Source organism: Humibacillus sp. DSM 29435 (genome assembly GCF_001758225.1).
GTDB lineage: Bacteria > Actinomycetota > Actinomycetes > Actinomycetales > Dermatophilaceae > DSM-29435.
This window is the reverse complement of the sequence record NZ_MAST01000045.1, coordinates 1-56,510: the sequence shown is the minus strand read 5'-3', so window position 1 is coordinate 56,510 and position 56,510 is coordinate 1. Positions and strand designations below refer to the sequence as shown.

Here is a 56,510-nt window from a genome sequence, read left to right as displayed (position 1 = left end):
ACCTTGAAGAGCAGCCCCACGAAGACGAGGAACGCCCCCGGAACGAGTAGACCGTTCATCTCGATCGGGCCCGTCGAGATCGCCTTGCTGATGTCGCCGAGCACGAAGGAGCCGGAGTAGCCGTAGAGCAGCGCGCTGCCGAACAGGAAGAACGCCGAGCTGAACGCTCCGAGGAGGAAGTACTTGAGCGACGCCTCCTGCGACAGCAGTCGCCGCCGGCGGGCCAGACCGCTGAGGATGTAGAGCGGAAGCGAGAGTACCTCGAGAGCGACGAACATGCCGATGAGGTCGTTGGTCGTGGGAAAGAGGATCATCCCGAAGATCGCGAACATCGTCAGCGGGAACACCTCGGAGGTGAGGGCGCCCGCCCGGGAGGCGTTCGTCTCGAACGGCGACCCCGGCGTCGAGGCACCACTCGGGGTGAACGCATCGGGCCCGACACCGCCGAGACGCTCGGCCATCGTCAGCACGCCGAGCACTCCGAGCAGCAGGATCGTGCCCTGCATGAACAGCGCCGGGCCGTCGATGGCGAGTGCGAAGAGGCGACGGTCACTGGCTCCGTCGGTGATCCCCATGGTCAGGCCCTGATGTTTCGCGGCCACGATGACGGCCACGAACGCGGCGAGCAGCCCGACGACTGCGAGACCGGCCTGCACCATGTGACGTCGGTCTCGAGGAACGAACGCCTCGACGAGCACCCCGACGATGGCCACGCCGAAGACGATCAGCAGCGGCAGGATCGCCAGATAGTCGATGGTCGACTGCTGAAAGACAGCCGGCAACCCCTGCGGGGCAACGGAAGTCACTTCGAGCTCCCTTCGGCCGCGGCGTTGCCGGCGGCAGGCGTGAGCACGTGCGACAGCGACTTGTCGACGGCCGGGTTGATGGGGTTCAGGGCCAGGTTCGGGTAGAAGCCGAGTACGAGGATGACCGCGATGAGCGGGGTCGCCAGCAGCTTCTCGCGCGTTGAGAGGTCGCGCACCAGTGACCGGCGGGCATGCTCGGGCTGCGCCTGTTCCTCAGCCGTGAGACGGGCCAGAGCCCGTTCACCGATCAGGTCGCCGGGTGGCGGTCCGGTCATGATCTTCTTATACATCAGCAGCATGTAGAGCGCGGCCAGGATGATGCCCGACGTGGCGATCACCGCAGCAGCCGGCCGGGTCGGGAAAGTGCCGACGAGCACAAGGAACTCGGAGACGAAGGTCGAGAGTCCTGGTAGCGCCAGGGCCGACATGGCAGCGATCAGGAAGATGCCGCCGAGGGCGGGCGTGACACTCTGCCAGCCACCGTAGTCGGGGATGCGTTTGCTGCCCCTGCGGTGCACGAGCATGGCCGCGAACAGGAACAGCGCAGCGGTCGAGAAGCCGTGGTTGACCATGTAGAGGGTCGACCCCGCACTGCCGACGTTGGTGAACGCGAAGATGCCCAGCACGATGAAGCCGAAGTGGCTCACCGAGGTGTAGGAGATCAGTCGCATCATGTCGGTCTGCCCGATAGCGAGCAGGGCCCCGTAGATCACGGAGACGACCGCGAGCACCACCACGACCGGGGTGGCCCAGTGGCTCGCCTCGGGGAAGAGCTGCAGGCAGAAGCGGATCATCCCGAAGGTGCCGACCTTGTCGAGCACCCCGACGAGCAACGTGGCCGTCGCTGGGGTCGACTCGGTGGCGGCATCCGGCAGCCAGGTGTGGAACGGCACCATCGGCGCCTTGATGGCGAAGGCGACGAAGAAGCCGACGAAGAGCAGCCGTTCGGTGGTGGGATCCATGGACAGACCGGTCAGACGCTCGATGAGGAAGCCGTCACTGCCACCGGGGCCCTGCAGGTAGAGGGCGATGACCGCAACGAGCATGACGAGCCCGCCGGCCAACGAGAAGAGCAGGAACTTCATGGCGGCGTACTGGCGACGGGCCCCGCCGAAGCGGCCGATCAGGAAGTAGATCGGGATGAGCATCGCCTCGAAGAAGGCGTAGAACAGGAAGACGTCGGTGGCGGCGAACACGCCGACCATGAACGTCTCGAGCACCAGCAGGAGCGCGAAGTAGGTCTTCACGTTACGAGCCCCGCCCGCCTCCGCCGTCTCCTCCTCCACGTCGTTCCAGGCCGCGATCAGGCAGATCGGGGTCAGCACGAGGGACATGAGGATGAGCACGAGCGCGATGCCGTCGACGCCGAGCGAGTAGCTGACGCCGAACTGAGGGATCCAGGAGGCCTGCTCCCCCAGCTGAAACTGCTTGGGCGAGTTGATCTGGAACTGGAGCGCCGCGACGATGCCGACGACGAGCGTGGCCAGCGAGAACCCGAGCGCCAGGCGTTTGGCCATGAGCGCCGAACCCGGGGCGAAGGCGACCACGAGCGAGCCCACGAGGGGGATCAGGCCCATGATCGTCAGCCAGGGGACGGAGGACATTTCGGTCATCAGGAAATCACCCACAGTGCACCGAGGATGGCAACGACACCGGCGAGCATCGTCAGGGCGTACGAGCGTGCGAAACCGTTCTGCAGCTTGCGCAGCCGGGAGGAGCTGCCGCCGATCATGGCCGCGAGGCCGCCGGCCGCGCCGTCGACCCCCTTGCTGTCGGCAAAGACGAGCGATCGGGTCAGGTGGACACCGGGCCGCATGAAGAGTCCCTCGTTGATCTGGTCTTGGTAGAGGTCCTGGCGGGCGGCCTGGGTGACCAGGCTGCCGGTCGGCGCGAGCACAGGAACGTCGTCTCGGATGTAGCGCAGGTACGCCAACCCCACACCGGCCACGATCAGCAGGAGCGTGACCAGCGTAATGATGATGGGCGCCACCACCGGGTGCTCCTCGGCGGTCTCGGCGATACCGAAAGCCGGGTTGAGCCAGCCCGTGATGAAGCCGGTCGGAACGAGCAGAAGACCGAGGAACCCCGAGCCGAGCGAGAGCACCATCATGGGGATCGTCATGGTGAGCGGCGACTCGTGCGGGTGAACGTCGTCGGTCCATCGCTTCTTGCCGAGGAAGGTCATGAAGTAGAGCCGCGACATGTAGAACGCGGTGACACCCGCACCGATGAGGGCGGCCAAGCCGAAGACCCACGGGCGCCAACCCACCCCGATGAAGGCGGCCTCGATGATCTTGTCCTTGGTGAAGAAGCCGGACAGCCCCGGGAAACCGATGATGGCCAGCCAGCCGACCCCGAAGGTGACGGCGGTGATCTTGGTCAATGAGAACAGTCCGCCGAACCGCCGCATGTCGACCTGGTTGTCCATGGCGTGCATGACCGAACCGGCGCCGAGGAACATCCCGGCCTTGAAGAAGCCGTGGGTGAGCAGGTGGGCGATCGCGAAGGCGTAGCCGACCGGGCCGAGCCCGGCCGCCAGCATCATGTACCCGATCTGGCTCATCGTCGAGGCGGCCAGTGCCTTCTTGATGTCGTCCTTGGCGCAGCCGACGATGGCCCCGAAGAGCAGGGTGATGGCGCCCACGATGACCACGACCGTCTGGGCGTCGGGCGTCGCCTCGAAGATCGGGGCCGAGCGCACCACGAGGTAGACACCGGCGGTGACCATGGTCGCCGCGTGGATCAGTGCCGACACCGGTGTCGGGCCGGCCATGGCGTCACCGAGCCAGGCCTGCAGCGGGAACTGCGCCGACTTGCCGCAGGCGGCGAGCAGCAGCATCAGCCCGATGGCGGTCATGAACCCCTGGTTGACACCGTTGACGGCCTCGGCCCCGGCGAAGACGGTCGAGAAGTCGACGCCGCCGAAGTGGAAGAACATGATGAAGATGCCGATCGACAGACCCAGGTCACCGACCCGGTTCATGACGAAGGCCTTGTTACCGGCCGTGGCGAACGCGGGGTTGTAGTGCCAGAAGCCGATGAGCAGGTAGGAGGCAAGCCCGACGCCTTCCCAGCCGACGTAGAGAAGCAGGTAGCTGTCGGCCAGCACGAGCAGCAGCATCGCGGCCACGAAGAGGTTGAGGTAGGCGAAGAACCGCCGCTTGTCGGGGTCGTGCTCCATGTAGCCGAGGGAGTAGACGTGGATCAGCGACCCGACGAAGGTGATGAGCAGCACGAAGACCAGCGAGAGCTGGTCGAGCAGCATGCCGGCGCTGACGTTGAACGAGCCTCCGGCCACCCAGTCGAACAGGTGCACGCTCTTGGGTCGGTCGCCGTCGTCGCGGCCGAGCATCCCGATGAACAGGATCGCCCCGACCAGGAAGGCGCCCCACGAGAGCGCCGTAGCGAGCAGCGGCCCGAACTTGTCGGTGCGGCGGCCCCCGAGCAGCAGCACGGCTGCGCCCACGAGGGGCAGCGCGACGAGCAGCCACGCGTACGAGGTGAAACCCGTGGCGGCGTGCGCCTCACCGTCGTGGGTCACGACTCCGGCGGCATACGTGCCCGCCCCGTTGGCCAGTGTGGCCAGTGTCTCCATGCCAGATTGCATGCCCGGCGCTCCTTACAGCTTCAGCAGGTTGGCGTCGTCGACCGAGGCCGACCGGCGGGCACGGAAGATCGCCATGATGATGGCGAGCCCCACGACGACCTCGGCGGCGGCCACGACCATGATGAACAGGGCCATCACCTGTCCGTCGAGCTGGCCGTACATCCGCGAGAAGGTCACGAGCGAGAGGTTGGAGGCGTTGAGCATCAGCTCGACTCCCATGAAGACGATGATCGCGTTGCGACGGAGCAGAACCGTGGCCGCGCCCACCGAGAACAGCAGGATGGACAGATAGACGTAGTACATGGGGTTCATCGGGCGCTGCCCTCCTCGATCTCGCGCTCGAGGTGTCTCTCGACGTCTCTGATCCCGTCGGTCGTGGCCACCTGGTCACGGGCGACGAGCACACGCGAGACCGACAGGTCGCTCGGGCTGCCGTCGGGCAGCAGGGCCGGGGTGTCGACCGCGTTGTGGCGCGCGTACACGCCGGGGGCGGGAAGACCGGCCACGTTCTTGTTGTCCTTGATGCGCCGCGCAGCCCACTGGGCCTGGGTCACCTTGGGGCTGAGGCGCTCGCGGTGGGCGAGCACCATCGCGCCGAGGGCGGCGGTGATGAGCAGGGCCGAGGTGACCTCGAAGATCCACACGTAGGGGCCGAAGATCAGCTCGGCCATGCCCGTGATGTTGCCCGTCTCGGTGTTGGTCGCGACCAGCTTGTCGAGGCCGGCCTGCACCTTCTGCTCGTCGAAGACGGCGGAACCGATCGTCGACAACAGCACACCGGCAAGCCCGACGACCAGCACGAGCGAGGCCCAGCGTTGCCCCTTGATCGTCTCGACGATCGAGTCGGAGGAGTCGACACCGACCAGCATGAGCACGAACAGGAAGAGCATCATCACGGCGCCGGTGTAGACGAACACCTGAACCACGCCGAGGAAGTCGGCCTTCTGCATGATGTAGAAGATGCCGATGATGATCATGACGAGCGCGATGCTCATCGCGGCGTGAACGGCCTTGCGGGCGAAGAGCAGCCCCAGCGAGGCGACGACCGCGAGGGGCGCGAGCAGCCAGAAGCCGACGGCTTCGGCGGTGGAGGTCACAGGCCGGCCCCCTCTCTGGTGTTGGCTGCGGTCGGGTTCTCGGTGTGCGACACGTCGTGTCGGCCGGGTGCGTGCGCGCCGACGTTACCGGGTGCGTCGGGGTTGCCGTCGCTCTGCCCACCGAAGGCGCCATCGGCGTCGCCCGCCAGGTCAGCGGCGTGGGCGTCGACGTACTCACGCTGGCCATCGGTGGCGCTGGCCACCTTGCCCTGGTAGTAGTCCCGCTCCTCGAGACCCTCGGCCATCGGGAAGGGCGGCGGCAGCATGCCCTCCTGCAGGGGCGCAAGCAGCTGGTCCTTGGTGAAGATGAGCTTTCCACGGTCGTTGTCGGCGAGCTCGTAGAAGTTCGTCATCGTCAGGGCTCGCGTCGGGCACGCCTCGATGCAGAGCCCGCAGAAGATGCAGCGCAGGTAGTTGATCTGGTAGACGCGGCCGTAGCGCTCGCCAGGCGAGAACCGGCCGGTTCCGCCCTGCTCGACCGGCGTGTCGTCGTTGTCGGCGCCCTCGACGAAGATGGCGTCAGCAGGGCAGGCCCAGGCGCAGAGCTCACAGCCGATGCACCTCTCGAGCCCATCCGGATGCCGGTTCAGCTGGTGTCGACCGTGGAAGCGCGGCGCCGTGGGGCGGGGCTTCTCGGGATACTCCTCGGTGGCGACCTTGCGGAACATCGTCGAGAACGACACTCCGAACCCGGCGACCGAGGCGAACAGCCCCGGAGGCGCGTTGTCGTCGCGCTGAAAGCCGCCCGGGTCGCTCTTCTGGACGTCCTTGCCGGATGAGCCGGCGGTGTCGTCAGCCATGGGTTTCCTCCTTGACGACGGTGGTGCCGCCGCCGGTAGAACTACTGCCCGAGAGCACCGGCTCTTTGGAGCCCGGTGCGGTCTCGATGAGGGTGCCGGGTTGGCTGCCGGGCTCACGCAGGCGCTGGCCCGGGAGTGGCGGCACGGGGTAGCCACCCGCGAACGGGTCGATCTCGTCGGGAGGGGCCACGTCGGCCGCCTCGAGCCGGGCCGCGCGCTTGTCGTCCCAGATCCACGCCCCCGCGAGGGCGATGACGGCCACCACTCCCACGATGGTGAGCGTGGCGACGCCGATCTCGAACCGGCCGAAGAGCTGGATGCGGCTGTCACCGAGGAAGCCGAGCTGGGCTCCACGGATGAACGCAACCGCCACGACCCAGGCGAGCGTGATCGGGATGAGGAACTTCCATCCGAAGCGCATGAACTGGTCGTACCGCGTTCGAGGCAGCGAGCCACGCAGCCAGACGAAGACGAACAGGAAGCTCCACATCTTGCCCGTGAACCACAGCAGACCCCACCAGCCCCCGTTGAACATGCCGTCGTTGATGGCGGCGATGAACGGTGGCGCCTTCCAGCCGCCGAGGAACATCGTGGTGGCCAGGGCCGACACGGTGAACATGTTGACGTACTCACCGAGGAAGAACATGGCGAAGCGCATCGAGGAGTACTCGGTGTGGAACCCGCCGGTCAGCTCGCCCTCTCCCTCGGCCAGGTCGAAGGGCAGTCGGTTGGTCTCGCCGACCATGGTGATCACGTAGACGGCGAAGCTGAAGAACGCCGGCGCGATGTACCAGAGCGAGCTCTGCGCCGCCACGATCTGCGAGGTCGACATGGATCCGCTGTAGAGGAAGATCGCGACGAGCGAGAGGCCCATGGCGATCTCGTAGGAGATCATCTGGGCGGTGGCCCGCAGCCCACCGAGCAGTGGGTAGGTGGAGCCGGAGCTCCAACCGGCCAGCACGACTCCGTAGATGCCCACCGACGCGACGGCGAGCACGAGCAGCACCGACACCGGCACATCGGTCACCTGGAGCGGGGTCGTGTGGCCGAAGATCGACACCGTGCCACCGAGCGGGATGATCGAGAAGGCGACGAACGCCATGGTCGCCGTGATGAGCGGCGCCAGGGTGTAGATGAGCTTGTCGGCCTTGTCGGGAGTGATGTCCTCCTTGAGCATCGACTTCGCGCCGTCGGCCAGGGTCTGCAGCAGCCCGAAGGGGCCATTGCGGTTCGGGCCCGGACGCTGCTGCATCCGACCGATCACGCGGCGCTCGAACCAGATGACGAGCAGGGTTGACACGAGGAGGTAGACGAAGACGGCCACCGCCTTGAGCAGGGCCAGCCACCACGGGGTGTCGCTGAAGTCGGCCGACGGGTTCTCGGTGGCGGCGGGCAGGGCTGTCACCAGGGCGGATGCCGCCGGGTGGGCAGTCATCGCCTGGTCGACGAGCAGGTGCAGGCTCATGCCGATCCTCCCTTCGTGACGGTGACCACATGACCGGCATCGGCTCCGAGACTGGTGCGCACCGCACACTCCTTGGCGTTCGTGGGCAGCCAGACGACACCGTCGAGCATGCCTTCGGTGACGGCCACAGGCAGCGCGACACGCCCAGCCGGGCCGTTCACGGTGACGAACTCGTCGTCGGCCACCTGCAGTGCAGCCGCGCTGACGGGAGACAACCGGGCCACGGCCCGTGGCGCGGTGCCGGCCAGGAACGGCTCACCGTCCTGCATCCGGCCGGCATCGAGCAGCGTGGGCCACGTCTCGAGCAGGTACTCACCGCGAGCGACATCGCTGACGACGACGGCCTTGGCGGCCCGCAGGCTCGCCGTGTCGAGGACGACGTGGTGGTGACCTTCCCAGGCACCGAGCGCCTCGAACTGAGCGCGGATCTCACGCTGGGTGCGGGTTTCGAGGAAGAAGCCCATCTCGTTGGCGAGCATGTCGAGAGCGCGGTAGTCACTGACCGCGTTGCTGGTCACGGCCTGCTCGAACTCGCGCACGCGGCCTTCCCAGTTGACGTACGATCCGACCTTCTCGGCCTGGGCCGCAACCGGGAGCACCACATCGGCGACCGCGGTGACCGGCGACTCGCGCAGCTCGAGGGAGACGACGAACGCCCGCTCGAGAGCGGCCATGGAGTGCGCCGACCCGATGTCACCCGGGTCGACTCCACCGACCACGAGCGCGTCGATCTCGCCGGTGACAGCCGCTTCGATGATGCCGGCCGTGTCTCGGGCCGGGGTGTCGGGCAGGCTCGCGACCTCCCACACCCCCGCCACCTCGCCACGAGCGACCTGGTCAGAGACCGGTCGTCCGCCGGGAAGCAGCGAGCCGAGGGCGCCCGACTCGAGAGCGCCGCGCTCTCCGGCCCGGCGAGGCACCCACGCGAGGCGGGCGCCCTTGGCGGCCGCGAGGTCGGCAGCCGCAGACAGGGCCCCCGGAGAGGTGGCCAGACGCTCACCGACGAGCACGATGCCGCCCTCGCCGAGACCCTCATCGGCCGCCCGACCGAGGTCGGTGGAGGTCAGGTCGACGAGCACGTCGGCCTCGTGGCCAGGGAGAGCGGGGATCAGGGCGCCGCCCATCTTGCTCAGGCCCCAGGTCGGGACCGACCCGACCGAGAAGATCTTGGTCTGGTGGTTGCGGAAGGCCTTGCGCAGCCGCAGGAAGACGATCGGGCTCTCGTCCTCGGGCTCGAAACCGACGAGCAGCACCGTCTTCGCCGCCTCGAGGTCGGCGTAGGTCACCGAGCCGCGCTCGGCGCCGGTGGCACTGGCGGCCGGGCCGGTCGCCACGACGTGCGTGGCGAGGAAGTCGACCTCCTCGAGCGAGTGCGGACGCGCGCGGAAGTCGATGTCGTTGGTACCGAGCACTACTCGCGCGAACTTTCCGTAGGCGTAGGCGTCTTCGGCGCTGACCCGTCCACCGACGAGTACGCCGGCCGCTGAGGCGCGCGACAGCCCGGCGGCCGCGGCCGCCAGAGCCTCGGGCCAGCCCACGACCTTGAGCTCGCCGTCGGCGTCACGCACCATCGGCAGCTCGATGCGGTCGGGCTGGGTGGCGTAGGTGAAGGCCCAGCGGCCCTTGTCGCAGTTCCACTCCTCGTTCACGTCGTTGTCGAGAGCCGCCATCCGGCGCAGCACCAGGCCGCGACGGTGGTCGGTGCGCATCGAGCACCCACTCGCACAGTGCTCGCAGACCGATGGCGTCGACACGAGGTCGAAGGGCCGCGAGCGGAACCGGTAGGCCGCGCCCGTGAGAGCCCCGACCGGGCAGATCTGCACCGTGTTGCCCGAGAAGTAGCTCTCGAAGGGCTTCTCCTCGTAGATGCCGATCTGCTGGAGGGCACCACGCTCGACGAGGGCGATGAACGGGTCACCGGCGATCTGGTCGGAGAAACGCGTGCACCGAGCGCAGAGGATGCACCGCTCCCGGTCGAGCAGCACCTGCGAGCTGATGTTGATCGGCTTGGGGTAGGTGCGTTTGACGTCGTCGAAGCGCGAGACGGCCCGCCCGTTGCTCATCGCCTGGTTCTGCAGCGGGCACTCGCCACCCTTGTCGCACACCGGGCAGTCGAGGGGGTGGTTGATCAGCAGGAACTCCATCTGGCCGTGCTGCGCCTTGTCAGCCACCGCCGAGGTGTTCTGGGTCTTCACGACCATGCCGGGCGAGACCGCCATGGTGCACGACGCCTGTGGCTTCGGCATCGGCCGGACGTTCCCGTCGCGGTCGGGCATGGCCACCTCGACCAGGCACTGTCGGCAGGCGCCCACAGGCTCGAGGAGCGGGTGGTCGCAGAACCGCGGGATCTCGATGCCGACGGTCTCGGCTGCGCGGATGACCAGCGTTCCCTTCGGAACGCTCACCTCGACGCCGTCGATGCTCAGGGTGACGTCATCGGGACGGGACGGGGGCTGCGCGTCGCCGCCGTGGTCGACGGCCTTGCCGCCAGGCGTCGGTGAGCTCGTGACGGTCATGCGGTCACCATCCCACTGGCCATTCCGGTGGAGTCCCTGGAACTCGAAGGCGCGATGTCGAAGAGCACCGACTTCTCGGGCGGGAAGAGCACGTGGGCGGGGGTGTGCATGCCGGCCTCGAACTCCTCACGGAAGTACTGGATCGCCGAGGTGATCGGGCTGGTCGCCGCGTCGCCCAGGGCGCAGAAGCTGCGCCCCAGGATGTTGTCGCAGATGTCGAGCAGCTTGTCGATGTCGTCCTGGGTGCCCTCACCGTTCTCGATGCGTTCCATGATCTGACGCAACCACCAGGTGCCCTCACGGCACGGAGTGCACTTTCCGCACGACTCGTGGGCGTAGAAGTCGGTCCACCGCGCCACGGCGCGCACCACGGACACGGTCTCGTCGAAGACCTGCAGGGCGCGGGTGCCGAGCATCGACCCGGCGGCGGCGACCGCGTCGAAGTCGAGCGGCACGTCGAGGTGCTCGTCGGTGAAGATCGGCGTCGAGCTGCCGCCCGGGGTCCAGAACTTCAGCAGGTGACCTTGGCGCATTCCTCCGGCGAGGTCGATCAGCTCACGCATGGTGATACCGAGCGGAGCCTCGAACTGTCCCGGGTTGGCCACGTGGCCGGAGAGGCTGAAGATGCCGAAGCCGGTCGACTTCTCGGTGCCCATTCCCTTGAACCAGTCGGCACCCTCGAGGATGATCCCCGGCACAGAGGCGATGGACTCCACGTTGTTGACCGACGTGGGCCGCGCGTAGAGGCCAGCGGCCCCGGGGAACGGCGGCTTGAGGCGCGGCTGGCCACGGCGGCCCTCGAGCGAGTCGAGCAGCGCCGTCTCCTCACCACAGATGTAGGCGCCGGCACCGGCGTGAACGGTGATCTCGATCTTCAGACCCTTGCCGCCGACGTCGTCGCCGAGGTAGCCGGCCGCCCGGGCCTCGTCGACCGCATCGAGGAGCCGACGGTAGACGTGGACCAGCTCGCCGCGCAGGTAGATGAACGCGTGCTCGCACCCGATGGCGTACGAAGAGATGGCCACCCCCTCGATGAGCGAGTGTGGGTTGGCCATCATGAGCGGGGTGTCCTTGCAGGTCCCCGGTTCTGACTCGTCGGCGTTGACGACGAGGTAGCGGGGGCCGCCGTCGGGCGGGCTCATGAACGACCACTTCATGCCGGTCGGGAAGCCGGCGCCGCCGCGTCCGCGGATATTGGAGTCCTTGACGGCGTTCAGCACCGCCAACGGCTCCATCTCGAGCGCTTTGTGCAGTGCCTTGTAGCCGTCGTAACGCTCATAGGTCTCGAGCGTCCACGACTGCGGCTCGTCCCAGAACTTCGTCAGGATCGGAGTCAGGGTGTCGGTCATCGGGCGTCCTTCCCGTCGGCGCCGCCATGATCGGAGTCGGGGCGGTCGTCGCTGCTCGCACCGAGGCCCGGGAGGGGCTCCGGCTTCAGGCTGGAACGGCGCACAGTAGCGGCGTCCGCTTCGTCGGTCTCTTGGTGGTCGACCGGTGGGTCGGCCTGCAGGTCGGCGCGACGCACCGTGCGCTCGTCGGCTTCGTCGGCTTCGTGGGGGTCGGCGTAGCCAGGAGCATCCGCTGCGGGCGCAGCGTCGGGGTTCCAGGCCGGCATCCCGGTGATGAGCGAGTCACGACTCGTGGTCGCCGCCTCCGCCTCGTCAGCCTCTGCAGCCGGGGCAGAGGGCTGGTCAACAGACTCGTCAATGGGCTCGTCGACGGGCTTCGTTGCGGGCTCGCTGTCGCTGCGTCCCGCCTCGCGGCTCGGGCCGGCAGCGCCGGTCTCCTCGGCTGCTGTCGGGCCGGCGTCCTCCGCCCCGGCAGGGGCCCCGTCTGGGGCTGCGGCGGGAGCGGCATCCGGTGGGGTGCTGGCCTGCGAAGAAGTCTGGGTGGCTGGCTCGGCGGCTGACTCGGTGACTGACTCGGTGGGCCCCTCCGTAGTGTCGGAGGTGGGCTCGCCCGCCACGCTGCCGTCGCGGTGACGCTCCCCCGGCGCCACCCAGTCGCGCTCCTTGGCGATGCGCAGCCCCAACAGGGAGGCCGGGCCGGCGCCCACACCCTCTCCGCCTCGGCCGTCGTTGAAGCCGGCGAGCACGCGCGACATCGCCTTGAAGCTCACGACACTGTCGGCGCCTCGGGTCGGCTTGGCCGTCGCACCGGCGCGCAGGTCGTCGACGAGCGCCATCGTGCTCTCGGGTGTCTGGTTGTCGAAGAACTCCCAGTTGGCCATGACGACCGGGGCGTAGTCGCAGGCGGCGTTGCACTCGATGCGCTCGAGCGTGACCTTGCCGTCTTCGGTCGTCTCGTCGTGTCCGACCCCGAGGTGCTCGGAGACGCGTTCGAAGATCTGGTCGCCGCCCATGACGGCGCAGAGGGTGTTGGTGCAGACGCCGACGGTGTACTCGCCGTTCGGGTGGCGCTTGTACTGCGTGTAGAAGGTCGCGACACCGCTCACCTCGGCCTCGGTGAGATCGAGCTGCTCGGCGCAGAAGGTGACCCCGCGGCCTGTGACGTAGCCGTCGACCGACTGCACCAGGTGCAGCAGCGGCAGCAACGCCGACCGCTTCTGCGGGTAGCGCGCGATCACCACGGCCGCCTCATCGGCCAGCGTGGCCAGCACGTCGGCGGCGTAGGGAGCCTTCGACTCCGCGTCGACGTGCAGAAACCCCGACGCTGTCATGTCGTGCCCGCTCATACCTGGTCGTCCTCTCGTGCCCCGGCTGAACTCGTCATCGCGCTCTCCGGTCGCGCGACAACGCACCCTCCGGTGCTTGCGCGCTGGCGCTCACTGCGATCCTCACGCGCTACCGCGCTCATCGGTCGACCCCACCCATCACCGGGTCGATCGATGCCACCGCGACGATGACGTCGGCGATCTGGGCGCCTTCACACATCGCGGCCACGGCCTGCAGGTTGTTGAAGCTCGGGTCGCGGAAGTGCGCCCGGTAGGGCCGCGTGCCGCCGTCGGAGACGAGGTGGCAGCCCAGCTCGCCCTTGGGTGACTCCACCGCGACGTAGGCCTGACCGGCCGGCACGCGGAAGCCCTCGGTGACGAGCTTGAAGTGGTGGATCAGCGACTCCATCGAGGTGCCCATGATCTCGCGGATGTGGTCGAGGCTGTTGCCCAGGCCGTCGCCGCCGAGCGCCAGCTGTGCGGGCCAGGCGATCTTCTTGTCCTCGACCATGATGCCGCCCTGCTCGCCCTCGCTGGCCTGGAGGCGGTCGCTGCACTGCTCGACCAGCCGGAGCGACTCGTACATCTCGTCGATGCGGATGCGCAGGCGCCCGTAGGCGTCCATGCTCGTTCGCGTCTTGACCTCGAAGTCGTAGGTCTCGTAGCCGCAGTAGGGGTCGAACTTGCGCAGGTCGTGCGGCAGCCCGGTCGAGCGCAGCACCGGGCCGGTGATCCCCAACGCCATGCAGCCCGCGAGGTCGAGGATGCCCACGTCGACCATGCGGCCCTTGACGATGGGGTTCTCGTTGAGCAGGGCTTCGAGCTCGGCCAGCCCACGACGCACCTCCGGCACCATCTCGCGCAGCGCGTCGATGGCACCGGGCGGCAGGTCCTGGGCGACCCCGCCGGGGCGGATGTACGCGTTGTTCATGCGCAGACCGGTGATCATCTCGATCACGCGCAGCAGCCGCTCACGTTCGCGGAAGCCGACCGTCATCACGGTCGTCGCGCCCATCTCCATGCCACCGGTGCCGAGGGCGATGAGGTGACTGCTGATGCGCGTCATCTCCATCATCAGCACCCGGATGACGCTGGCCCGCTCGGGGATCTGGTCGGTGATACCGAGCAGCTTCTCGATCGCCAGGCAGTAGGCGGTCTCCTGGAACATCGGCGTGAGGTAGTCCATGCGCGTGCAGAACGTGACGCCCTGCACCCATGTGCGGAACTCCATGTTCTTCTCGATGCCGGTGTGCAGGTAGCCGATGCCGGCGCGGGCCTCGGTGACGGTCTCGCCGTCGAGCTCGAGGATGAGCCGGAGCACGCCGTGGGTCGACGGGTGCTGCGGCCCCATGTTGACGACGATGCGCTCCTGCTGAAGCGAGGTGGCCTCGTCGACGAGGTCGTCCCAGTCGCCACCGGAGGCGTTGAGAACGTGAACGCCCTCCAGCCCGTCGTCGGCCGACGACCCTGCGTAGGGGTCGTTCGGCGCCTGTTCGGCGGCGACGACGTCGCAGTTGTCGCCAAGATCGGTCGGGTCTTCGGTGTGCGTGCTCATCAGTTGTACGACCTCCGCTGGTCGGGCGGCGGAACCGTTGCGCCCTTGTACTCGACGGGGATGCCGCCGAGGGGGTAGTCCTTGCGTTGCGGGTGGCCCGGCCAGTCGTCGGGCATGAGGATCCGAGTCAGAGCCGGATGGCCGTCGAACTCGATCCCGAACATGTCCCAGGTCTCCCGTTCGTGCCAGTCGTTGGCGGGGTAGACCGAGACGATCGACGGGATGTGGCGGTCGTCTTCGGGGCACGAGACCTCGACGCGAACGCGCTTGCCGTGGTTGGTGATCGACAGAAAGTGGTAGACCGCGTGCAGCTCTTCACCCACGCGGTTCGGGTAGTGCACCCCGGAGACGCCCGTGCAGATCTCGAAACGCAGCCTGGGGTCGTCGCGCAGCACCTGGGCCACGGCGACGAGGTGCTCGCGATTCACCGTGATCGTCATCTCGCCGCGATCGACCACAACGGCGTCGATGGCCTCTGCGAAGGAGGCCGTGCCGCCGACGAGGCCACGTTCCAGGTCATCGGCGAGTGCGTCGAAGTAGCTGCCGTAGGGACGTTCGGTGGAGCCGGCGATGAGGATCGGGCGGCGCAGCCCGCCGTAGCCCGAGGTGTCACCGCCCTGCGTCGCGCCGAACGAACCGCGGCGCATCCCGACGACCTTCGGCTCGCTGGCACCGGGGTTGACGACGGCGGTGGCCTCGGAGTCGGCCGATCCGGCGCTCATGGCCAGCTCGTGCGGCGAGAGGCCGGAACCCTGGTCCTTGCCTTCGGCAGGCGTCTTCTGTTCACCCTCGGTCATGCCAGCAGACCCTTCATCTGGTGCGTCGGGGTGGCCACCAGCGCGGCCGCTTCGGCAGCCTTGGCCGCCTTGACCTTGTTGACGCCGAGCGGCGTCGACTCGATCTGGTGGTGCAGCTCGATGATTGCGTTGAGCAGCATCTGCGGGCGTGGCGGACAGCCGGGCAGGTAGATGTCGACCGGGATGATGTGGTCGACCCCCTGCACGATCGCGTAGTTGTTGAACATTCCGCCCGAGCTCGCACACACCCCCATCGAGATGACCCACTTCGGGTTGGCCATCTGGTCGTAGACCTGGCGCACGACCGGGGCCATCTTCTGACTGACGCGGCCCGCCACGATCATCAGGTCGGCTTGGCGGGGGGTGGCCGCGAACCGCTCCATGCCGAAGCGGGCGATGTCGTAGTCGGGGGTGCCGACCGCCATCATCTCGATCGCACAGCACGCGAGCCCGAACGTGGCCGGCCAGATCGAGGCCTTGCGCATGTAGCCGGCCAGTCCTTCGACCGTCGACAGCATGAATCCGGCGGGCAGCTTCTCCTCGAGACCCATCTTCTACTCCTCGTTCTTTGCGACGTACTTGGCGATCGTGGTCACGACGCGCTGTTGGCTACGTGCCCACCTGAGGGCTTCAGGCCCAGTCGAGGCCCCCGCGGCGCCAGACGTAGGCGTAGGCCACGAAGACGGTGAGCACGAAGAGCACCATCTCGATCAGGGCGAACAGCCCCAGCTGGTTGAACGCGACAGCGAAGGGATAGAGAAAGATCGACTCGACGTCGAAGATGATGAACAGCATCGCGGTCAGGTAGTACTTGATCGGCACCCGGCCACCACCGGAGGCCTGTGGCGAGGGCTGGATGCCGCACTCGTACGCCTCGAGCTTGGCCCGGTTGTATCGCTTGGGCCCCACGACGAGGGACGTACCCACCGACCCCGCGGCGAAGACGAAGCCGAGGCCCAGCATGAACAAGACGGGAACGTAGGGCTCATTCATCCCTGCGTCACTTCCTTTCGGTCACGGCATCCGTCGGGCAGGCCCATCTTATGGGCGCACCGCGCGATTGTGCTCAGCGTCACATCCTGCACCACTCGGCATCCGCTCATGCGCTCGGGGCGATCCGCGAGAGGCCGTTGATGATGCGGTCACCGGCGCCCTTGCCACCCGGTTCGGCGAGGTTGGCCATGATCTTCAACAAGAACCTCATCATCGTGGTGCGCGGCAGGCCGTACTTCGTCGCGAGGCGCATGACCTCCGGATTGCCGATGGCGTGGGCGAACCACCGGCCGAGGGTGAAGTAGCCCCCGAGCTGGTCCTTCATGACCTTGGGGTACGCCGCCAGCACGCGCTCACGCTCGACGTCACTGGGGCGCGCCATCGCCTGCGCCACGAGCTCGGCGCCGAGCCGAGCCGCCTCGAGTGCGTAGTCGATACCCTCGCCGTTGAACGGGTTGACCATGCCGCCGGAGTCACCCACGAGCATGAGCCCGTCGGCGTAGAGGGGCGCGCGGTTGAAGCCCATCGGCAGCGCCGCACCCCGGATCGGGCCGGAGGCCTCGTCGTGCTCGAGGTGCCAGTCGGCGTCGATGTCAGCGACCCAGCGGCGCATGACGTCCTTGTAGTCGGTCTTCTGGAAGGCCGAGGTCGTGTCGAGGGTGCCGAGCCCCACGTTGGTGCGGCCGTCTTCCAGGGGGAAGAGCCAGCCGTAGCCGGGCATCAGGATGCGCTTACCCGCGTCGTCACGCGTCCAGAGCTCGAGGTGGCTCTCCATATAGTCGTCGCGGCGGGGCGTGCGGTAGTAGGCGCGCACGGCGACCCCCATGACGCGGTCCTCGCGCTTCGGGCGACCCACGGCGGTGGCCAGTCGGGAGGAGACGCCGTCGCTGGCGATGACGACCGGGGCGCGGTAGCTGACCTTCTCACCGGTGGCGCGGCCCTGCCCGTCGACGCGCTTGGCGACCACGCCCACCACCCGGCCGGAGCCGTCACGCACGGGCTCGGTGACACTGGTGCGCTCCTGCAGCAGAGCGCCCTTGCGCTCGGCGTGTCGTGCCAGGGTCTCATCGAGCATGGCGCGGGTGCGCACCATGCCGTAACCGGGGAAGGCGTCGTTCTCGGGCCAGTCGAGCTGCAGGGTGTGGCCGCCGCCCTTGATGCGCAGGCCCTTGGTGCGTTGCCAGCCCGTGGTGTCGACCCCGAGAGAGATCAGCTCCTTGGTCGCACGAGGGGTCAGACCGTCGCCGCAGATCTTGTCGCGCGGGAACGCCGACTTCTCAAGCAGCACCACGTCGAGGCCATGGTCGGCGAGGTAGGCGGCGGTGGCCGATCCGCCCGGGCCGGCCCCGACCACGATGACGTCTGCGCGGTGCGCGACGCTACCTGTGGACTCGGCGCTGGACATGCTGGGACTCCTTGTGAGGCGGGGCGGAGGTGACGCTTGTGAAGAAGTTCACGAACTCTCATCGGAGTCTATTCCGGGGCCTTCGGACTTGTCAGATAAGGAGAGCCTTACCGGCTCGGCGGAATCCGACGACAGGAACCCCGCCACGGTCCGATTCCCGCGGCCCACCCGGCATCCGAACGACAGCAACCCCGCCACGGTCCGATCCCCGCGGCCCACCCGGCATCCCAACGACGGCAACCCCGCCACGGTCCGATCCCCGCGGCCCACCCGGCATCCGAACGACAGGAACCCCGCCACGGTCCGATACCCGCGGCCGGATGCCGGAACCCACCCGAGGAACCCCGCCACGGTCCGATTCCCGCGGTCCCAGGCGCACGGAACCCGACAAACCCCACCACGGTCCGATTCACGCGGTCGGATGCCGGAAACCACCCGACTAACCCCGCCACGGTCCGATTCCGGTGGTCGGATGCCGTCCCGACGGCGGCGAACCCCGCCACGGTCCGATCCCCGCGGCCCGACGCCGGCATCCGGACGCCGACCCTGCTTCAGCGGAAAGAGTCAGCGCTTGGTCGCGGTGTGCAGCGCGACGACACCCCCGGTGAGGTTCGTCCAGCCGACCCGCGTCCAGCCCGCCCGCTGGATCGTGCCCGCGAGCTCGCCCTGCGGTGGCCAGGCCCGGATCGACTCGGCCAGGTAGACGTAGGACTCGGGGTTGCTGGAGGTGCGCCGCGCCACGGAGGGCAACGCTCGCATCAGGTAGTTCGAGTACACGGTGCGGAACGCCTTGTTCACGGGCTGGCTGAACTCACAGACGACGAGCCGCCCGCCCGGCTTGGCCACCCGGAGGAACTCACGCAGGGCCAGGTCGATGTCGGCCACGTTGCGCAGCCCGAAGCTCATCGTCACGACGTCGAAGCTGGCGTCGGCGAACGGCAGCCGCATCGCGTCGGCGGCAGCGAAGGCCATGTCGGGACGCCGACGGTTGCCCACGCGAAGCATCCCGAGCGAGAAGTCGGCAGCCACGACGTCGATCTCGCGGTCGGCCCACGGTTCGCTCGAGGTTCCGGTGCCGGCCGCGATGTCGAGGATGCGCTCCCCCGGCACGGCAGCAACGGTGCGCACGACCGCCCTGCGCCACGCCCGGTCCTGCCCGAGCGAGAGCACGTCGTTGGTCAGGTCGTACTTGTCGGCGACCGTGTCGAACATCGACGCGACATCGACCGGCTTCTTGTCCAGCTGCGCTCTCGTCATGGTGCAATCCTCGCACCCGTAGAATCGTCGTGATGTCCTCCCCGCCCGCACTCCCCCCGTTCCGAGGCAGCTCCGAGCGGCCGGGCGCGGCCGGCTACCTCGAACCCGGCGCTTCGTCGCCGAGCCTCGCCGTCGTCGTCGTGCGCACGGTCCCGCTGCCCGTTGACGGCTCCCTGCTCGCCCTCCTGCCGCACGACGTTCCGCACGACCAGGTCGTGTCGTGGGTTCGGCGCGGTGACGGGCTGGTCGGCTGGGGCACGGCTCTCGCGTTCGAGGCGCGCGGCCCCGAACGGTTCGCCGCAGCGGAGGCGTGGTGGCAGCAGATCGGGGCGAGTGCTGTCGTGCGTGACGAGGTGTCGGCTCCCGGCAGTGGCCTCGTCTGCTTCGGCACCTTCCCGTTCGCCGACGACTCGGCCGAGACCGCGCGGATCGTGGTGCCCACCACGATCGTGGGTCGCCGCGACGGCCGGAGCTGGCTCACCCAGATCTCGCTCGACCCGCAGCTGACACTGCTGGGGTCGCCGGAGGCCGCGGCCGACCCCGAACCGCCGACCGACGTCGCGTTCGCCGATGGAGCCGTCTCCCCCTCCGACTACGCCCATGCCGTGGCCGAGGCGGTCCAGCGCATCGCCGCAGGCGAGGTCGACAAGGTCGTGCTGGCCCGCGACCTGCTCGCCACGTCATCGACGGCTATCGACCCCCGCTGGCTGCTGCGCCGCCTGGCCGAGCGCTACGAGAACACCTGGGTGTTCGCCGTCGACGGGTTCGTCGGCGCCACTCCCGAGCTGCTCGTGCGCCGCGACCAGGGCCTGATCACCTCCCGCGTGCTGGCCGGTACGATCCGGCGCACCGGTGACGACGACGCCGACCTGGCGTTGGCAGCATCGCTGGCCCGCTCGTCGAAAGACCTGGAGGAGCACGAGTACGCCGTCCGCTCGGTCGCCGAAGCCCTCGAACCGCACTCGTCGTCGATGAACGTTCCGGAGGCGCCCTTCGTGCTGCACCTGCCCAACGTCATGCACCTGGCGACCGACGTCGCCGCCGTCAGCTCCGACAGCGCCAGCGCGCTGACCCTCGCGTCGTCTCTACACCCGTCGGCCGCGGTCGGGGGCACCCCCACCGACCGGGCCCTGTCCCTGATTCGAGAGCTCGAACACATGGACCGCGGCCGCTACGCCGGCCCGGTCGGCTGGATGGATGCTCACGGTGACGGCGCCTGGGGCATCGCGCTGCGCAGTGGCGCCATCGACCGCGACGACCCCCGCCAGATCCGCCTGTACGCCGGGTGCGGCATCGTGGCCGGTTCTGACCCCGAGTCAGAGGTGGCCGAGTCGACGGCCAAGCTGATCCCCATGCGCGACGCGCTCGCGGGCGACTGAGCGGCGGTGGTGACCGTGGGCAGCCCGGCATCCCAGACGGCGCTGGCCCTGGTGCAGCAGCTCTGGCTCGGCGGCGTGCGTGACGTCGTGCTCTCTCCGGGGTCGCGTTCGGCCCCGCTGGCCCTGGCGCTCGACGCCGCCGACACGGCCGGTGACCTTCGTCTGCACGTGCGGGTCGACGAACGGTCGGCCGGGTTTCTCGCGCTCGGGCTCGCGACCGGCTCTCGCCGCCCGGTTGCCGTGGTGACCACCTCGGGCACCGCCGTCGGCAACCTCCTGCCGGCGGTCATGGAGGCCCATCACAGCGCGCGGCCCGTCATCGTGGTCAGCGCCGACCGCCCCGACCGGCTCCGTGGCTCCGGAGCGAACCAGACCACCCAGCAGGCCGGGCTGTTCGGCGTGTTCGCGCCGTGCCACGACCTGCTTCCTGGTGTCTCCCCAGACGAGCTTGCCGTCGCCGTGCTCACCGCCTGCACCGCGCACGGGCCGAGCCAGCTCAACGTGCAGCTCGACGGCGACCTGCTGCCCTCCGGGCCCGACCCGAGCGGCTGCTGGCAACGCCCGCGGCCGGCCACCCGTTCCGAGCTCGAACCCGACCCGCTCTCCCTACCGGATGCCGGCAACGACCCGGAGACGCTGCCCCCCGGCCCACGCACCGTCGTGGTCGCCGGCGACGAGGCGGGCCCCGCCGCCCGCCTGTTGGCCGAGGCCGGCGACTGGCCGCTGTTCGCCGAACCGACCTCGGGCGCCCGCATCGGTCGTCAGGCCCTGCGCACGTACCGGTTGCTGCTCGGCACCGCGCTGCGTTCGCGCATCGAGCGGGTCGTCGTGGTCGGGCACCCCACGCTGTCCCGGCCCGTCACCGCGCTGATCAGCGACTCCTCGATCGAGGTGCTGTCGGTGCGCGGCCCGGCCGGCGTCGCCACCGACCCGGGCCGCGTGGCGCGGGTGCTCGAGTCTGTGCCGCGAGCAGCCTCTCGTGGCGACAACGAGTGGTTCGCATCGTGGCAGCGCGCCGACCAGCAGCTGTCGGCTCTCATCGACGACAGCGTTGCAGCGCAGCACTTTTCACCGCTGGCCGTGGCAGCGGTGGTGGGTCGTGCCGTGGCGGCCGACACCACGTTGGTGGTCGGCTCGTCGAACCCGGTGCGCGACCTCGACGTCATGGCGACCCCCTGGACACCCCACCAGCGCCGCTTCGTCGTCGGCAACCGCGGCCTCGCCGGGATCGACGGCATGGTCTCGACCGCGGTCGGCGTCGCCCTGGGGCGGGCGCACGCGGCCCGCAGCATCGCGTTCGTCGGCGATCTCACGCTGTTGCACGACACGAACGGGCTGCTCATCGGCCCAGGCCAGCCTCGGCCCGCTCTGACGATCGTGGTGCTGAGCGACGACGGCGGCGCGATCTTCGCCACCCTCGAGCAGGGCGATGGTCGTTTCGCCCACGCTTTCGAACGGGTCTTCGCCACCCCGCACGGCACCGACCTGGCGGCGCTCTGCGCGGCCCACCACACCGAGTACGAGCGGGTCACCGACCTCAGTCGGCTCGAGGCGGCCCTGGCCGAGACTCCCGATGGCATCCGGGTGCTGGAGGTGCCGGTCGAGCGCGGCGGCCGTCGGTCTGAGGCTGCGGGTCTGCGTGATCTCGCCCAGCTCGTCGTGACCCCCAACGACCGCCACGGCTGACCCTCACCGACGCCCTGGGTCAGCCGTTCGAGGCGGGCCAGCTGGCCAGCGCACCGCCGGGCATGCAGACGATCCGCTCGCCGTGCGGCCCGGTCAGCTCCCACGCCTCGTAGTCGGGCGACGCCCGCACACTCAGCTGTGCGTCGGCGAAGTTCACCGCCAGGTGACCGTGCTCGGCGACGAGCACCTCGGTGATCTCAGCGCCGACGAGCTCGGCGAGAACGGCGGGAAGCTTTTCCTGCGGCGTGCCCGAGTCGATGACGTGCATGCCATCGGGGCGTAGCAGGAAGCCATCGCCGTTGAGGTCGAGCTGCCAGTTGTCGGTCGTCCACATCTTCAGCGCGTAGTCGAGACGAATCGAGTGCACGATCTTGCCGGCGAAGCTGGGGATCACGGGTTCCATCCTGCCGGAATGTCGTAGGTGCCGTCCGGACGTATCGGGAAATGTGTCTCGGGGCTCTTGTCGGGTCCCGGTTTGCCATCGATCTTGAGGGGGTTGCCGTTTTCGTCGCAGTAGCGCACGTATCCGTCGGGGTACCGATCCGTCCCCTCCATGATGCGCACCGAGTTGGCGTTCTTGGGCGTGCCCGGAGGGGCGTTGACGTTCTCAGGGTTCTGCCACACCTCACCCTTGCCGTTTTTGGCCACGCGGCCCTCCCACGAGCCGCCCGACGTACTCGGACGCTGCTCGTCCGGCACACGGTCGCCCGGCTGCGGTTTGCCCTCGCTCGGCCCCTTGGCCTCGTTCAAGACGTGGTTGTCGTTCTTGCTCGCGTTGCTCGCCAGGTCGCCGGCGCCGGCGGTCATGGCCAGGGCGCCGGTGGCGATGAGCCCGGCCGACGCGACGTTGATCGGCACACCGGCCACGGCGCCCACCCCGGTGGCGTCGAGGGCCACCCCGCCCACCTCACCGCCGGCGCCCAGCACGATGGCTCCGGCACCGAGTGCCATCGAGAGCACGTCCTCCGGGTGCTCGACCATCGCCTGCCCGACGTCGGCCAGTCCGTTGACGGTCGGCACGACACTGTGGTTGTAGGTCCAGGCGCCGGCATCACCCAGCATGTCGCCAGCCTTGTCCCACCAGTGCTGCTGGGGTCGCGGCTCCGTGTGTCCGACGGTCGGCGTCGGCGTCGGCGTCGGCGTCGGTATGGGCGCGCCACCGGGGCCGTTGACTCCGTGGGCACTGGCGCCGCGTTGCTGCTGCGCGTTGGTCGACAGTCTTCGGCTCAGCTCACCGAGGTGCGTGCCCAGCAGGCCCAGCTGAGCGTCGGCCGCCGGCCAACGGCCCCGCAGGGCCTGGAAGTCGCCGCCACCCCAGTGGCCTTCGAGCGCCCGGATGGCGTTCGACGCCTCGCCGCGAGCCCGTTCGCACTCGCGCGAGTAGTCGAGCAGCAGCCGACTGCTGCGCTCGAGCGCTTCGGGGTTGGACCCCTTGGCGTAGATGACCATCCGTTACCCCTGCTCCTGTGGCTGACTGCGCACAACCACCCTGCACTGACCGCCGAAATCCCGCCATGGGGAGCACTCCCCATGCGTCCGGTGCGCCCGGTCTCAGGGTGCGCCCGTCGTGGCCGGCCGCCGTCGCGACCCGCAGAGATCCTTGGGGTTCTGGCTCAGCCGGTGAGAGGCAGGCACCGGGAGAGCCGCTGACGCCACCAGGCCTGACGATCCGGCGGGGCCGAGAGCTTCGCCAGGGCGGCGGGATCGGGGCGCACCCGTGCGGGCAGCAGGATGCCGTCGACCGGCAGCAGGTTCGGCCTGGCGACGTCGCTGGTGAACAAGCCGACCGTGCCCAGACCGCAGGCATGCTCGAGCTCTGGTAGGGCGGCCGCCAGGGCCACTCCGGCCGAGATGCCGACGCTCGTGTCGAGGGCCGACGACACCACAGCGGGCAGCCCGCAGGCCTCGACGATGTCGAGAGCACGCCTCACTCCGCCGAGAGGCGCCACCTTGACGACGATGATGTCGGCCGCGCCGAGCCGGGCCACCCGCAGTGGGTCGTCGGCCTTGCGAATCGACTCGTCGGCCGCGATAGGTACGTCGGTTCCGTTGCGGCTCAGCGCTCTTCGCAGCTCAGCCAGCTCTTCGACGGTGGCACAGGGCTGCTCGGCGTACTCGAGGTCAAAGTGGGCGAGCCGGGCCAGGGCGTCCAGCGCGTCGTCGACGCTCCAGCCGCCGTTGGCGTCGACACGGATGCGGGCCCGCTCCCCCATCACGGAGCGAACGGCCGCGACCCGGTCGAGGTCGTCGGCCAGCGTCTGGCCGGGCTCTGCCACCTTCACCTTCGCGGTCGTGCAGCCGTCGAACCGGGCCAGCACGGCCGGCACCTGGCCCGGGGCCACGGCCGGCACCGTCGCGTTGACGGGTACGGCATCGCGAACCGCTACAGGCCAGGAACCGTAGGACGCCTCGAGGGCAGCAGCCAGCCAGCGGGCGGCCTCCGCGTCGCCGTACTCGACGAACGGCGCGAACTCGCCCCAGCCGCAGGGCCCGTCGATGAGCAGAGCCTCGCGGGTCTCGACGCCGCGGAACCGCACCCGCATCGGGATCGACACGACGTGCACTCGGCCCTGAAGCTCGTTGAAGGTCGGCCGGTCGCTCACGGTTGCCTCATCCGCTGTCACTCACCGAGCCGAACCTCGGGGGCGTTGGCGACGGCGCAGGCGATGCGTTCGGTGGAGCGCGTGCTCATCTCGGGTAGCGCGTCGAGAGGGAACCACGCCGCCTCGCTGGCCTCGTCGTCGCCCGGTGTGGGTTCGCCCGAGACCCATCGGCACCGGAAGGTGTGGTCGAGATACTGGGCGTGGTCACCGTTCGGGTGCACCATGGGTGGCCCGGAGCCGACCCACACGAGCCGCTCTACCCGGGCCACCACGCTGGCCTCCTCGAGCACCTCCCGCTCTGCTGTGAGGTGTGGCTGCTCACCCGGATCGGTGATGCCGGTGACGGGCGTCCAGGCGCCGGTGTCGGACCGCTTGATGAGCAGCACCTCGAGCGAGTCGAGCGAGTCGATGGCGTCGCCGGCATCTGTGGTCTTGCCGGTGCGCGGCGGCCGACCCGGTCGTTCACGCAGCACGACGGCCGTGATGCCCGGCATCCACAGCAGGTCGTGCCCGATCTTGCGTCGCAACAGGGCGACGAAGGGCGGGATCGGCATGCTCCGACCCTAACCGTCGCCTCCCCCCTCGCCGTCGGTTCGAGGTGTTCCGCGTCTACCGGTGACCGCGGAACACCTCCAACCGACGGTCACTAGGCTCGCAACGTGACTACTGAGCGCGTGTCCGACACCTTCGACCCGTCACAGTGGGCGGCTGTGCCGGGCTTCGAGCTGACCGACCTCACCTACCACCGACGCCGCGCCGTCCCCGGAAGGCCGCACGCCGACTCGGGGGTCGTGCGCATCGCCTTCGACCGGCCGGAGGTGCTCAACGCTTTCCGGCCGCACACGGTCGATGAGCTCTACCGAGCCCTCGACCACGCCCGGATGACCCCCGACGTCGGGGTCGTGCTGCTCACCGGCAACGGCCCGTCGGTCAAGGACGGCAAGTGGTCGTTCTGCTCCGGCGGCGACCAGCGCATCCGCGGGCGATCTGGCTACCAGTACGCGACCGCGCCCGACGCCGACGCCACCGCAGCTGGTGTCGACGAGGCGAGGGTCAAGGCCCAGGGTGGGCGGCTGCACATCCTCGAGGTGCAACGGCTGATCCGCACCATGCCGAAGGTCGTCGTCGCCGTCGTGCCGGGGTGGGCGGCCGGGGGCGGCCACTCGTTGCACGTCGTCTGCGACCTCACCATCGCCTCGCGCGAGCACGCTCGGTTCAAGCAGACGGATGCCGACGTGGGCAGCTTCGACGCCGGCTACGGCAGTGCCTACCTGGCCAAGATGGTGGGCCAGAAGTTCGCCCGCGAGATCTTCTTCCTCGGGCGCACCTACTCCGCCGAGGACATGCAGCGGATGGGCGCCGTCAACATCGTCGCCGACCACGCCGACCTCGAACGCGAGGCCCTGCAGGTCGCCACCGAGATCATGGGCAAGAGCCCGCAGGCGCAACGGATGCTGAAGTTCGCGTTCAACCTCACCGACGACGGACTCATGGGCCAGCAGGTCTTCGCCGGCGAGGCGACCCGCCTGGCCTACATGACCGACGAGGCGGTCGAGGGCCGCGACCAGTTCCTGCAGAAGCGCGAGCCCGACTGGTCGCCCTTCCCCTGGTACTACTGACCGGGCGTAGCCACCAGCTCAGAGGCTCATCTCACGCTGATGTGGGGCCAGGAGCGTGGCTTGGAGGGCGGTCGCCATTCCCGGCAGCGGCAGTGCCGGTCGTGCTGGTCGCGCCCTCGATCGTCACCACGCCACTCTCGACGGCGGCCAATCCTACGAGGCCGCGGCGCCGGCCGACGACATCCTACGAACCACGCGCAAGGCCGGTCACCGCCCGTGCTCCGCGATGGACGACCAGCCCTCGGTGACGGACAGTCGGCACCGTTCCGGCTCGTCTCCAGCAGCCAGAAACACGCCCAGCGTCAGGGAGGCGCCATGCGCGGCGGCGGACGTGGCGGGCAGCACCCCTCGGAGCACGAGGTCAAGCAGTCCGTGACCGGCGATCCACTGCCGGATCGCCACGTCGACCGGCTCGGACCGGAAGCGCCCGTCAGCTCGGGCCCGCTCGGCCGCCTGGGTGAGCCGCAGCAAACCCTCGGCTGCGACCTCCTCGTTCTCCAGGCCGGTGCCGGGGTCGAACATCGCACGGTAGAGGTGCGGGTGCGCGATCCCATGCCTCACGTAGGCCGCGCCGAGCGCGGCCAGGTCTCGAACCGGGTCCTCGGTGTCGTCGATTCCTTCCAGTCGGGCGACCAGACGGCGAAATCCCTCGTTGCGCACGGCCTCGCGGAGCCCGGGCATGCCGCCGAAATGCGTATAGACCGCCATCGTCGAAGTCCCTGAGCGCTCGGCGACCGCACGCAGGGTGAGGGGCTCATCGGTGGCGAGCAGGGCCGCGGCCTGCTCGATGAGCTCCACGCGGACGCGGTGATCGCTGGTCCTTGCCATGGTGCACAGTCTGCCATAGCATTGCCATAACAACGATATGAAATGAGGCACAGATGACCATCGAACTCTTCAACCCACCTGGGATCCCGACTCCAGAGGCGTACGCCCAAGTCAGTGTCGCCACCGGCGCCCGCACCGTGTACGTCTCGGGCCAGGTGGCTCGCAACGCAGAGGGGCAGCCGGTCGGAGCCGGAGACCTCGCCGCTCAGGTCGAGCAGGCATACCGGAACGTCCATGCCGCGCTCCGCGGTGTGGGTGCCGGCTTCCAGCACGTCGCGAAACTCACCGTCTACGTCGTCGACTGGCACCCCGACAAGATGCCCGAGCTGCTCACCGGCGCCATCCGCGCGGCCGAGGACCTGGGTCTCGACATCGTCAGGCCCATCACCCTCATCGGTGTCGCCGCGCTGGGCGAAGCCGACATGCTGGTCGAGGTAGAGGCGGTCGCGGTCATCGACTGATCGCAAGGCCCTGGGCTCGGCCGCCCCGTGTCAACCAGGACCATCGGCCGCCGCTGAGCGCGCCGCGGCCCCCCTGGCCCCCCTGGCACCCCTGACGGCGCGTGAGGTCAGCGACCAGCATGAGGCTCAGTGGGGTCAGAGGGACTGCATCAGGGTGACGGTGGCAGCGACGATCTGCTGCTGGGCCTTGTCGCGGCTCACCGAAGGAGTGCCGTCGCCGGGCTGAGGGCCGTAGTCGCCGAAGAAGGCGTGCACACTGCCCTTGACCGGAGTGAACACCGTCGACCCGGGCAGGTCGGGCCTGCTCGCGTCGATGTCGGCAGGAGTGGCCAGCCCGTCGTTCGTGCCCGAGATGGACGCCACCTTCAACGAGGTGTCGGCCAACGAACCGAGCGGGTACGAGGCCCAGAGCACCAGGCCCTGCACCGTGTCGAGGTGCCCACCGGCGAACGAGGAGGCCACGACGCCACCGAGGCTGTGCCCGGCTAAGGCCCACGACCGCACCTCCGGATGCGCGGCGATGATCGGACCGGGAGCGCCGATGGCCGTGAAGCCGATGTCGAAGGGCTGCTTGACGATCACGACCAGCACCCCTCCACGGCTGACCTGCGTGAGCAGCGGCACGTACGCTCGCGGGTCGACCCGGGCCCCGGGCTGGAACACGAGACCGCGGGCTGCCGGCTGGTTCTGGGGCTCGAGGGCGATCTGGGTGGGTGAGTCGACGACGCGCACGCCGGGGGCACCCGCCATCGCCGCGATGGCGTCGGGAGTGGCGCTGAACGGCCTGAGGTAGACCAGTGCGACAACGGTGACGACCGTGGCCAGCGCCGCCAGAACCCGCCCGACCACGCGCAGCGCCGGGCCCCGGCTGGGCGCTCTCGAACGCCGGCGAAGGCGGAGCGCTCGCACGATGAGCAGGAGGCCGACGAGCGCGACCACGCCCAGGGTGACCAGGTGGGCGGGGTGACCGGCCACCAGCACCGACCAGCTCGCGGCCGCGAGCACGATGGCCGTGACGAGCCAGACGACGCCCAGCACGCCGGCCCATCGCTCCGACCATCGGCGCACCCTCGCGCCGTTACACGGCTCAGCGACAGTGGCGGAGGAGGCCGTCGAGTTCGTCACTCCACCGAGCGTATCCGCCGGGTGCTGGCAGCGTCAGAACGGCCGGCTGCATCACCACGAACCTCCACCGGCCGTGTTCTGCACCGACTGTTCACCCCAAGAGGGCAAGATGTCGGAGTGAGCTCTCCCGACGACCGCGACCTGCCGGACGCCTCGAGCTCCCCCCTGCGAAGAGCCTCCTTCGAAGGCACCCTCGACGGCATCCCGATGGCCACGGGGCCGGCGAGCCGGCGACCTGAGCCCACCACCGCGGTGCCGATCTCACGCACCCGCCGCGGGGGCCCGGATGCCGTGCCCGATGCGGTGGACCCGAAGACCCCGGGCCCGACGGCATCCGAACGCACGACGACCGGAGGCAGCGACGACTCCGCGTCGGCCGCCCCTCCTGCCCTACCTCCCCTCGGCGCCTCGTCGTCGGGCCGTGGTGGCGCCACCGTCCGCACGGTGGGCCGTGGGGTCGGTCGCGCCACGCGCGGCAGCGCCCGTCTCACGGCGCGCACCAGCCGGTACGCGGCGGCGAAGTACCACGGCTACACCCACTCCGGCGGGGCGGGAGCCAGTGGTCTGGCCCGGCTCACCGAACTGCACGCCAGCCACGCCGCCGGCGACACGGCGATGACCCTCGCGCTCGCCGGCACCCTGTTCTTCAACCCGCAGACGGCCCAGGCGCGCGGGCAGGTGGCGCTCTTCCTGTTGTTGACGATGGTGCCGTTCGCCCTCACGGCTCCACTCATCGGGCCGCTGCTCGACCGCTTCAGCCACGGTCGTCGCTGGGCCATCGGCACCACCCTGGCCGCCCGCGCCTTCCTCTGTTGGGTGCTCGGTGAGGCGATCACGGGCGGCAGCGGGTGGCTCTTTCCGGCCGCCCTCGGTTGCCTCGTGGCGTCGAAGGCGTACACCATCGCGAGAGCTGCCGCCGTGCCCCGGCTGCTGCCACCGGGAACGACGCTCGTCAAGGCGAACTCGAAGGTGTCGATGGCCGGCGTGCTCGGTGCCGTGATGGGTGGCGTGGTCGGCGGCGCCGCCCTCTGGGTCGGCCCCGCCTGGGCCCTGCGCGCAGCCTTCGTCATGTTCGTCGTCGGCACCATTCAGGCGATCCGCCTGCCGAGCCGGGTCGACTCCTCCTTCGGTGAGCGCAACCCGGAGGAGACCGCCCCGATCCCCGTGCAGAGCACCGGAAGGCGCTCCGCAGGGTTTCCCGCCGACGCCTCGCCCCACGACACCGTGACCATCGACTCCCTCGGGCCGATCGGCCGCTTCCGGCGTCGGGTGCGGGCCATCCCCTGGCCGGTCATGCACGCCATGTGGTCGACGGGCGGCACCCGGCTGCTCACCGGCTTCCTCATCATGTTCATGGCCTTCCTCGCCAAGGAGCACCCCATCGACGGGGTGCGAGGCGAGCTCGTGCTCGGCCTGCTCGTGCTCGGTATCGGCGTCGGCAACGCCCTCGGCAGCATGCTCGGCAACGTCATCAAGGACTACCGGCCCGAGAAGGTCGCGATGGTCTCGGTGCTCGCCGCGACGGCGACGTGTGTCGCCACGGGGATCTGGTACAGCGTGTGGACCCTGATCATCCTGGGCCTCGTACAAGGACTGTCGGCGCAGCTGTCGAAGCTCTGCTTCGACGCGCTGGTTCAGCGCGAGGTGCCCGAGAACGTGCAGGCGTCGGTGTTCGCCTGGAGCGAGACGATGCTGCAGATCCTGTGGGTGGTCGGCGGCTCCCTGGGCATCATCCTGCCGCTCAACCCGCACGTCGGCTTCCCGATCTGTGCTGTCGGCCTGCTCGCAACCGTCGTCATGGCGGCCCGGCAGCGCAGGCTGGCGGCGCCCTCGACGGCGCGCCGTTCCCGATCGCGTGGTGAGGCCCCCGGCGCACCGGCCTGAGCCTTAGAACGGCATCCGGCCGGATGCCGCTGGGCTGTGGAGAACTTCTCGGGCTCGCTTCGCGACCCGGTTAGGTTCTCGTGCCATGGCCTACGCGATCGACACCGACGGCACCCGCTCCGTGGGTACGACGGTGCTCACGACCGGCGAGGCCCTGCGCGACTGTGCCACCGGGCTCGCCCATGCCGGCGGGCAGGCGCGAAGCGCTGTCGGAAAGGGCCAGCCGGTGCTGGGCCCTGCCCTCGAGGCCTTCCTCGCGGCCCACCAGCGTGAGGTCGGCACGCTCGCGCTCGCCTTCTCCGCCCTGGGCCGCAACCTCGACTGGGTCGGCATCTCGACCCTCGACGTCGAGATGACGAACGCCGCAAGCCTGGGTTCTCGCGGGCTTCCGGTGCCGGCCGGCGCCGTGAGTGGGGGCCGCGCCCCGTGATCCCGCGCGACACCATCACGATCGATCTCGACGTGCCCGACGGCGACCCCGAGATGCTGAGAGTCGCAGCTCGGCGCCTGCGCCAGCTCTCAGACCACGGGCTCGCAACGGCCGGAGTCCGCGGCAACGCCGGGGCTGAGCTGGCTGGGGTCTGGTCCGGCCCGAGCGCCGCCGAAGCCACCACCGAGCTGGCGGCCCTCTCGAGCCGGGCCGGCCGGGTGCTCGCCCAGGTCGACGACGGCGGCCGGGCACTCGCCGCCTACGCCGGCTCTCTCGAGGCAGCGATCGCCGCCGCTCGAAGCTTGTCTGCGCAGGCCGGGCGCGCCGCTGACGAGCACCACCGCACGCTGGCGACCATCGACATCACCCACGCTGGTGACCCCGTGCTGCAGCTGGCGGCCAGCACGAGGGCAGAGCGGCTGCACCACACCGAGCTGACCGGCATCCACCGGCGGTACGGCGCCGCGATGGACGCCCTGACGACGTCCGCCACCCGATGCGCGCGAGCGCTCGCCGGGCTCACGCCCAGCGTCATGTCGGCCAGCCCCGTCGCCGCGACACCGTCCCTCGACCCTGGCCTCGTCTACGACCTGCCCTTGGTGCGTGGTCAGCTCGACGCGGCCGCGGCGGCCGGAGTGGGCCAGCGTGCTGTCCAACCAGCTCCCCGCGACGAGTCGAGCTGGTTCGGCAGCACGCTGGCGGCCGCGGGAACCGCCGGCGCCTGGGCCTACAACCACACCGCGGTGCCGTTGGTCAACGGCGCGGCCGACGTGGTGCAAGCCGCCGCTGAGCACCCCGAAGACGTGGCCCAGCTGGCGCTCGGGGCCGGGATGATGCTGCTGGGGGCCGGCGGTGAAGTCGGCGGAGTCGCGCTCGACGCCACCGGCGTGGGGGCGGTCGCGGGCGTGCCCATCGGCGTCGTCGCTGCCGGTGCCATCGCCGGCGGAGCGACCGCCGCCGGCGCCGGAGCCGGCAACCTCATCCAGCACGCCCGCCCCAACGAGAACCGACTCCTACACGAAGCTGACGCGCCGAAGCCTGGACGCGGCGAGGCGGGCGACCCGATACCCGACTCGATGCGACCCGACGCAGCCGGATCCACGTGGCAGGGACGAGTGGCCAACAACAAGAACGGTGAGGTCTGGCAAGCGCCGGACAAGGTAGATCCCGCACCCGGCAAGGCCAAAAACGCTGACGCAATCCGGATCGAAGATCCGGATTCGAGGTACGAGTTTGGGTGTGTTCGGTTCTACAACTCCGACGGACAACCGATCGACCTGAACGGCAATCCCACGTCCAATGCGGAAACTCATATTCGTCGTCGTGCAGACGGCAGTTTTGATCTTCCGAGAGGATGGGGTCCGTGACACCAGATCTGCGCGACCAGACGATCGACTCTGCTCGACTCGGATACATGCTTCGCCTCTTCACCAGCGGCGACTGGCAGATCGACATCGAAACCGACGTGGTCGCGACCAGGTCGAACGCTGACCCGACCCCGATCCGGATGAACGTCCCCGACGCAGAACTGCCCGAGCACCTGGCCTGGCTGCTTGGGTCAACGATCACCGAGGTTGCGGTGGCCGACAACGGCGACCTCACCATCGTGCTCGACACTGGGCGACTCACGGCCGAGGCGCTATCCGACTACGAGGCGTGGCAGATGTACGGGCCCAGAGGCGAAATCGTCGTGTGCGGTCCAGGCGGGCGCTTCACCGAGTGGGGTCCACGTCACGGGTGACCTACGCTGCGGCCGCCGAGTACACGGCTTGGCAGCTGAGCGGCCCGCGCGGCGAGATGGTGGTCTGCATGCCCGGGCGGTGAGCTGGCGGGCTCTGCGTGCGGTTCGCAGCACACCAGCGGGAAGGGGCATGGCCACCGGGGCACGCACCGAACGAGCGCAGCAGGCAGAATGAGCCCATGAACAGTGCGGCTCTGCTCCCGCTTGCTGTCCCTGCCGGGCCAGAGCTGCTGACGATCCTGCCCGCACTCGAGGCTGCCTTGGCCGGTAAGGCACCCGTGTTGCCCTACGCTGCCGCCTGCGACCGCCCGGTCATCGACAGCGCAGACGGGGTCGACCTCCCCGATGACCTGGCGGTCGTGGTAGCGACGTCGGGTTCGACCGGCAACCCCAAACGAGCGCTGCTCACCGCCGGAGCCGTCGAGCGCTCTGCCTGGGCCACCCACCAGGTGCTGGGTGGCAGCGGCGCCTGGCTGCTCGCCATGCCCGGGCACCACATCGCCGGTCTGCAGGTGCTGTTGCGCTCGATCGCCGCCGGTGTCGCCCCCGTCGTGCTCGACCTGCGCGACGGGTTCTCGAGCGCCGCCTTCGCCGCCGCAGCGGGCAAGGTGACGACGACCGCCACCGCTCGTCATCGTTACACCGCCATCGTGCCCACCCAGCTCGCACGGCTGCTCGACGACCCGGAGGGCACCAAGGCTCTGTGCGACTTCGACGCCGTACTCGTCGGCGGCGCCGCCACCCCCGCACCCCTGGTCGACAGGGCGCACCGAGCCGGTATCCCGGTGCGACTGACCTACGGCATGAGCGAGACAGCGGGCGGCTGCGTCTATGACGGCGCCCCGCTGCCCGTCAGCCGGGTACACATCGACAACGACCACCACATCGTGCTGGGCGGCGACACCGTGGCGCACGGCTACCTCAGCGACCCCGGCCGCTCCGCCGACGCCTTCGCGGTCGATGCCGACGGCATCCGCTGGTTTCGCACCGACGACCTCGGGCACTTCGACGATGACGAGCTGCTCGTGGTCGACGGTCGCGCTGACGACGTCATCAACAGCGGTGGCGTCAAGATCACGCCCGGTGTGGTCGAGGACGCGATCCTGCGCCACCTTCCCGAGATCCTCGACGTCGTCGTGGTCGGCCTCCCCGACCGGGAGTGGGGCGAGATCGTCTGTGCAGCGGTCACGCTCGTCGACCCTGCCGACCAGGTGGCCGAGCGGTCGGTTCGCGACCGGCTTCGCGGAATCCTGCCGGATGCCGCCCTGCCGCGACGGGTCCTGGCGCTCACCTCGCTGCCGCAGCAGGGCCCTGGGAAGCCCGACCGAGAAGCCGTCCGCCGGGTGATGCACGATCTGACCTGACCCGGTGGCAAGATGAGACCACTGTTCCAACGCAGTTCCCGAAGGAGTCCAAGTGCTACGCGTCGTGTTCATCGCACTCGTGGTGTTCGCGACCATCTACGCCTTCGTCGACTGCCTGCAGACCGACCGGCGGCAGGTGCGCATCATGCCGCGTGTCGTGTGGCTGATCGTCGTGATCGTTCCCGTGGTCGGCCCGGCCGCCTGGCTGTTGGTCAAGCGAGAGGGAACCTCCGGCGGCCGACCCCCGCAGCGGCCGCGACGGCCCCCTGGGCCACGTGGCCCGGATGACGATCCCGAGTTCCTGCGCAAGCTCTGACCCTCGAGCGCGCTCAAGCCTGATCGAGCCCTCCGACCCTCGAAGGACCCATGGCCACCTTGAACCAGTGGATCGAGGGCGCGCGCCCGCGCACACTGCCCGCGGCCGTCTCTCCCGTGCTTGTCGGCACTGGCGCAGCCTACGAGACCGGACATGTGGTCTGGGCCTACGCGATCCTGGCTCTGGCGGTCTCGGTGCTGCTGCAGATCGGCGTCAACTACGCCAACGACTACTCCGACGGCATCCGGGGCACCGACGCGGTGCGGGTCGGCCCGGTGCGGCTCGTCGGCCAGCAGCTGGCGGCGCCGCGAACCGTGAAGTTCGCGGCCTTCACCTGCTTCTTCTTCGCCGGCCTGCTGGGACTGGCCCTCGTGGGCCTGTCGGAGCTGTGGGTGATGGTGCCGATCGGCGCCGCCGCCATCGCTGCGGCCTGGTACTACACCGGCGGCAGCCGGCCCTACGGTTACCTCGGGCTCGGTGAGGCGTTCGTCTTCGTCTTCTTCGGACTGGTCGCCACCCTCGGCACGATGGCCACCATGACCCCGCTCACCGCGGCCGGGTGGTGGGGAGCGATCGGGGTCGGTTCCCTGGCCTCCGCGATCCTGGTGGCCAACAACCTGCGCGACATCCCCACCGATCGGGAGCATCGCAAGCTGACCCTGGCCGTACGAATGGGTGAACGGGGCACCCGCGCCTTCTACGTAGGCCTCGTGGCCATCTCGTTCGTCATGGCCGTGCTGGCCTCTTTCACCTCACCGCTCGCACTGCTCGCCGTTCTCGCCGCGCCCCTGCTCGTTCGGCCGATGCGAGCGGTGCTCGGCGGCGCCGAGGGTCGCGGGCTGATCCCCGCCCTCGCCGGCACGGGCATCTTCCAGCTCGCCTGGTCGGCCCTGTTCGCGCTCGGGCTCGGCCTGGGTCACCACCTGTTCTGAGGGTCACCCGTAGTCTCGTGACAATGTCGACTCGGTGCCGGCGCGGTGCCGGCTCGATGCCCGTTCTCGGTGCTGGCGCGATGCCGGCTCAGGGCCTTCCGAGCTGCGACGGCCCAGCGGGCTGAGACCTCAGCGGTCGCGTTCGATCTCTGCGTCTTCGGCGAGCTCGTCGTCGCCGTCGTCGAAACCCTCGGCCTTGGCGCGAAGGCGGGCCTCGTGACGTTCGACGAGCTTCGCCGTCATCTCATCGCGCATGCCTCGCAGCAGCACGTAGGACACGGCGGCTGAGGCGACAGCGGCCGATCCGACGAGCACGAGTCGACCCATGTCAGAAGTGTCACGAAGGCCGACGAGCCAGAAGAGCAGCACGAAGCCGAAGAAGATCAGCAGACGCAGCACGGTGTAGCGGACCACCGCTGGGTCACATCCCCGAGTAGTTGTGCATACCCACGAAGGTCGAGACGAGGTTGACCAACGTGAAGTTGACGATCACGCACACGAACCCGGTCAGGGCGAGGTACATCGACTTGCGGTGGTCGACACCGGCCGTGGCGCGGCTGTGCATGTAGGCCGCGTAGACCGTCCAGATCACAAAGGTCCAGATCTCCTTCGGGTCCCACTGCCAGTAGGCGCCCCACGCCTGCTTGGCCCAGATGGCCCCGGCGATGAGGGTGAAGGTCCAGAGGATGAAGCCGACCATGTTGACGCTGTAGGCGGTGCGCTCGAGCGAGGCCGACGAAGGCAGTGACTCGATGAAGCTGGGCTTGGTGTCGGGGTTCTGCTCACGGCGCGCTCGCACGAGATAGAGCACGCCGATGGCGAAGCCGATGGTGAAGAAGGCGACGGCGATGAACGCGACCGAGACGTGGATGCCGAGCCAGTACGACTTGAGGGCGGGCATCAGCTCGCCGGCGTCGGTGTAGAGCACTGCGACCGCCAGGCCGAGCACGAGCAGGATCGGCGTGACGATGAACACGCCCAGCCACTGCCAGTTGTTCTTCTTCGCGAGCAGGCAGAAGGCCAGTCCGACGGCGGATGCCGCAGCAGTGGCGAACTCGTACATGTTGCCCCACGGCGGCCGCGACACGGCCAGACCCCGCATCAGCACGGCTGCGAGAAGCAGTGCAGTGGCGAGGTAGGTCAGCATCAACGCGATGTTGCCGCGCTGACGGCTCTTGGCGCTCTCGTGCTCGGGCAGCTCAGCGGCATCCGGGAGCGTTGACGATCCCCGGCTGGGGGCGCCCGAGCCGACCAGCACGCCTTCGCGCTCGTACGCCCTGGTTCGAGCTTCGGCGACGTGCGGGGCCCGTGCCGACAGGTGCCAGCTGAACGCGAGCATGGCGAGGGTGTACACGATCATCGACGAGTAGAGGGCCACGTTCGCGTTGGCGGCGAGGTTCACGATCGGTCTTTCCGTTCTGCCAGATGGTCGTGCAGGGCGTCCACGATGGAGGCGAGCCCCGCGTCGGAGTCCTTGGAGAGGCCGCCGATGGTTACCACGGTAGCCGGTGTGGCCTGGTCACCGTCAGGGCCACCGGCCGACGCGACGACCGGGCGCACCCGAACGAAGACCCGGCGGCGTTTGATGGTAAGGCCGAGGATGAGCCCGCCCGTGGCCAGGATGGCGCTCACCAGGCTGATCGGCGCGCCGGGGTCGGTGCGCACCGACAGGCCGGCGAACCGCTTGACGCTCTCGAACGTGATCGACCCGCGACCACCGGGGATCTGGTAGGTCTCCCCCGGCTTCAGGCGCACCAGGGCCGGCGATCCGTCGGCCTTGGTGACCTGCTTCATCTGGTCGGTGTCGAGCGTGTACACGCTCTGCGGTGCGTTGCCCGGGAAGAGGGTGCCCTCCCAGATCGACAGGGCGACCTCGGGGTTCTCGGTGTCGGGGAACAGCGAGACCGGCCCGTTGACGAAGGTCGGTTCGGCGGTGGGCAGGAAGAAGCCGGTGATGCCGAGCTGCTTCGGGGTGGGCAGGGCGCTCACCTTGATCACCCCGACCGAGCGGTAGTCGGCGTCCTGGGGCAGGAAGGGGGTGGCCTCCCGGTAGAGCACCTCGCCCTTGGCGTTCTTCACCGTGATGACCGGGGTGTAGCCGTTGCCGAGCAGGAAGATGTCGGCTCCGTCGACGGTGAGGGGGTGGTTGACCGACACCGACTCGGGCGTCGCCGGCTGCCCCGGTCCCGGCGAGAGGGAGGTGTACGCGGTGAACTCGCGCGGCATCCCGAAGCCTTTGCCGGGCACCTTGTTGAACTGCACGTCGAGCTTGTCGAGGCCGAGCACGAACGGGGGCAGCTGCTCGTCGTTGACCCACGGGCCTGGCGCGTACGTGTTGTAGGTGCCGGCCGACGACGCGAACTTCTCACCCTCCGGCAGGATGACGTCGCCCCGCCAGCCGAACAGGTGCCCCACGGCCATGCCGACGATGATGCCGGTCAGCGAAAGGTGGAAGATCAGGTTGCCGGTCTCCCTGAGGTAGCCCGACTCACCGCTCAGGCTGACGTCGTCGTGCGAGTGCAGCCGGAACCGCTTGCGCTTGAGCAGCTCTCGAGCCGCGGCCAGGGCCTCGTCAGGCGACAGGTCAGTGGTCAGCTCGGCGTGCTGGTCGAGGCGGCTCAGCCGGGCAGGGGCCCTCGGGGGCCGGGCTCGAAGGGCTTTCAGGTGCACCTTGGTGCGGGGGATGATGCACCCGACGAGCGAGACGAAGAGCAGCAGGTAGATCGCCGAGAACCACGGTGACGAGAACACGTCGAAGAAGCCGAAGCGGTCGAGCCACGGAGCCGAGCTCGGGTGCTGTGCAATGTAGTCGGCGACCCGGCCGGCGTCGATGTTGCGCTGCGGGAAGATCGAGCCCGGCACTGCCGCGATCGCGAGCAGGAGCAGCAGGAACAGGGCCGTGCGCATGCTCGTCAGCTGGCGCCAGACAAAGCGCAGAGAACCGAGCGCCCCGAGCTCGGGCAACGTCGGCTCGGCCCTGCGACCTGGGTTGTCAGGGTTCTCGGTGGCGAGATCGGTGGAGGTGTCGGTGCTCATGTCAGAGGACTGTCGTGAAGGAGTTGACGAAACGGGTCTGCAGCCAGACGACGACTGTCTCCCACCAACCTGTGAGCAGCAGCAGGCCCACGACGATGAGCATGACGCCTCCGGCGATCTGGATGGCCCGACGGTGGAGTCGCAGCCAGGAGCTGGCGGCGCCGGCCCGCTCCCACAGGGCGGCCATGAGGATGAAGGGCAGCCCGAGTCCGAGACAGTAGACCGACGCGAGCAGCACCCCCCGGCTGACGCTGCCGGCCCCGGCACTGAGCGGGGTCGCCATGGCGAGGATCGCACCGAGCGTGGGCCCCTGGCACGGCCCCCAGCTCAGGCCGAACACGACACCGAGCAGCGGCGCCCCCGCCAGCCCGGCCCGGGGCCGCCAGCCGAGCTGAGCGGCATACCCCTTGCCGGCGCCGAGGAACAGCACCCCGGTCACGATCACGATGACACCACCGACGCGCATCAACGCGGTGCGGTGTTCGGCCAACGCGAGACCCACGGAGGAGAAGGCGACGGAGACGAGGATGTAGACGGTCGAGAAGCCGAGCACGAACAACACCGCACCGAGCACCAGCCGGCCTCGCGAGCGTCGTTCGATCGAGACGTCGGACAGCCCGGTGACGTAGCCGAGGAAGCCCGGAACGAGCGGAAGCACACAGGGGGAGGCGAACGAGACGAAGCCGGCCGCGAGAGCGACAGCGGCGGCCACCACCAGCGAGCTGGTCGCGAGGTCGGGCCCGGCCGCCGTGATCATGGTCTCAGCCCTGCTTGTCGAGCACGTCGTCGATGAGCCCGAGCAGAGTGCTCGTGGTGACCGGGCCCGCAACGCGGGCCGCGACGCGGCCCTGAACATCCAGCACGAGGGTGGTGGGCGTGGCGGCTGCCTTGCCCTGCAACGACAGGATCGGCACGCCGCCGTCGTAGGCCAGCGACGGGTAGGTCACGCCGTTGGCCTTCTTGAACGCCAACCCGGTCGCCGGCTGCTCGAGCTTGTCAAGCCCGACGAAGGCGACCTTCTTCTTCGCCTTCTGGACCTCTTGCCAGGCCTTCTGCAGAGCAGGAGTCTCCTCGATGCACGGCGGGCACCACGAGCCCCACACGTTGACGACGAGCACCGAGCCGGCCACGTCCTTCATCGACCACGGCTTGCCCTCGAGGGTCGTACCCTCCAGCGTGACGGCTGCGCCGCGCTGGTCGACGGGGAGCAGCTCGATGGTGCCGTCTCCGGCGACATAGCCCTTACGGTCGCCGTTCTGAGCCTGCCCCGCAACGGAGTTCGGGTCAGACGAACAGGCGCTCGTGGTGGCCACGACCGCTGCCGCCACCGCGGCACCCGCCCACCGCAGCACGGTTCGCCGGTCGGCGTTCGCCATCAGGCGCCCACACCCTTGCTCGCTCGGGCGAGCAGAGCAGCCGCCGGCTCGGAGTAGGCGATCGAGCCGAGCTCGTCGCCGCGATAGGTCAGCGAGGTCAGCGACGCCAGGGTGCACTCGCGGGCCCGCGGGTCGTGCCAGAGCCGACGGTTCTCGAGCTTGTTCCGGGCCGTCCAGACAGGCAGCTGGTGGCTGACGATGACGGCCTCATGACCGGAGGCCGCTCGCCGGGCTTCGTCGATGGCACTCAGCATCCGCGCCCCGATCTGCTCGTAGGGCTCGCCCCACGACGGCTTGCGCGGGTTGACCAGCTTGGCCCAGTTGCGCGGTGCGAACAGGTCTTTCTTGGCGACGGTTCGCCCCTCGAAATAGTTCTCGGCCTCGATGACGCGCTCGTCGGTCGTGACCTGAAGACCATGGGCCACGGCGATGGGGGCGGCGGTCTCCTGGGCACGTTCCAAGGGCGAGGCCACGACGTGGGTGATGTCGTTGAAGGCCAGGTGGTCGGCCACGACCTGAGCCATCTCGCGCCCCAGCTCAGAGAGGTGGTACCCCTCGAGCCGCCCGTAGAGCACCGCCTGCGGGTTGTGCACCTCACCGTGTCGCACGAGGTGCACGACAGTCGTCATCGGCTCCTCGGAGGTGGCGCTCTCGGTCATGACCTCAGTGTCTCAAACGCCACGCCCCCCACCCAATCCGCCCGGGGTGAGCCTGACCACCATCGGTGCCGCCGCGTCAGCCTGAGGTGTTCACGGGTCGCGACGGCGGTTTGGCGTGGCCACGCGAGCGCGGCGGCTCAGTCCTCCATGCGGAAGCCGAGCTTGACGGTGACCTGCCAGTGGGCCACTTCACCGTCGATCAGCTGACCGCGCACGTTCTCCACCTCGAACCAGTCGAGGTTGCGAATCGTCGTGCTGGCCTTGGAGACTGCGTTCTCGACCGCCTCCTCGATGCCGTCGGGTGACGTTCCGACAACCTCAGAGATGGCGTAGACGTGGTTGGCCATGGTTCCTCGCTTCGAACGAAGGCACCCGGCCGGTCCGAGTCGCCGGTTTCACGCTAGACCTGATGGTCCAGCGCGTCGAGATCTCGTTCGGCGAACAGTCGGTGGTGCCACTCCTCGTTGAGCACGATCAGCAAGCACTGGCGCACCGGGTAGCTGCGCGACTCCGGCCAGCCGGGGCCGTCGACCGGCTCGGTGTGCGCCGCGAGCGACTCATCGGTCAGCCCGTCTACGAACGCCCGCACCCCTACCACCCGGTCATGACGAACCGCGAGCACCTCATCGAGGGTGGGCCGCGCCGCACGGTCACGGGGGATGCCAGGGGTGTCGGGCATCTGGTCCCACGGCAGGTCGAGCGGATGCCACGGTGACGGGTCGCCCTGGATGCCGCGGCGAACCCAGGCATCCGTCGCAAAGCTCAGGTGTCGCAGCGTCTCGATGAACGACCATTCGCCGTTCACCGACTCGTGCAACCGGGCCGGCTCGAGGCCACGAGCCCGCTCGACCGTCGCCGCCCAGAGGTCGTCGAGGATCAGCCAGGCTTCTCGGAAGCCGGCCGGGTCGGTGGGCCGCATCTTCACCCGCAAGGGCTCGCGCCGGTCGAGCTCGCCCTCGACCAAGGGCCCGACGTCGACCCCGTTGATCGTGAGGTTCTCGATCTCCCCCTCGATGCTCACATCGAGCAGCTCGACGCCGCGCATGACCACGCGGTGGAGGTCGGTGCTGCTGATGAAGGCATCGCTGAGGGAACAGGACTCGAAACGCGAGCCGCTGAGATCGACCGAATCGAAGTGAGACCGCGTGAGATCCTCGTCGGTGAAGGTCGCCATATCGTCACGCTAGCCGCGGATGCGGACGATGCGGCGCCTCATCCGGCCACCTCAGTCGGCGTTGGCTGCCGCTCGTGCGGCGGCCGGCAGAGCGTTCAGCACGTGTTCGACGGCCGCGTCGTCGTGCGAGGCGGAGACGAACCACGACTCGAAAGCACTGGGCGGCAGGTGCACCCCCTGGCTCAGCATCGCGTTGAAGAAGCGCCGGAAGGCAGCGGCATCCTGGTCGCGGGCGTCGTCGTAGTTCGCCACCCCTCGGTCGCGGAAGAACACCGAGAACATCGACCCGGCCCACTGCACGGTGTGCGGCACAGAGGCGGCCGACAGGGCCTCGGAGGCGCCGTCGGCGATGGCCCGTGAGACGACGCCCAGACGGTCGTACACCTCGGGGGTGCAGCCGCGCAGCGTGGCGAGACCGGCTGCCGACGCCACCGGGTTCCCCGACAGCGTGCCGGCCTGGTAGACCGGCCCCTGCGGGGCCAGCATGGCCATCACGTCGGCCCGGCCCCCGAAGGCGGCGGTCGGAAACCCTCCGCCCATCACCTTGCCGAAGGTGAACAGGTCGGGAGCCCCCCCGGCCGGTGGCCCTTCGAGGCCGTACCACCCCGACGACGAGCAGCGGAAGCCGGTCATCACCTCGTCGGAGATCAGCAGCGCGCCGTGTGCGGCGGTGACCCGGCGTAGAGCGTCGGTGAATCCCGGGGCGGGCGGCACGACGCCCATGTTGCCTGCGGCGGCCTCGGTGATGAGGGCCGCGATCTCGTGTCCGCGCTCGGCGAAGGCTGCCTCGAGGGCTGCGACGTCGTTGTAGGGCAACACGATCGTCTCTCCCGCGCTCGACTTCGGCACACCGGCCGAGTCGGGCAGTGCGAACGTCGCCACCCCTGAACCCGCCGAGGCGAGGAGTGCGTCGACATGGCCGTGGTAGCAGCCCGCGAACTTCACCACCACGTCGCGACCGGTGAAGCCGCGAGCCAGCCGCAGGGCCGACATCGTCGCCTCCGTGCCACTGTTGACGAGGCGCACCTGCTCGACCGGATCGACGCGAGACACGATCTCCTCGGCGAGCAGCACTTCGTTCTCAGACGGGGTGCCGAACGAGAAACCTTCAGCCGCAGCATGGTTCACCGCAGCGAGCACGTCGGGGTGAGCGTGGCCGAGGATCATCGGGCCCCAGGAGCAGATCAGGTCGACGTAGCGGTTGCCGTCGACGTCGGTCAGCCAGGGGCCCTTCCCGCTCGCCATGAACCGCGGTGTGCCGCCCACGGCCCGGAAGGCACGCACCGGCGAGTTCACGCCTCCGGGGATCACCGCACTGGCTCTCGCGAGCAAGGCAGCGGAGGCAGGGACAGCGGAGGCGACGGGTTCGGTCGGGGTGGGCGAGCTCATGCTCCCAGTGTCTCAGCCGGTCGTCGGGTACCGCCTCGCCGGGTGGTGGCCGACCACCGCAGCCCCGCCACGGTCCGAGCCCCGCGGCTTTGGCCGCCTACCGACCGCAGCCGCCCGGCCACGGCCCGATCGGAGCGGCCACCAGGGATGCTGCGGGGTCAGCGACCGCTCGTCTCCTCGGGGTCGAGGTGGTCACGCACGAGCGCCATGGCGTCACCGAGCGCCTGGAACTGCTCGGCCGTCATGATGTCGAGGATGTTCTCGTGCACGCTCTGGACGTGAATGCGTGACATCTCCTGAATCTCGCGCAGCCCCTCGGTCGTGAGCACCAGCTCCACCCCGCGCCGGTCGTCGAGGCAGGCCTCGCGCGTCACCCAGCCCCGCTGCTCGAGACGCTTGGCCGTGTGGGTCAGGCGGCTGCGGGACTGAACGACCATCGCGGCGAGGTCAGACATCCGCAGCCGGTTCGACTCCGACTCGGAGAGCATCGAGAGAATCTCGTACTCGCTGAGCTGGATGTCGTGGGCGTGCAGCGCCCGGTCGAGCGACTGCTCCAGCAGACGGGTGCCCCGGAGAACGGCACGCCACGAAGCCTGTTCGGCCTCGCTGAGCCACACTGCATCACCGTGTGACCCCTGTGACGCGTGCGACGACTTCGTCGACCCTGACGGCTCGTTCGACATGTGTACCTCCTCGGACGAGACGATCCTAGTGCTCGCCGGCGAGCCAGCCGGCACAGTCGAGCGCAAAGTAGGTCAGCACGATCTGGGCGCCGGCCCGGCGGATGGCGTGCAGCGACTCGAGAGCCGCCGCGCGGCCGTCGATCCAGCCGTGACCAGCGGCCGCCTGGATCATCGAGTACTCCCCCGACACCTGGTAGGCGGCAACGGGAACCGAGGAGCGCGCAGCGGCCGCCGCGACGACATCGAGGTAGGCCATCGCCGGCTTGACCATGATGATGTCGGCGCCCTGCTCGATGTCGAGGTCGATCTCACGCACCGACTCGACGATGTTGGCCGGGTTCTGCTGGTAGGTGCGGCGATCGCCCTGGAGGCTCGACTGCACGGCCTCGCGGAACGGGCCGTAGAAGGCCGAGGAGTACTTCGCGGCGTAGGCGAGAACGACCGTGTCGTGCAGGCCCTCGCCGTCGAGGGCGGTGCGGATGACGCCTACCTGCCCGTCCATCATTCCCGACGGCGCCACGACGTGGGCCCCGGCGCGAGCCTGGGCCACGGCCATGGCGGCGTAGACCTCGTTGGTGGCGTCGTTGTCGACCCGGCCGCGTGCATCAAGCAGACCGCAGTGGCCATGGTCAGTGAACTCGTCGAGGCACGTGTCGGCCATGACCACGAGCTCGTCGCCGACCGCCTCGCGCACGACGCCGAGGGAACGGTTGAGAATGCCGTCAGGGTCGAGGGCTCCGCTTCCGGTCGCGTCCTTGTGCTCGGGCACGCCGAACAGCATCAAGCCGCCGAGCCCGGCTGCTACTGCCCGGTGAGAGAGCTGCACCAGCGAGTCACGCGAATGTTGCACCACCCCAGGCATGCTCGTGATGGGCCGTGGCTCGTCGAGACCCTCAGCGACAAAAACCGGAAGCACCAGCTCACGCGGATGCAGGCGGGTCTCGGCGACGAGGGCCCGCATCGCCGCTGACTGACGCAGGCGCCGTGGTCGTTCGATCACCGGATGCCGCTCAGCGCGCGCGACGGCGCGAGGCGGGACGCTTGTCGCTCGGGCGCTGCACCGGCTGGCCGGCTTCGGCAGCCGCGACGGCGAGACCGACGCCGTGACCGGCCAGGGCGTCGACGAGACTGAGCGCCGAGGCCTCGGCCGCGAGCACGTCGACCCGGAGCCCGTGCTCCTGGGCGGTCTTGGCGGTGGCCGGCCCGATGCACGCGACGACGGTCGCCGTGTGCGGCTTGCCGGCAATGCCCACGAGGTTGCGCACGGTCGAGCTCGAGGTGAACAGCACGGCGTCGTAGTCGCCACCCTTGATGGCGTCGCGGATCTCCACCGCCGGAGGCGCAGCGCGAACCGTGCGGTAGGCCGTGACGTCGTCGACCTCCCAGCCGCCTTCGCGCAGCCCCGCCACCAGTGTCTCCGTGGCGATGTCAGCCCGTGGCAGCAGCACCCGGTTGATGGGGTCGAGCACCTCGTCGAACTCGGGCCACACCTCGAGCAGACCAGCCGCCGACTGCTCGCCCGTCGGCACGAGGTCGGGGTTGATACCCCAGTCGCGCAGCGCGGCAGCGGTTACTCCGCCCACAGCAGCCACCTTGAGGCCGGCGAAGGCGCGCGCGTCGAGCCCGAAGTCCTCGAACCGCTCCCGAACGGCACGCACCGCGTTGACCGAGGTGAAACCGACCCACTCGTAGCGGCCCGTCACCAGGCCCTTCACGGCCTTCTCCATCTGCTGCGGTGTGCGCGGCGGCTCGACCGAGATGGTCGGCACCACGTCGGCGGTCGCCCCGTAGCCGGAGAGCCGATCGACCATCGACCCCGCCTGCGCCTGGGTGCGCGGCACGAGCACCTTCCAGCCGAACAACGGCTTGGTCTCGAACCACGACAGCTCGTCGCGCAGCCCCACGTTCGGTGACACCACCGCGAGCGAGGTGTCGTCGCTGCTGGTCAAGGTCCGCTCGGCCTGGCCGAGCGTGGTGGAGACCGACGTCTGGGCGAACGTGGTTCCGCGTGAGGTGAGAGACACAAGGGCCTCAGCCGGGCGACCGGCGGCCAGCAGCGCGCCGAGCGCTGATCGGATCGAGTCGGGTCGGCCGAGCAGCACGAGCGTGTCGGTGTCGGACGCGTACCGCGACCAGTCGTGGCCCGACTTGTCGGTGCTGACGATGTGTACGGCCGAGGTTCCCTTCGTGGTGAGGGGGATGCCGGCATACGTGGGCACGGCACTGACGGCTGACACGCCCGGAACGATGTCGAAGCTGAGCGACGCGCGGTGGCAGGCGTGCACCTCTTCGACCAGACCGTTGAAGGTGCCCGGGTCACCGTCCATCAGCCGCACGACGAGGCCACCGGGACCGACCGCCTTGGCGGCCTTGACGAGCAGCCTGGCCCGCACGGCCTGGGTGAGCTCCTGCCCCTGTTCGCCGTGGCCGGCGTCGATGACCTCGACGTCGGGTCGCGCGAAGGCGCGCACCACGTCGTCACGGGTGATGCGGTCGAGGATCACGACGTCGGCGGCGGCGAGGAGGTCGCGGCCGCGCAGGGTGAGCAGCCCGGGGTCACCCGGGCCGGACCCGACGAACGCGACGCGCGACGGCGTCGTCGTCGTGGCCGTGGGGGTCGACGCCATCTGCTCTGACGGCTGGCGAGAACGAGTCACGAGTCATGCTCCGAACGGCTTGTGGCGGGTGGTGAGACTGACTCGAGGTCGGCGGCGCCGTCCTCGAGGAGGATCTGGGCGAGCCGGGCGCCGAGCGCCTCAGGTTCTGTGTACGTGCCCACGAGGGATCTGCGCAACTCGAGGGTGCCGTCGTCGGAACCTGCGAAGGCCCGCAACGACAGCTCGAGGCCGTCGTCACCCTCGACGACCTCGGCCAGGGCACCGATGGGGGCGGTGCACCCCGCCTCGAGGCTGCGCAACAGCTGGCGCTCTGCGGTGACACAGGTTCGCGTGTCGGGGTCGTCAAGCGGCGTCACGGCGGCGATGACGTCGAGACGGTCGGACCGGCACTCGACGGCGAGGGCTCCCTGGCCCGGCGCGGGCAACATCTGGATCGGGTCGAGCACCTCGGTGACGTCATCGAGGCGGCCGAGCCGGGCCAGGCCGGCCCGCGCCAGCACGACCGCATCGACGATGCCGTCGGTGACGAGCCTGATGCGGGTCTCGACGTTGCCGCGGATCGCCCGGACGTCGAGGCCGAGGCCGAGTGCGGCGAGCTGCGCCGCCCGGCGGGGGGCCCCTGTGCCGACCACCGACCCCACTGGAAGCTCACCGAGCGTCAGGCCGTCGCGGGCCACCAGCGCGTCGCGACAGTCTTCACGAACCGGGATGGCGGCCACGACCAGTCCGGGTTCAGCGGCGGTGGGCAGGTCCTTCAGCGAGTGCACGGCGACGTCGATGCGACCGTCGTGCAGCGCCCGACGGATGGCTGAGGCGAACACTCCGGTGCCGCCGATCGTGGTGAGCGGCTCGGTCGAGAGGTCACCCTCGGTGGTGATCTCGACGAGCTCGACGAGGTGCCCGGCCGCGATCAGGCGGTCAGCCACCCACCGCGACTGGGTGGTGGCCAGCCTGGACCGACGGGTGCCGAGCCGCAGCGTGGTGGGCGTGCTCATGCCGTGCCCCGGTGCGGCGGCGCCGAGACGTTCGCGACCTCTCGGGGCTCCAGGTCGAACAGCTCGCGCAACGCGGTGGCGTAGCCGTCTCCGCCCTCTTCCAGCGCGAACTCCTTGACTCGCACCGTCGGGGTGTGGAGCAGCTTCTCGACGATGCGGTGCACGGCCAGGCCGACCTCGGCACGCGTGGTGTCGTCGAGGTCGGGGACGCGCTGGTCGAGCCGCGCCATCTCGGTCGCGACGAGGGTCGCCGCCCGAGCCCGGAGGGCGGCCACCGTGGGGCCGACCTGCTTCTCGACGCGTCGGGTGAGGTAGGCGGCCACCTCGCCGACGATCATGGCGCGCACGTGGGCGACGACAGCCGAGTCAGGGTGGGCCGCGAGCGCGGCTCCCAGGCCCTGCAGGTCGATGACGGTGAGCCCCTCGACCGGCTCCGGCCAGGTCTCGGGGGGCTCGATGTCGCGAGGCAGTGCGAGGTCGACCACGACCTGAGGGCGACCGCCTCGTCGAGCCGCGCTGCGCGCCAGGTCGGCCCGGTCGATGATGTGCCCCACGGCCCCGGTGCAGGTGATGACGACGTCGCTGTCGGCGATGACGTCGGCCAGGTCAGCCCACGCGCGGGTCACCCCACCGGTGGCGACGGCCAGACGCTCGGCGCGCTCGGGGGTGCGACCCACCACCGTGAGGGTGGAGACCTCGGACCGGCTCGCGGCGGCGGCCGCCAGTCCGCTCATGCCGCCGGCGCCGACCACCGCCGTGTGCTGTTGGTCCAACGGGCCGAGCACCTCGGCAGCACGAGAGAGTGCCATCTGCACCAGGGACACACTGTGCTGGTCGAGGTCGGTCTCGGCGTGAGCCCGCTTGCCGATGCGCAGAGCCTGCTGGAAGAGCGAGTTGAGCGACTCGCCGGCAGAGCCGGTGGCCTGCGCGACAGCGAGGGCGTCGCGTACCTGACCGATGATCTGAGCCTCGCCCACGGCCATGGAGTCGAGCCCGCAGGCCACGGTGAAGGCATGGGCGATGGCGTTGTCGTCGAAACGCACGTAGAGGTGGTCGGCCAAGCCGGCTGCGTTGAGCACGAGCTCGGCTCGAGGGTCGGTGGGGCTGGTGTCGGCCAGAACCGGGTCGAGCACGTCGCCGCGGGTGACGGATCCCGCCGCGACGGCGAGCGCCTCACCGATCGCGGCCACCGCGGGGTGAAAGGCCGCCACCTCGGCGTAGACCTCGAGGCGGTTGCAGGTCGAGAGCACGACCACTTCGGATGCCGTGGCCGACGCGAGCACGTCAGTGGCGATGTCGGTGGCGCGGCTCTCGCGCCGAGACAGGTTCTCGAGCACCGACAGGGGCGCCGTGTGATGGGACAGTCCGATCACGAGCAGGCTCATCGCGTGACCGCCGATCGCAGGTCAGCCGACGCCACAGTCCTGCGCTGGGCGTGGAAGGCCAGGATCTGCAGCTCGATGGACAGGTCGACGCGGCGCACGTCAACGCCGGCGGGGACGGTCAGCACGGCGGGGGCGAAGTTGAGGATCGAGGTGATCCCCGCCTGCACCAGTGCGTTGCAGACGGTTTGAGCCGCCGACGCGGGTGTGGCGATGACGCCGATCGCGATGGGGTCGGCGGCGTGCGACCGCGGCAGGTCGCGCAGCGGGCGGATCGCGGTGCCCAGCACGTCCTCGCCCTCGACGGACGGGTCGTCATCGAAGAGCGCGACGATACGAAATCCCTTGGTGACGAAGCCGGAGTAGGACGACAAGGCCCGGCCGAGATTACCCATCCCGACGATCGCGACCGGCCAGTCGACCGTGAGACCCAAGGCTCGGGAGATCTCGAGCGCGAGCATCGCGACGTCGTAGCCGACTCCGCGCACACCGTAGGAACCAAGGTGGCTGAGGTCTTTGCGCAGCTGGGCCGAGCGCACACCGACGGCGGCGGCCAGCTCTTCGGACGACACCGAGGGAACCCCGTCGTCGGCGAGCGCAGACAGGGTGCGAAGGTACTCAGGCAGCCGCGCGACGGTTGCATCGGGGATCTCTCGACGCAGTACAGGATCGGCGGTCACGCTTGCTCACCGGCTCCTCTCGCTGAGGCGCTCTCCCGAACGCGGAGCACTTGGGGACCAGTCAAGGCTAGACGTTTGTGAACGCATGCACAAAGTCAAGACACTCGCTGTCCCGTGGTTCGGCTCACCGCGTGACCTCGGTCACTCCACGTGGGTCACGTCGGCCCGTCGCCTCGGTACCGTCACGACAGGGCGCGCCTCAACCTCGTCTCATCGACCCGCCAGAAGTCGTGCTGTCGACCGTCGACGAAGGTCACCGGAACCTGGTCGCCATAGCGAGCCAAGAGGTCGGGGTCATCGTCGACCGACCGCTCCTCCCACGACACACCGACCTCTGCGGCGACCCGTTCGATGACCGAGCGCGCCTCGTCACACAGGTGGCAGCCCGGTCGACCGAGCAGCAGCACCCGGCCGGCCATCAGAAGAAGACCGACTTGCGCTGCATGAGCAGGCTGTAGAGAGTCTGCTGGATCGTCTCGCGCACCTGGTCGGTGAGGTCGAACACCAGCATCGGGTCGTCAGCGGCGTCGGGACCGAAGCTCGTCGTCTCGATCGGCGGGCCGAACTCGATGAGCCACTTGCTCGGCAACGGGATCATGCCGAGGGGGCCGAGCAGCGGCCAGGTCGGCGTGACCGGCGCGTACGGCATCCCGAGCAGACGGGCCACCGCGGGCATGTCGCCGATGATCGGGTAGATCTCCTCCGCACCCACGATCGAGACCGGGATGATCGGCACGCCGGCGCGCAGGGCCGCGGCCACGAACCCCCCGCGGCCGAAGCGCTGCAGCTTGTAGCGCTCGGTGAACGGCTTGCCGATGCCCTTGAACCCCTCCGGCCAGACCCCCACCAGCTGGCCGCCGCTGAGCAGCCGCTGGGCGTCGCTGTTCGCGGCGAGGGTGGTGCCCGACCGCCGCGCCATCGAGCCGATGAACGGCGTCTGGAAGACGAGGTCGGCCCCGAGCATGCGCAGGTGACGCCGCTTCGGGTGCTCGTCGTAGACGGCGACCTGGGTCATCAGCGAGTCGAGGGCGATCGTGCCCGAGTGGTTCGCGACGAGCAGGGCACCACCGACGTCGGGGATGTTCTCCACGCCGCGCGTCTCGACCCGGAACCACTTGCGGTAGAAGGGCCGCAGCAGCGGCAGATGCACGTTGAGGGTGTAGTCCTCGTCGAAGCCGAACTCGTCGACCACGTAGTCGCCCGTCAGTCGCCGACGCAGGTAAGCGAGCGTTTCGGCGACCTGGCGCTCGACCACCTCGGTCGGCACGCCGGCGGACGAGGCGGCCGCTCGCAGCACGTTGACCGCGAGCTCGACGATCTCGGTGGGGCCGGGTCGCGCTTCCGAGTTGAACTCCGCGGCCTCGAGCACTGCACCGACGAGACGCTCGGCCCGCGACTGTAGAGCGGCCGTGACTCCGGATGCCGCATCACCGGCAGAGGCGCCGCCCGACGAGCTCGAGAGGTCGGTCGTGAACTCGGTGCTGAACTCGGTGCTGAAGGCCGGGATGTGCTCTGGCGGCGACGCGGAGCCGCCGCTGCCCGGCCCTACCGGGCCGGCCGGGCCGGGGTCTCGAGGTGCCGGCACCGAGCGCAACCGCGCCGGTGAGCCAGTGGCGGCCAACCGCTTCGCTCGTTTGGCCCGGGCTTGCGCAATGTCGGCCCGGCTCGGCCGCGACGACGGTGGCGATGACCCGGACGGCGTCGGCGGCGTCGGCGGCGTCGGCGGCGTGGTCGGCGTGGCTGACTCGGGTTCCGTGGCGCCCGAGGGAGTCGGTGCCGGTGGTCGGGCACCCGGGTTCTGCCCTACCGCATCCGGCGTCGCGCCGCCGACGAGACGTCGTGCGGGGCTGAGGTCAACGGGGTCGTTCGGTGAGAGCAGTGGAGTGCCGCTGCGACGACGGCGCTCCCCACTGGCCCGGGCCGCTCCGGCCGCGAACGACCCACGCGCGCCGGCCGAACGGTCGGCGCCTGACGGCGCGCGGGAGGATCGTGCGCTCGTCGCCGTCTGCCTGGTGGTGGCGCCGGCGGTCACGGCCTTCTTGGTGGCCTTCGAGCCGACCTTCTTGGTGGCCTTCGGGCCGGCCTTCTTGGTGGGCGTGCCCATCGAGGCGCTCTGCGCTGCAACCTCGGGGGTCGTTCTTGTCGACGCCGAGGTGTGCGGCGTCGAGGTGTGTGGCGTCGACTTCGGCGCTGCCGACTTCCGCGCTGCCGACTTCCGCGAGGCGGACTTTCGCGCCGGAGACTTCTGGGCTGTCGACTTCGGCACTGCCGACGGCTGTGTGGCAGACGTGCCTGCCGGCGTCTTCGTCGTGGACTTCGTCGGGGGTGAGGTGTTCACGTCGGTCACGGCTGGATCCTCTCGAAGACGCGCGAGAGCGCGCCGGCCGTTCCGCCGGCTGCGGTGCCCACCGCTCCACCGACACTGTCAGCCGTGGACGCCAGTGGTCGCAGGTGGCGGGCGAACTCCTCGAAGGTCTCGCGCGTCGAGTGCTTCGGTTCGAAGCCGAGCACGGCGGCCATCCGGTGGGTGTCGAGCCCACGCCCGTAGGCCAGGAAGATGAGCTGCTCGGAGGAGAAGTCGGCCAGGCCGCTGCGTTTGACCAGGTTCCCGATCACGCCGGCGGCCGAGAGCGGCACGGGCAGGATGGGCCGACGGGCGATGGCCGCGCACTGGAGCACGGTGAGAAAGCCGGCGCCGGCGACGTTGACGATTCCGACCGAGGTGCCGGTGGTGGCGAGCGTCAGGGCCGTCATGGCGTCGTCTTCGTGGACGAACTGGAAGCGGGCGTCGAAGCCGGCGGGCACCGGGATGACCGGAAGGGAGAAGTAGTCGGTGATGGCGGTGCGGATGCTCGGCCCGATGATGTTCGCGAAGCGCAGCATCGTGATCTCGACGTCGGGCCGGCGCCGGGAGAACCCGCGCACGTAGCCCTCGACTTCGACGGAGTCCTTGCCGAACCCCGTGCGCGGCAGGGACTTGGGGTTCATGTCCTCGCTGAACATCGCCGGGTCACGAGGCGAGCTGCCGTAGATCGCGGCGGAGGACTTGACCACCAGGCGCTGGACCGACTCTGACTTCTGGCACGCTGCGAGCAGCTGCATCGTGCCGATGACGTTGATCTCCTTCTGCGTCACCCGCCCGCCCGTGTCCTTGGGAGTGGCGATGACGTTCATGTGCACGACCGTGTCGACGTCGGCCTGAGCCATGATGCGCCCGATCATCGGGTTGCGGATGTCGGCGCGCACGAACTCTGCGCGCCCGATGGAGTGCTTGGGGGGAACCACGTCGACCCCGAGGATCCGCTCGATCGAGGGGTCGAGACTGAGGCGTCGAACGAACAGGCCGCCGAGGTAGCGAGAGACCCCCGTGACCAGCACGACCTTGGGCATCGGCTCCTCCTGTCGTTCGCCATCTCGTCACTGAGAGACGATCGTCTCTCACGCACGTGCGAGCCCACCACTTGGGGGGCAGCGTCTTCGCAGTGCAGCCTACCCAGCCCTCCCGCGACCGGGCGGCCGGTGGTCGAGAAAGCGAACGACCCCCACCCAGAGAGGGCGAGGGCCGAGAGCGAGCAGGCGCTGACGACTGTTTAGCAGTCAGAGCCCGCCTGAGGTCACTTCTTGTTGCGACGCTGGTGACGGGTCTTGCGCAGCAGCTTGCGGTGCTTCTTCTTGGCCATCCGCTTGCGGCGCTTCTTGATGACAGAGCCCATAGTTGTCCTTGATCCGATTGACTGATGTTGACTGGTGAGGTGTGCCGACCTTAGGTCGACGCACCGTGAGTCGGTGGGTCGAGGTCCAGAAGTCGAACAAGGTGCTCAGAGTAGCGTGTGCGCGGCCCCGACCTCAAAATGGCCTCGCCGATGGCGTTGGGCACCGCTGGTCGACGGCCGCAGCCCAATGGGCACTGGGTGGCCCGGCCGCTCGGCCGAGCCACCCGTGGTTGCGCCTGGTGCGCGGGGGCAGTATCACGATGCAGCCGCCCCCGAGACTCACGCGGTGTCGATATAGGCGGTCTGCAGGTACTTGTGCACCGCATCCTCCGGAACCCGGAAGGAGCGACCGACGCGCACCGCAGGCAGATCTCCGCCGTGCACGAGCCGGTAGACCGTCATCTTCGACACCCGCATGATCGAGGCGACCTCGGCGACGGTGAGAAACCGCACCTCGGCGAGCTTGCGCTCATTCGACATGTGCTACCCCGATCTGTAAGGAGCACCCGCGCGTCACCGGCTTCCCCTCCGGCGAAAAAGCACGCGGGTACAGAAGGCAACACTAGGGGCAGTTGTGACTCAAGGGGAAGGAATGAGTACGGTGAAAACTGTGAGCGCAAGGCGACACGCCGGTGAAGACCCTGGATGTCTCATGAGTGCGGCGTGTGATCACGGTGACAGGCGAGACAGGTCCCGGGGGAAGAGCGCCACCTCACGGATGTTCTCGGCTCCGACGAGGCGACCGACCCACCGCTCCAGACCGATCGCGAAACCGCCGTGGGGCGGCATCCCGTGCGCGAAGGCCTCGAGGTAGCCGGCCAGCACCGACGGGTCGGTACCCGTGCGCGCCATTGCCGCCACGTAGTCGCTCGGGCGGTGCAGGCGCTGTCCGCCGGTGGTCAGCTCAAGCCCGCGGAACAGCAGGTCGAAGCTGTTGGAGTACCGCGCCGTCGCCACGCCAGGGTGGTCGTTCGGGGGGCCTTCGGATGCCGGAGCTCCCTCAGGGTGGGTGTAGAAGGGCCGCTTCGCCATCGGATACCCCTCTACGGCAAGGAAGTCGGAGTCGTGCGCCTTCGCCGCCCACTCACTCAGCGTTCGTTCGTGAGCAGGGCTGAGGTCGGGCTCGTCGGGGTCGGCCCCGACCATGACGAGCGCGTCACGGAAGTGGATGACCGGGAACTCCTCCGGCACCCGGGGTAGCTGCACGCCCAGGAGCGCAGCGGCCTCAGCGGCATCCGTCTCGATGGCCGCGACCATTCCCGCAATGGCCGTGCGCAGCACCGCGAGCACGTCGCGGTGGTCACGGATGAAGCCCATCTCGGCGTCGAGAGAGGTGTACTGCGCGAGGTGTCGAACGGTGTCATGGGTTTCGGCACGAAACACCGGACCGACCTCGAACACCCGCTCGAAGACTCCCACGAGCATCTGCTTGTAGAGCTGCGGGCTCTGCGCGAGGTAGGCCGTCCGGCCGAAGTAGTCGACCGTGAACACGGTCGCCCCCGACTCGGTCGCCGCGCCGACGAGCTTGGGCGTGGCGATCTCGGTGAACTCGAGCTGCCCCAGGGCTGAACGGAACCCGCGCATCGAGGCGCCCGCGATCTGCCAGGCCGCCCGGTGTCGCGGATGCCGCAGGGTGACCGCGGCGTGGTCGAGCCGGGTCGGCAGCCCGGCTTCGAAGGTCGGGCGCCACAACGGTGCCCGCGGGGCGAGCGCGGGCTCGGTGAGGGCGCTGAAGGTGGGGTCGACGAGCTCGGCTCCGCCCGGGGCCGACGCGTTGGCGCACACCGTTCCGGTCACCTCGACGACGGTCTCCTCCGGCAGGGCCTGCACGGCATCGATCGCCGCTGGGCTCTTGACGACGACCTGGGCCAGGCCAGAGCGGTCGCGCAGCACGACGAACGTCACGCTGGCGAGCACTCGGCGTCGGTGCACCCAGCCCCTCAGGGTCGCTGTGGCGCCCGCTGGCACAGCCGCCAGCTCGCGCGCGAGGACTCGGGCGTCGGGTGTGCTGCTGGGTGGATGGGTTGGCATTGAGTCACCTCCGTGGGATCGTGCCCCGGAGGTGTGGGCGATGGGGAGTTTCGCTGTGCCACCACACCTTCGCCGGCGCAAGATGGCGCCGGCCTCTGTTCGTGCTCGGCTCAGGATCGTCAGGCCCGTCGTCGCCGTGCGCCCACCCTAGGTCGGGATGGCTCAACCGGTCCACTCCATTGCGCGCCACCCCGCAGCCCCGCACTTGCTGCGCGTCGCGCGGCGCGTCGCGCAGATGGTGTCGAAAAACCAGCACTTCCTGCGCGTCGCGCGGCGCGTCGCGCAGATGGTGTCGAGAATCCAGCACTTCCTGCGCGTCGCGCGGCGCGTCGCGCAGATGGTGTCGAGAATCCAGCACTTCCTGCGCGTCGCGCGGCGCGTCGCGCAGATGGTGTCGAGAATCCAGCACTTCCTGCGCGTCGCGCGGCGCGTCGCGCAGATGGTGTCGAGAATCCAGCACTTCCTGCGCGTCGCGCGGCGCGTCGCGCAGCCGGTGTTGTCGTCGGGCGGTCGGTCGCGTCAGTCGAAGTGGACGTCGAGGCCGTGCAGCGGGAAGACAGCAGTCCTCGTGGCCATCACCGACCGGTCGACCTCGCTGGACGGGTCGTAACCCATGTCCCAGGAGCGCCACCACAGCGGGCCGTCCTCAGCGGACAGGTCTCCCATGCGGCGCGGCCCAGGGCGACCGGTCAGCTGCTCGACGTGGTCGAGCCAAACCTGGGGAACCGCCTCGGTGACCTTGATGGGGGCGTGGGCGGCGATGGCCGTCAGGTGGGTCCACGTGCGCGGCACGACTCCGACGACCTCGTAGCCACCACCGCCAAGGGCCACCCAGCGGCCGGCGCACACCTCGTGGGAGAGACGGTGCAGGGCATCGGCGGCCGAACGCTGCGCATCGACGCTCATGGCGAAGTGTCCCAGGGGGTCTTCGGCGTGCGTGTCGCAGCCGTGCTGGGAGACGAGCACATCGGGGGCGAAGGCTCGCACGAGCGGCAGGGCGGTGGCATGGATCGCACGCAGCCACCCGGCATCCGACAGTCCGGGAGGCAGCGACACGTTGACCGCGGTGCCCTCGGCGCCCGGGCCCCCGATGTCGGTGGGCCAGCCGGTGCCGGGGAAGAGGGCCCGGCCCGTCTCGTGCACCGAGATGGTGAGCACTCGGGGGTCGTCCCAGAAGATCCGTTCGACGCCGTCGCCGTGGTGCACGTCGATGTCGACGTAGGCCACCTTCTCGGCGCCGTGGTCGAGCAGCCACTGGATGCCGACCGCGATGTCGTTGTAGACACAGAACTGAGGTTGACCCCATTTCGTGGACATCTTGATCGTCAGGTTTCGGCCTGGCAGGGAAGGATGTCCTCATGGGTGCCACGAGGAAGAGCTACACCCCGAAGTACCGGCAGGAAGCTGCTCATCTGGTCATCGACACCGGGCGCA

General features: G+C 69.4%; 55 protein-coding genes and 2 pseudogenes (1 of these 57 running past the window's edge). 13 read left to right on the top strand and 44 right to left on the bottom strand.

From position 1 onward, the window contains the following. The 16 genes and pseudogenes from nuoN to BA895_RS18270 form a co-directional block, all read right to left on the bottom strand. Positions 1-806, bottom strand: the start of a protein-coding gene (gene nuoN / locus BA895_RS18345; protein ID WP_070193335.1) for an NADH-quinone oxidoreductase subunit NuoN. The gene continues 817 nt to the left of window position 1, outside the view; 806 of the gene's 1,623 nt are visible here — the first part of the coding sequence; the start codon lies at positions 804-806; its stop codon lies beyond the left edge, outside the window. Then, positions 803-2,410: an NADH-quinone oxidoreductase subunit M gene (locus BA895_RS18340; protein WP_070193503.1), complete on the bottom strand. Its 1,608-nt coding sequence runs from the start codon at positions 2,408-2,410 to the stop codon at positions 803-805. The genes nuoN and BA895_RS18340 overlap by 4 nt, the downstream gene beginning before the upstream one ends. 8 nt (positions 2,411-2,418) lie before the next feature. Further along, positions 2,419-4,413, bottom strand: coding sequence for an NADH-quinone oxidoreductase subunit L (gene nuoL, locus BA895_RS18335; RefSeq protein ID WP_083283528.1), 1,995 nt, complete (start codon positions 4,411-4,413; stop codon positions 2,419-2,421). Positions 4,414-4,425: 12 nt separating this feature from the next. Continuing rightward, positions 4,426-4,725, bottom strand: coding sequence for an NADH-quinone oxidoreductase subunit NuoK (gene nuoK, locus BA895_RS18330; protein ID WP_070193333.1), 300 nt, complete (start codon positions 4,723-4,725; stop codon positions 4,426-4,428). After that, positions 4,722-5,510, bottom strand: a complete 789-nt coding sequence (locus tag BA895_RS18325; RefSeq protein WP_070193332.1) for an NADH-quinone oxidoreductase subunit J — start codon at positions 5,508-5,510, stop codon at positions 4,722-4,724. The genes nuoK and BA895_RS18325 overlap by 4 nt, the downstream gene beginning before the upstream one ends. Next, a complete protein-coding gene (gene nuoI / locus BA895_RS18320; RefSeq protein WP_083283527.1) occupies positions 5,507-6,310 on the bottom strand; it encodes an NADH-quinone oxidoreductase subunit NuoI in 804 nt (267 codons plus the stop codon). Before nuoI ends, BA895_RS18325 begins: the two co-directional genes overlap by 4 nt. Next, positions 6,303-7,745 carry an NADH-quinone oxidoreductase subunit NuoH gene (gene nuoH / locus BA895_RS18315; RefSeq protein WP_070193502.1) on the bottom strand — a complete coding sequence of 481 codons (1,443 nt, stop codon included), beginning with the start codon at positions 7,743-7,745 and terminating at the stop codon, positions 6,303-6,305. The genes nuoI and nuoH overlap by 8 nt, the downstream gene beginning before the upstream one ends. Before the next feature lie 26 nt (positions 7,746-7,771). Continuing rightward, positions 7,772-10,291, bottom strand: a complete 2,520-nt coding sequence (locus BA895_RS18310) for an NADH-quinone oxidoreductase subunit G (protein WP_070193331.1) — start codon at positions 10,289-10,291, stop codon at positions 7,772-7,774. Continuing rightward, positions 10,288-11,640 carry an NADH-quinone oxidoreductase subunit NuoF gene (gene nuoF, locus BA895_RS18305; RefSeq protein WP_070193330.1) on the bottom strand — a complete coding sequence of 451 codons (1,353 nt, stop codon included), beginning with the start codon at positions 11,638-11,640 and terminating at the stop codon, positions 10,288-10,290. Before nuoF ends, BA895_RS18310 begins: the two co-directional genes overlap by 4 nt. Before the next feature lie 515 nt (positions 11,641-12,155). Continuing rightward, positions 12,156-12,986: pseudogene (gene nuoE / locus BA895_RS24985) on the bottom strand (NADH-quinone oxidoreductase subunit NuoE); the annotation flags it as partial. 118 nt (positions 12,987-13,104) lie between these two features. After that, positions 13,105-14,520 carry an NADH-quinone oxidoreductase subunit D gene (locus BA895_RS18295; RefSeq protein WP_070193329.1) on the bottom strand — a complete coding sequence of 472 codons (1,416 nt, stop codon included), beginning with the start codon at positions 14,518-14,520 and terminating at the stop codon, positions 13,105-13,107. Further along, a complete protein-coding gene (locus BA895_RS18290; protein ID WP_070193328.1) occupies positions 14,520-15,317 on the bottom strand; it encodes an NADH-quinone oxidoreductase subunit C in 798 nt (265 codons plus the stop codon). The genes BA895_RS18295 and BA895_RS18290 overlap by 1 nt, the downstream gene beginning before the upstream one ends. After that, entirely contained in the window at positions 15,314-15,868 is a 555-nt protein-coding gene (locus BA895_RS18285) for an NADH-quinone oxidoreductase subunit B family protein (protein ID WP_070193327.1), read from the bottom strand. Before BA895_RS18285 ends, BA895_RS18290 begins: the two co-directional genes overlap by 4 nt. Before the next feature lie 79 nt (positions 15,869-15,947). Beyond that, positions 15,948-16,310 carry an NADH-quinone oxidoreductase subunit A gene (locus BA895_RS18280; protein WP_070193326.1) on the bottom strand — a complete coding sequence of 121 codons (363 nt, stop codon included), beginning with the start codon at positions 16,308-16,310 and terminating at the stop codon, positions 15,948-15,950. 106 nt (positions 16,311-16,416) lie between these two features. Next, entirely contained in the window at positions 16,417-17,715 is a 1,299-nt protein-coding gene (locus BA895_RS18275) for a geranylgeranyl reductase family protein (protein WP_070193325.1), read from the bottom strand. A gap of 564 nt (positions 17,716-18,279) precedes the next feature. Next, a complete protein-coding gene (locus BA895_RS18270; RefSeq protein WP_070193324.1) occupies positions 18,280-18,972 on the bottom strand; it encodes a demethylmenaquinone methyltransferase in 693 nt (230 codons plus the stop codon). 32 nt (positions 18,973-19,004) lie between these two features. On the opposite strand from BA895_RS18270, the gene BA895_RS18265 reads away from it, so the two are divergent. Beyond that, entirely contained in the window at positions 19,005-20,351 is a 1,347-nt protein-coding gene (locus BA895_RS18265; protein ID WP_083283525.1) for an isochorismate synthase MenF, read from the top strand. Between the two features lie 9 nt (positions 20,352-20,360). Further along, complete coding sequence (menD, locus tag BA895_RS18260) at positions 20,361-22,037, top strand: 2-succinyl-5-enolpyruvyl-6-hydroxy-3-cyclohexene-1-carboxylic-acid synthase (protein WP_083283557.1); 1,677 nt, start codon at positions 20,361-20,363, stop codon at positions 22,035-22,037. A gap of 19 nt (positions 22,038-22,056) precedes the next feature. On the opposite strand, the gene BA895_RS18255 is transcribed toward menD, so the two are convergent. The 4 genes from BA895_RS18255 to BA895_RS18240 form a co-directional block, all read right to left on the bottom strand. After that, positions 22,057-22,431, bottom strand: a complete 375-nt coding sequence (locus tag BA895_RS18255) for a DUF6188 family protein (protein ID WP_139142765.1) — start codon at positions 22,429-22,431, stop codon at positions 22,057-22,059. Then, entirely contained in the window at positions 22,428-23,486 is a 1,059-nt protein-coding gene (locus BA895_RS18250; protein ID WP_070193321.1) for a hypothetical protein, read from the bottom strand. The genes BA895_RS18255 and BA895_RS18250 overlap by 4 nt, the downstream gene beginning before the upstream one ends. A gap of 164 nt (positions 23,487-23,650) precedes the next feature. Next, complete coding sequence (locus BA895_RS18245; protein ID WP_083283556.1) at positions 23,651-24,640, bottom strand: o-succinylbenzoate synthase; 990 nt, start codon at positions 24,638-24,640, stop codon at positions 23,651-23,653. Positions 24,641-24,657: 17 nt separating this feature from the next. Continuing rightward, positions 24,658-25,194 (bottom strand): NUDIX domain-containing protein, encoded by a 537-nt coding sequence (locus tag BA895_RS18240; protein ID WP_070193320.1) that lies wholly within the window; start codon positions 25,192-25,194, stop codon positions 24,658-24,660. A gap of 105 nt (positions 25,195-25,299) precedes the next feature. Here BA895_RS18240 and BA895_RS18235 point away from each other — a divergent pair, with 105 nt between their 5' ends. Continuing rightward, positions 25,300-26,259 carry a 1,4-dihydroxy-2-naphthoyl-CoA synthase gene (locus BA895_RS18235; protein ID WP_070193319.1) on the top strand — a complete coding sequence of 320 codons (960 nt, stop codon included), beginning with the start codon at positions 25,300-25,302 and terminating at the stop codon, positions 26,257-26,259. A gap of 207 nt (positions 26,260-26,466) precedes the next feature. On the opposite strand, the gene BA895_RS18230 is transcribed toward BA895_RS18235, so the two are convergent. Further along, positions 26,467-27,087, bottom strand: coding sequence for a TetR/AcrR family transcriptional regulator (locus BA895_RS18230; RefSeq protein ID WP_070193318.1), 621 nt, complete (start codon positions 27,085-27,087; stop codon positions 26,467-26,469). A gap of 53 nt (positions 27,088-27,140) precedes the next feature. Here BA895_RS18230 and BA895_RS18225 point away from each other — a divergent pair, with 53 nt between their 5' ends. Next, positions 27,141-27,548: a RidA family protein gene (locus tag BA895_RS18225; protein ID WP_070193317.1), complete on the top strand. Its 408-nt coding sequence runs from the start codon at positions 27,141-27,143 to the stop codon at positions 27,546-27,548. Positions 27,549-27,683: 135 nt separating this feature from the next. Here BA895_RS18225 and BA895_RS18220 read toward each other — a convergent pair whose 3' ends face one another. After that, the gene (locus BA895_RS18220; protein ID WP_070193316.1) at positions 27,684-28,673 is read right to left on the bottom strand and encodes an alpha/beta hydrolase; all 990 of its coding nucleotides are present in this window, start codon (positions 28,671-28,673) and stop codon (positions 27,684-27,686) included. 117 nt (positions 28,674-28,790) lie between these two features. Between BA895_RS18220 and BA895_RS18215 the strand changes: the two genes are divergently transcribed. The 8 genes from BA895_RS18215 to BA895_RS18185 all read left to right on the top strand — a co-directional run bounded on the left by BA895_RS18215 (position 28,791) and on the right by BA895_RS18185 (position 35,340). Then, complete coding sequence (locus BA895_RS18215) at positions 28,791-30,557, top strand: MFS transporter (RefSeq protein ID WP_254666549.1); 1,767 nt, start codon at positions 28,791-28,793, stop codon at positions 30,555-30,557. 85 nt (positions 30,558-30,642) lie between these two features. Next, entirely contained in the window at positions 30,643-30,987 is a 345-nt protein-coding gene (locus BA895_RS18210; RefSeq protein WP_070193315.1) for a hypothetical protein, read from the top strand. Continuing rightward, on the top strand, positions 30,984-32,354 hold the full coding sequence (locus tag BA895_RS18205; RefSeq protein WP_070193314.1) for a hypothetical protein: 1,371 nt from the start codon (positions 30,984-30,986) through the stop codon (positions 32,352-32,354). Before BA895_RS18210 ends, BA895_RS18205 begins: the two co-directional genes overlap by 4 nt. Continuing rightward, complete coding sequence (locus BA895_RS18200; RefSeq protein ID WP_139142764.1) at positions 32,351-32,728, top strand: DUF6188 family protein; 378 nt, start codon at positions 32,351-32,353, stop codon at positions 32,726-32,728. The genes BA895_RS18205 and BA895_RS18200 overlap by 4 nt, the downstream gene beginning before the upstream one ends. After that, entirely contained in the window at positions 32,680-32,811 is a 132-nt protein-coding gene (locus tag BA895_RS24980) for a DUF6188 family protein (protein ID WP_371327738.1), read from the top strand. Before BA895_RS18200 ends, BA895_RS24980 begins: the two co-directional genes overlap by 49 nt. 96 nt (positions 32,812-32,907) lie before the next feature. Beyond that, the gene (menE, locus tag BA895_RS18195) at positions 32,908-34,092 is read left to right on the top strand and encodes an o-succinylbenzoate--CoA ligase (protein ID WP_070193312.1); all 1,185 of its coding nucleotides are present in this window, start codon (positions 32,908-32,910) and stop codon (positions 34,090-34,092) included. 52 nt (positions 34,093-34,144) lie between these two features. After that, positions 34,145-34,408 (top strand): PLDc N-terminal domain-containing protein, encoded by a 264-nt coding sequence (locus tag BA895_RS18190; protein ID WP_070193311.1) that lies wholly within the window; start codon positions 34,145-34,147, stop codon positions 34,406-34,408. Between the two features lie 50 nt (positions 34,409-34,458). After that, positions 34,459-35,340 (top strand): 1,4-dihydroxy-2-naphthoate polyprenyltransferase, encoded by an 882-nt coding sequence (locus tag BA895_RS18185; RefSeq protein WP_070193310.1) that lies wholly within the window; start codon positions 34,459-34,461, stop codon positions 35,338-35,340. 129 nt (positions 35,341-35,469) lie between these two features. Here BA895_RS18185 and BA895_RS18180 read toward each other — a convergent pair whose 3' ends face one another. The 21 genes from BA895_RS18180 to aspS all read right to left on the bottom strand — a co-directional run bounded on the left by BA895_RS18180 (position 35,470) and on the right by aspS (position 55,076). Beyond that, positions 35,470-35,754, bottom strand: coding sequence for a DUF4229 domain-containing protein (locus BA895_RS18180; protein WP_070193309.1), 285 nt, complete (start codon positions 35,752-35,754; stop codon positions 35,470-35,472). A 7-nt stretch (positions 35,755-35,761) separates the two neighbouring features. Further along, the gene (ccsB, locus tag BA895_RS18175) at positions 35,762-36,742 is read right to left on the bottom strand and encodes a c-type cytochrome biogenesis protein CcsB (RefSeq protein ID WP_070193308.1); all 981 of its coding nucleotides are present in this window, start codon (positions 36,740-36,742) and stop codon (positions 35,762-35,764) included. After that, positions 36,739-38,376 carry a cytochrome c biogenesis protein ResB gene (locus tag BA895_RS18170; protein ID WP_070193307.1) on the bottom strand — a complete coding sequence of 546 codons (1,638 nt, stop codon included), beginning with the start codon at positions 38,374-38,376 and terminating at the stop codon, positions 36,739-36,741. The genes ccsB and BA895_RS18170 overlap by 4 nt, the downstream gene beginning before the upstream one ends. Before the next feature lies 1 nt (position 38,377). Then, positions 38,378-39,133: a cytochrome c biogenesis CcdA family protein gene (locus tag BA895_RS18165; protein WP_070193306.1), complete on the bottom strand. Its 756-nt coding sequence runs from the start codon at positions 39,131-39,133 to the stop codon at positions 38,378-38,380. 4 nt (positions 39,134-39,137) lie between these two features. Next, positions 39,138-39,752 carry a TlpA disulfide reductase family protein gene (locus BA895_RS18160; RefSeq protein ID WP_070193305.1) on the bottom strand — a complete coding sequence of 205 codons (615 nt, stop codon included), beginning with the start codon at positions 39,750-39,752 and terminating at the stop codon, positions 39,138-39,140. Then, on the bottom strand, positions 39,752-40,381 hold the full coding sequence (locus tag BA895_RS18155) for a histidine phosphatase family protein (protein ID WP_305778075.1): 630 nt from the start codon (positions 40,379-40,381) through the stop codon (positions 39,752-39,754). Before BA895_RS18155 ends, BA895_RS18160 begins: the two co-directional genes overlap by 1 nt. Positions 40,382-40,548: 167 nt before the next feature. Next, positions 40,549-40,758, bottom strand: a complete 210-nt coding sequence (locus BA895_RS18150; RefSeq protein WP_070193303.1) for a dodecin — start codon at positions 40,756-40,758, stop codon at positions 40,549-40,551. A gap of 53 nt (positions 40,759-40,811) precedes the next feature. After that, on the bottom strand, positions 40,812-41,585 hold the full coding sequence (locus BA895_RS18145; protein ID WP_070193302.1) for a DinB family protein: 774 nt from the start codon (positions 41,583-41,585) through the stop codon (positions 40,812-40,814). A gap of 51 nt (positions 41,586-41,636) precedes the next feature. Next, on the bottom strand, positions 41,637-42,974 hold the full coding sequence (gene hemL / locus BA895_RS18140; protein WP_070193301.1) for a glutamate-1-semialdehyde 2,1-aminomutase: 1,338 nt from the start codon (positions 42,972-42,974) through the stop codon (positions 41,637-41,639). A 158-nt stretch (positions 42,975-43,132) separates the two neighbouring features. After that, positions 43,133-43,657, bottom strand: coding sequence for a MarR family winged helix-turn-helix transcriptional regulator (locus BA895_RS18135; protein ID WP_083283523.1), 525 nt, complete (start codon positions 43,655-43,657; stop codon positions 43,133-43,135). A gap of 25 nt (positions 43,658-43,682) precedes the next feature. After that, positions 43,683-44,657, bottom strand: a complete 975-nt coding sequence (hemB, locus tag BA895_RS18130) for a porphobilinogen synthase (RefSeq protein ID WP_083283522.1) — start codon at positions 44,655-44,657, stop codon at positions 43,683-43,685. Positions 44,658-44,667: 10 nt separating this feature from the next. Next, positions 44,668-46,284, bottom strand: coding sequence for a bifunctional uroporphyrinogen-III C-methyltransferase/uroporphyrinogen-III synthase (locus tag BA895_RS18125; protein WP_070193299.1), 1,617 nt, complete (start codon positions 46,282-46,284; stop codon positions 44,668-44,670). A 26-nt stretch (positions 46,285-46,310) separates the two neighbouring features. Then, positions 46,311-47,270 carry a hydroxymethylbilane synthase gene (gene hemC / locus BA895_RS18120; protein WP_070193298.1) on the bottom strand — a complete coding sequence of 320 codons (960 nt, stop codon included), beginning with the start codon at positions 47,268-47,270 and terminating at the stop codon, positions 46,311-46,313. Beyond that, positions 47,267-48,655, bottom strand: coding sequence for a glutamyl-tRNA reductase (hemA, locus tag BA895_RS18115; protein WP_070193297.1), 1,389 nt, complete (start codon positions 48,653-48,655; stop codon positions 47,267-47,269). Before hemA ends, hemC begins: the two co-directional genes overlap by 4 nt. Further along, positions 48,652-49,332 carry a redox-sensing transcriptional repressor Rex gene (locus BA895_RS18110; protein WP_070193296.1) on the bottom strand — a complete coding sequence of 227 codons (681 nt, stop codon included), beginning with the start codon at positions 49,330-49,332 and terminating at the stop codon, positions 48,652-48,654. Before BA895_RS18110 ends, hemA begins: the two co-directional genes overlap by 4 nt. A gap of 182 nt (positions 49,333-49,514) precedes the next feature. Further along, on the bottom strand, positions 49,515-49,751 hold the full coding sequence (locus tag BA895_RS18105) for a glutaredoxin family protein (protein ID WP_070193295.1): 237 nt from the start codon (positions 49,749-49,751) through the stop codon (positions 49,515-49,517). Beyond that, the gene (locus tag BA895_RS23260) at positions 49,751-51,679 is read right to left on the bottom strand and encodes a 1-acyl-sn-glycerol-3-phosphate acyltransferase (RefSeq protein ID WP_254666548.1); all 1,929 of its coding nucleotides are present in this window, start codon (positions 51,677-51,679) and stop codon (positions 49,751-49,753) included. Before BA895_RS23260 ends, BA895_RS18105 begins: the two co-directional genes overlap by 1 nt. Next, positions 51,676-52,722, bottom strand: coding sequence for an NAD-dependent epimerase/dehydratase family protein (locus tag BA895_RS18095; RefSeq protein WP_070193294.1), 1,047 nt, complete (start codon positions 52,720-52,722; stop codon positions 51,676-51,678). The genes BA895_RS23260 and BA895_RS18095 overlap by 4 nt, the downstream gene beginning before the upstream one ends. A gap of 224 nt (positions 52,723-52,946) precedes the next feature. Beyond that, positions 52,947-53,045: a 30S ribosomal protein bS22 gene (locus tag BA895_RS23255; protein ID WP_003792170.1), complete on the bottom strand. Its 99-nt coding sequence runs from the start codon at positions 53,043-53,045 to the stop codon at positions 52,947-52,949. 279 nt (positions 53,046-53,324) lie between these two features. Beyond that, the gene (locus BA895_RS18090; RefSeq protein WP_070193293.1) at positions 53,325-53,525 is read right to left on the bottom strand and encodes a helix-turn-helix domain-containing protein; all 201 of its coding nucleotides are present in this window, start codon (positions 53,523-53,525) and stop codon (positions 53,325-53,327) included. Between the two features lie 189 nt (positions 53,526-53,714). Next, on the bottom strand, positions 53,715-55,076 hold the full coding sequence (gene aspS, locus BA895_RS18085) for an aspartate--tRNA(Asn) ligase (protein ID WP_070193292.1): 1,362 nt from the start codon (positions 55,074-55,076) through the stop codon (positions 53,715-53,717). A 157-nt stretch (positions 55,077-55,233) separates the two neighbouring features. Here aspS and BA895_RS23700 point away from each other — a divergent pair, with 157 nt between their 5' ends. Next, positions 55,234-55,686: a hypothetical protein gene (locus BA895_RS23700; RefSeq protein WP_139142763.1), complete on the top strand. Its 453-nt coding sequence runs from the start codon at positions 55,234-55,236 to the stop codon at positions 55,684-55,686. Here the strand turns inward: BA895_RS23700 and BA895_RS18080 are convergent. Beyond that, positions 55,596-56,366 (bottom strand): annotated as a pseudogene (locus tag BA895_RS18080) (acetoin utilization protein AcuC); the annotation flags it as partial. The gene BA895_RS23700 and the pseudogene BA895_RS18080 overlap by 91 nt on opposite strands. Between the last annotated feature and the right edge of the window lie 144 nt (positions 56,367-56,510).

What these genes read in the sequence shown, in the direction of transcription:
- BA895_RS18095 (WP_070193294.1), bottom strand. Translation starts at nt 52,722, where the DNA reads ATGCCCAAGGTCGTGCTGGTCACGGGGGTCTCTCGCTACCTCGGCGGC.
- BA895_RS18170 (WP_070193307.1), bottom strand. Translation starts at nt 38,376, where the DNA reads ATGAGCACCGACACCTCCACCGATCTCGCCACCGAGAACCCTGACAAC.
- BA895_RS23700 (WP_139142763.1), top strand. Translation starts at nt 55,234, where the DNA reads ATGGCTCAACCGGTCCACTCCATTGCGCGCCACCCCGCAGCCCCGCAC.
- BA895_RS18210 (WP_070193315.1), top strand. Translation starts at nt 30,643, where the DNA reads ATGGCCTACGCGATCGACACCGACGGCACCCGCTCCGTGGGTACGACG.
- BA895_RS18225 (WP_070193317.1), top strand. Translation starts at nt 27,141, where the DNA reads ATGACCATCGAACTCTTCAACCCACCTGGGATCCCGACTCCAGAGGCG.
- BA895_RS18105 (WP_070193295.1), bottom strand. Translation starts at nt 49,751, where the DNA reads ATGGCCGGCCGGGTGCTGCTGCTCGGTCGACCGGGCTGCCACCTGTGT.
- hemL (WP_070193301.1), bottom strand. Translation starts at nt 42,974, where the DNA reads ATGAGCTCGCCCACCCCGACCGAACCCGTCGCCTCCGCTGTCCCTGCC.
- menE (WP_070193312.1), top strand. Translation starts at nt 32,908, where the DNA reads ATGAACAGTGCGGCTCTGCTCCCGCTTGCTGTCCCTGCCGGGCCAGAG.
- hemA (WP_070193297.1), bottom strand. Translation starts at nt 48,655, where the DNA reads ATGAGCCTGCTCGTGATCGGACTGTCCCATCACACGGCGCCCCTGTCG.
- BA895_RS23255 (WP_003792170.1), bottom strand. Translation starts at nt 53,045, where the DNA reads ATGGGCTCTGTCATCAAGAAGCGCCGCAAGCGGATGGCCAAGAAGAAG.
- BA895_RS18230 (WP_070193318.1), bottom strand. Translation starts at nt 27,087, where the DNA reads ATGGCAAGGACCAGCGATCACCGCGTCCGCGTGGAGCTCATCGAGCAG.
- BA895_RS18295 (WP_070193329.1), bottom strand. Translation starts at nt 14,520, where the DNA reads ATGAGCACGCACACCGAAGACCCGACCGATCTTGGCGACAACTGCGAC.
- BA895_RS18185 (WP_070193310.1), top strand. Translation starts at nt 34,459, where the DNA reads ATGGCCACCTTGAACCAGTGGATCGAGGGCGCGCGCCCGCGCACACTG.
- BA895_RS18310 (WP_070193331.1), bottom strand. Translation starts at nt 10,291, where the DNA reads ATGACCGTCACGAGCTCACCGACGCCTGGCGGCAAGGCCGTCGACCAC.
- BA895_RS18145 (WP_070193302.1), bottom strand. Translation starts at nt 41,585, where the DNA reads ATGGCGACCTTCACCGACGAGGATCTCACGCGGTCTCACTTCGATTCG.
- BA895_RS18340 (WP_070193503.1), bottom strand. Translation starts at nt 2,410, where the DNA reads ATGTCCTCCGTCCCCTGGCTGACGATCATGGGCCTGATCCCCCTCGTG.
- BA895_RS18270 (WP_070193324.1), bottom strand. Translation starts at nt 18,972, where the DNA reads ATGACGAGAGCGCAGCTGGACAAGAAGCCGGTCGATGTCGCGTCGATG.
- BA895_RS18280 (WP_070193326.1), bottom strand. Translation starts at nt 16,310, where the DNA reads ATGAATGAGCCCTACGTTCCCGTCTTGTTCATGCTGGGCCTCGGCTTC.
- nuoI (WP_083283527.1), bottom strand. Translation starts at nt 6,310, where the DNA reads ATGGCTGACGACACCGCCGGCTCATCCGGCAAGGACGTCCAGAAGAGC.
- BA895_RS18160 (WP_070193305.1), bottom strand. Translation starts at nt 39,752, where the DNA reads ATGGCGAACGCCGACCGGCGAACCGTGCTGCGGTGGGCGGGTGCCGCG.
- BA895_RS18275 (WP_070193325.1), bottom strand. Translation starts at nt 17,715, where the DNA reads ATGTCCAGCGCCGAGTCCACAGGTAGCGTCGCGCACCGCGCAGACGTC.
- BA895_RS18165 (WP_070193306.1), bottom strand. Translation starts at nt 39,133, where the DNA reads ATGATCACGGCGGCCGGGCCCGACCTCGCGACCAGCTCGCTGGTGGTG.
- aspS (WP_070193292.1), bottom strand. Translation starts at nt 55,076, where the DNA reads ATGCCAACCCATCCACCCAGCAGCACACCCGACGCCCGAGTCCTCGCG.
- BA895_RS18150 (WP_070193303.1), bottom strand. Translation starts at nt 40,758, where the DNA reads ATGGCCAACCACGTCTACGCCATCTCTGAGGTTGTCGGAACGTCACCC.
- BA895_RS18250 (WP_070193321.1), bottom strand. Translation starts at nt 23,486, where the DNA reads ATGGTCATCTACGCCAAGGGGTCCAACCCCGAAGCGCTCGAGCGCAGC.
- nuoF (WP_070193330.1), bottom strand. Translation starts at nt 11,640, where the DNA reads ATGACCGACACCCTGACTCCGATCCTGACGAAGTTCTGGGACGAGCCG.
- BA895_RS18155 (WP_305778075.1), bottom strand. Translation starts at nt 40,381, where the DNA reads ATGACGACTGTCGTGCACCTCGTGCGACACGGTGAGGTGCACAACCCG.
- BA895_RS18090 (WP_070193293.1), bottom strand. Translation starts at nt 53,525, where the DNA reads ATGTCGAATGAGCGCAAGCTCGCCGAGGTGCGGTTTCTCACCGTCGCC.
- BA895_RS18240 (WP_070193320.1), bottom strand. Translation starts at nt 25,194, where the DNA reads ATGCCGATCCCGCCCTTCGTCGCCCTGTTGCGACGCAAGATCGGGCAC.
- nuoK (WP_070193333.1), bottom strand. Translation starts at nt 4,725, where the DNA reads ATGAACCCCATGTACTACGTCTATCTGTCCATCCTGCTGTTCTCGGTG.
- BA895_RS18285 (WP_070193327.1), bottom strand. Translation starts at nt 15,868, where the DNA reads ATGGGTCTCGAGGAGAAGCTGCCCGCCGGATTCATGCTGTCGACGGTC.
- BA895_RS18265 (WP_083283525.1), top strand. Translation starts at nt 19,005, where the DNA reads ATGTCCTCCCCGCCCGCACTCCCCCCGTTCCGAGGCAGCTCCGAGCGG.
- BA895_RS18125 (WP_070193299.1), bottom strand. Translation starts at nt 46,284, where the DNA reads ATGGCGTCGACCCCCACGGCCACGACGACGACGCCGTCGCGCGTCGCG.
- BA895_RS18135 (WP_083283523.1), bottom strand. Translation starts at nt 43,657, where the DNA reads ATGTCGAACGAGCCGTCAGGGTCGACGAAGTCGTCGCACGCGTCACAG.
- nuoL (WP_083283528.1), bottom strand. Translation starts at nt 4,413, where the DNA reads ATGCAATCTGGCATGGAGACACTGGCCACACTGGCCAACGGGGCGGGC.
- nuoH (WP_070193502.1), bottom strand. Translation starts at nt 7,745, where the DNA reads ATGACTGCCCACCCGGCGGCATCCGCCCTGGTGACAGCCCTGCCCGCC.
- hemC (WP_070193298.1), bottom strand. Translation starts at nt 47,270, where the DNA reads ATGAGCACGCCCACCACGCTGCGGCTCGGCACCCGTCGGTCCAGGCTG.
- BA895_RS18290 (WP_070193328.1), bottom strand. Translation starts at nt 15,317, where the DNA reads ATGACCGAGGGTGAACAGAAGACGCCTGCCGAAGGCAAGGACCAGGGT.